This is a genomic window from Corynebacterium minutissimum, assembly GCF_000805675.1.
GTDB classification, from domain to species: domain Bacteria; phylum Actinomycetota; class Actinomycetes; order Mycobacteriales; family Mycobacteriaceae; genus Corynebacterium; species Corynebacterium minutissimum.
Genome location: NZ_JSEF01000004.1, coordinates 57,672 through 115,342 on the forward strand (window position 1 = coordinate 57,672; position 57,671 = coordinate 115,342).

At 59.0% G+C, this 57,671-nt stretch carries 52 protein-coding genes and 2 pseudogenes (2 of these 54 cut by a window edge); 28 read left to right on the forward strand and 26 right to left on the reverse strand.

Annotation, left to right across the window (positions count from 1 at the left end; genetic code table 11):
* From NX84_RS01005 to NX84_RS01040, 8 genes are all read right to left on the reverse strand, one after another.
* On the reverse strand, positions 1–470 hold the start of the coding sequence (locus NX84_RS01005; protein WP_231914001.1) for an APC family permease. 1,030 nt of this gene lie to the left of the window's left edge; 470 of the gene's 1,500 nt are visible here — the first part of the coding sequence; its start codon is at positions 468–470; its stop codon lies beyond the left edge, outside the window.
* A 248-nt stretch (positions 471–718) separates the two neighbouring features.
* Entirely contained in the window at positions 719–2,206 is a 1,488-nt protein-coding gene (locus NX84_RS01010; RefSeq protein WP_039672849.1) for an NAD-dependent succinate-semialdehyde dehydrogenase, read from the reverse strand.
* Between the two features lie 9 nt (positions 2,207–2,215).
* On the reverse strand, positions 2,216–3,001 hold the full coding sequence (locus tag NX84_RS01015) for an HpcH/HpaI aldolase family protein (RefSeq protein WP_039672851.1): 786 nt from the start codon (positions 2,999–3,001) through the stop codon (positions 2,216–2,218).
* Complete coding sequence (gene hpaH, locus NX84_RS01020; protein ID WP_039672853.1) at positions 2,986–3,771, reverse strand: 2-oxo-hept-4-ene-1,7-dioate hydratase; 786 nt, start codon at positions 3,769–3,771, stop codon at positions 2,986–2,988. Before hpaH ends, NX84_RS01015 begins: the two co-directional genes overlap by 16 nt.
* 156 nt (positions 3,772–3,927) lie before the next feature.
* Positions 3,928–5,004 (reverse strand): 3,4-dihydroxyphenylacetate 2,3-dioxygenase, encoded by a 1,077-nt coding sequence (gene hpaD, locus NX84_RS01025; protein ID WP_039672854.1) that lies wholly within the window; start codon positions 5,002–5,004, stop codon positions 3,928–3,930.
* 53 nt (positions 5,005–5,057) lie between these two features.
* Positions 5,058–6,575 (reverse strand): 5-carboxymethyl-2-hydroxymuconate semialdehyde dehydrogenase, encoded by a 1,518-nt coding sequence (hpaE, locus tag NX84_RS01030; protein WP_039672857.1) that lies wholly within the window; start codon positions 6,573–6,575, stop codon positions 5,058–5,060.
* A gap of 15 nt (positions 6,576–6,590) precedes the next feature.
* The gene (locus tag NX84_RS01035) at positions 6,591–7,253 is read right to left on the reverse strand and encodes a GntR family transcriptional regulator (RefSeq protein WP_039672859.1); all 663 of its coding nucleotides are present in this window, start codon (positions 7,251–7,253) and stop codon (positions 6,591–6,593) included.
* A complete protein-coding gene (locus tag NX84_RS01040; protein WP_039672861.1) occupies positions 7,250–8,740 on the reverse strand; it encodes a fumarylacetoacetate hydrolase family protein in 1,491 nt (496 codons plus the stop codon). The genes NX84_RS01035 and NX84_RS01040 overlap by 4 nt, the downstream gene beginning before the upstream one ends.
* Before the next feature lie 124 nt (positions 8,741–8,864).
* Here NX84_RS01040 and NX84_RS01045 point away from each other — a divergent pair, with 124 nt between their 5' ends.
* Together NX84_RS01045 and NX84_RS01050 are read left to right on the forward strand one after the other, a co-directional pair.
* Positions 8,865–10,232, forward strand: coding sequence for an MFS transporter (locus tag NX84_RS01045; protein WP_039672863.1), 1,368 nt, complete (start codon positions 8,865–8,867; stop codon positions 10,230–10,232).
* Positions 10,233–10,375: 143 nt separating this feature from the next.
* Positions 10,376–12,223, forward strand: a complete 1,848-nt coding sequence (locus NX84_RS01050) for an FAD-binding monooxygenase (RefSeq protein WP_039672865.1) — start codon at positions 10,376–10,378, stop codon at positions 12,221–12,223.
* 57 nt (positions 12,224–12,280) lie between these two features.
* On the opposite strand, the gene NX84_RS01055 is transcribed toward NX84_RS01050, so the two are convergent.
* The 4 genes from NX84_RS01055 to NX84_RS01070 form a co-directional block, all read right to left on the reverse strand.
* Positions 12,281–13,567, reverse strand: a complete 1,287-nt coding sequence (locus NX84_RS01055) for an ATP-binding protein (RefSeq protein ID WP_039672867.1) — start codon at positions 13,565–13,567, stop codon at positions 12,281–12,283.
* Positions 13,568–13,683: 116 nt separating this feature from the next.
* Positions 13,684–14,472, reverse strand: a complete 789-nt coding sequence (locus tag NX84_RS01060; RefSeq protein ID WP_039672869.1) for an ABC transporter ATP-binding protein — start codon at positions 14,470–14,472, stop codon at positions 13,684–13,686.
* Positions 14,465–15,334 (reverse strand): ABC transporter permease, encoded by an 870-nt coding sequence (locus NX84_RS01065; protein WP_039672871.1) that lies wholly within the window; start codon positions 15,332–15,334, stop codon positions 14,465–14,467. The genes NX84_RS01060 and NX84_RS01065 overlap by 8 nt, the downstream gene beginning before the upstream one ends.
* A complete protein-coding gene (locus NX84_RS01070) occupies positions 15,331–16,314 on the reverse strand; it encodes an ABC transporter substrate-binding protein (RefSeq protein WP_039672873.1) in 984 nt (327 codons plus the stop codon). The genes NX84_RS01065 and NX84_RS01070 overlap by 4 nt, the downstream gene beginning before the upstream one ends.
* A gap of 434 nt (positions 16,315–16,748) precedes the next feature.
* Here NX84_RS01070 and NX84_RS01075 point away from each other — a divergent pair, with 434 nt between their 5' ends.
* Genes NX84_RS01075 through trpA form a run of 6 tightly spaced genes read left to right on the forward strand, consistent with a single transcriptional unit; the run spans position 16,749 to position 23,364 of the window.
* A complete protein-coding gene (locus NX84_RS01075; protein WP_039672875.1) occupies positions 16,749–18,263 on the forward strand; it encodes an anthranilate synthase component 1 in 1,515 nt (504 codons plus the stop codon).
* Positions 18,260–18,907, forward strand: coding sequence for an anthranilate synthase component II (locus NX84_RS01080; protein ID WP_039672877.1), 648 nt, complete (start codon positions 18,260–18,262; stop codon positions 18,905–18,907). Before NX84_RS01075 ends, NX84_RS01080 begins: the two co-directional genes overlap by 4 nt.
* Positions 18,904–19,941 carry an anthranilate phosphoribosyltransferase gene (gene trpD / locus NX84_RS01085; RefSeq protein ID WP_039672879.1) on the forward strand — a complete coding sequence of 346 codons (1,038 nt, stop codon included), beginning with the start codon at positions 18,904–18,906 and terminating at the stop codon, positions 19,939–19,941. Before NX84_RS01080 ends, trpD begins: the two co-directional genes overlap by 4 nt.
* On the forward strand, positions 19,919–21,301 hold the full coding sequence (gene trpCF, locus NX84_RS01090; protein WP_039672881.1) for a bifunctional indole-3-glycerol-phosphate synthase TrpC/phosphoribosylanthranilate isomerase TrpF: 1,383 nt from the start codon (positions 19,919–19,921) through the stop codon (positions 21,299–21,301). The genes trpD and trpCF overlap by 23 nt, the downstream gene beginning before the upstream one ends.
* A 21-nt stretch (positions 21,302–21,322) precedes the next feature.
* A complete protein-coding gene (trpB, locus tag NX84_RS01095; protein ID WP_039672882.1) occupies positions 21,323–22,537 on the forward strand; it encodes a tryptophan synthase subunit beta in 1,215 nt (404 codons plus the stop codon).
* Positions 22,537–23,364 (forward strand): tryptophan synthase subunit alpha, encoded by an 828-nt coding sequence (trpA, locus tag NX84_RS01100; RefSeq protein WP_039672884.1) that lies wholly within the window; start codon positions 22,537–22,539, stop codon positions 23,362–23,364. Before trpB ends, trpA begins: the two co-directional genes overlap by 1 nt.
* 349 nt (positions 23,365–23,713) lie before the next feature.
* Here trpA and NX84_RS01105 read toward each other — a convergent pair whose 3' ends face one another.
* Entirely contained in the window at positions 23,714–25,003 is a 1,290-nt protein-coding gene (locus NX84_RS01105) for an HNH endonuclease signature motif containing protein (RefSeq protein WP_039672886.1), read from the reverse strand.
* A gap of 362 nt (positions 25,004–25,365) precedes the next feature.
* On the reverse strand, positions 25,366–26,601 hold the full coding sequence (locus tag NX84_RS01110; protein WP_039672888.1) for a dicarboxylate/amino acid:cation symporter: 1,236 nt from the start codon (positions 26,599–26,601) through the stop codon (positions 25,366–25,368).
* A 157-nt stretch (positions 26,602–26,758) separates the two neighbouring features.
* Here NX84_RS01110 and NX84_RS01115 point away from each other — a divergent pair, with 157 nt between their 5' ends.
* The 5 genes from NX84_RS01115 (at position 26,759) to NX84_RS01135 (ending at position 29,382) form a co-directional block, all read left to right on the forward strand.
* Positions 26,759–27,223 carry an SdpI family protein gene (locus tag NX84_RS01115; protein WP_039672890.1) on the forward strand — a complete coding sequence of 155 codons (465 nt, stop codon included), beginning with the start codon at positions 26,759–26,761 and terminating at the stop codon, positions 27,221–27,223.
* Positions 27,224–27,441: 218 nt separating this feature from the next.
* Entirely contained in the window at positions 27,442–27,672 is a 231-nt protein-coding gene (locus NX84_RS01120) for a hypothetical protein (RefSeq protein WP_039672892.1), read from the forward strand.
* 10 nt (positions 27,673–27,682) lie between these two features.
* Positions 27,683–28,054 carry a Rieske (2Fe-2S) protein gene (locus NX84_RS01125; protein ID WP_039672894.1) on the forward strand — a complete coding sequence of 124 codons (372 nt, stop codon included), beginning with the start codon at positions 27,683–27,685 and terminating at the stop codon, positions 28,052–28,054.
* A gap of 53 nt (positions 28,055–28,107) precedes the next feature.
* Positions 28,108–29,067 carry a bile acid:sodium symporter family protein gene (locus NX84_RS01130; protein WP_039672895.1) on the forward strand — a complete coding sequence of 320 codons (960 nt, stop codon included), beginning with the start codon at positions 28,108–28,110 and terminating at the stop codon, positions 29,065–29,067.
* Between the two features lie 6 nt (positions 29,068–29,073).
* Positions 29,074–29,382: a hypothetical protein gene (locus NX84_RS01135; protein ID WP_039672897.1), complete on the forward strand. Its 309-nt coding sequence runs from the start codon at positions 29,074–29,076 to the stop codon at positions 29,380–29,382.
* Here NX84_RS01135 and NX84_RS01140 read toward each other — a convergent pair.
* The 4 genes from NX84_RS01140 to NX84_RS01155 are packed head-to-tail and all read right to left on the reverse strand — an operon-like array spanning position 29,379 to position 32,483.
* A complete protein-coding gene (locus NX84_RS01140) occupies positions 29,379–29,711 on the reverse strand; it encodes a branched-chain amino acid transporter permease (RefSeq protein WP_039672898.1) in 333 nt (110 codons plus the stop codon). The two genes, NX84_RS01135 and NX84_RS01140, sit on opposite strands and share 4 nt — an antisense overlap.
* Entirely contained in the window at positions 29,696–30,412 is a 717-nt protein-coding gene (locus NX84_RS01145) for an AzlC family ABC transporter permease (protein ID WP_039672900.1), read from the reverse strand. The genes NX84_RS01140 and NX84_RS01145 overlap by 16 nt, the downstream gene beginning before the upstream one ends.
* Before the next feature lie 35 nt (positions 30,413–30,447).
* Positions 30,448–31,047 (reverse strand): YqgE/AlgH family protein, encoded by a 600-nt coding sequence (locus NX84_RS01150; RefSeq protein WP_039672902.1) that lies wholly within the window; start codon positions 31,045–31,047, stop codon positions 30,448–30,450.
* Between the two features lie 2 nt (positions 31,048–31,049).
* Complete coding sequence (locus NX84_RS01155; RefSeq protein ID WP_039672905.1) at positions 31,050–32,483, reverse strand: CCA tRNA nucleotidyltransferase; 1,434 nt, start codon at positions 32,481–32,483, stop codon at positions 31,050–31,052.
* A 46-nt stretch (positions 32,484–32,529) separates the two neighbouring features.
* On the opposite strand from NX84_RS01155, the pseudogene NX84_RS01160 reads away from it, so the two are divergent.
* From NX84_RS01160 to NX84_RS13095, 13 genes and pseudogenes are all read left to right on the forward strand, one after another.
* A pseudogene (locus NX84_RS01160) lies at positions 32,530–33,114 on the forward strand (NUDIX hydrolase); the annotation flags it as partial.
* Positions 33,111–35,297 carry a hypothetical protein gene (locus NX84_RS01165; protein WP_039672909.1) on the forward strand — a complete coding sequence of 729 codons (2,187 nt, stop codon included), beginning with the start codon at positions 33,111–33,113 and terminating at the stop codon, positions 35,295–35,297. The pseudogene NX84_RS01160 and the gene NX84_RS01165, both read left to right, overlap by 4 nt.
* An 8-nt stretch (positions 35,298–35,305) precedes the next feature.
* A complete protein-coding gene (gene murJ / locus NX84_RS01170) occupies positions 35,306–38,548 on the forward strand; it encodes a murein biosynthesis integral membrane protein MurJ (protein WP_039672911.1) in 3,243 nt (1,080 codons plus the stop codon).
* A 149-nt stretch (positions 38,549–38,697) separates the two neighbouring features.
* Entirely contained in the window at positions 38,698–39,231 is a 534-nt protein-coding gene (locus tag NX84_RS01175) for a YceI family protein (RefSeq protein ID WP_039672913.1), read from the forward strand.
* Positions 39,232–39,499: 268 nt separating this feature from the next.
* Positions 39,500–39,949 carry an AlbA family DNA-binding domain-containing protein gene (locus NX84_RS01180; protein WP_039672915.1) on the forward strand — a complete coding sequence of 150 codons (450 nt, stop codon included), beginning with the start codon at positions 39,500–39,502 and terminating at the stop codon, positions 39,947–39,949.
* Between the two features lie 49 nt (positions 39,950–39,998).
* Positions 39,999–40,511 (forward strand): annotated as a pseudogene (locus NX84_RS01185) (IS3 family transposase); the annotation flags it as partial.
* Positions 40,512–40,931: 420 nt separating this feature from the next.
* Positions 40,932–41,837, forward strand: a complete 906-nt coding sequence (locus NX84_RS01190) for an ATP-binding protein (protein WP_169744693.1) — start codon at positions 40,932–40,934, stop codon at positions 41,835–41,837.
* Positions 41,838–41,880: 43 nt separating this feature from the next.
* Entirely contained in the window at positions 41,881–44,391 is a 2,511-nt protein-coding gene (gene pepN / locus NX84_RS01195) for an aminopeptidase N (protein ID WP_039672917.1), read from the forward strand.
* Positions 44,392–44,543: 152 nt separating this feature from the next.
* Positions 44,544–45,086 carry a sigma-70 family RNA polymerase sigma factor gene (locus NX84_RS01200; RefSeq protein ID WP_039672919.1) on the forward strand — a complete coding sequence of 181 codons (543 nt, stop codon included), beginning with the start codon at positions 44,544–44,546 and terminating at the stop codon, positions 45,084–45,086.
* Positions 45,087–45,174: 88 nt separating this feature from the next.
* The gene (gene trxB, locus NX84_RS01205) at positions 45,175–46,101 is read left to right on the forward strand and encodes a thioredoxin-disulfide reductase (RefSeq protein WP_039672921.1); all 927 of its coding nucleotides are present in this window, start codon (positions 45,175–45,177) and stop codon (positions 46,099–46,101) included.
* A 7-nt stretch (positions 46,102–46,108) separates the two neighbouring features.
* The gene (trxA, locus tag NX84_RS01210) at positions 46,109–46,432 is read left to right on the forward strand and encodes a thioredoxin (RefSeq protein ID WP_039672923.1); all 324 of its coding nucleotides are present in this window, start codon (positions 46,109–46,111) and stop codon (positions 46,430–46,432) included.
* 66 nt (positions 46,433–46,498) lie between these two features.
* On the forward strand, positions 46,499–47,683 hold the full coding sequence (locus tag NX84_RS01215; protein ID WP_039673272.1) for an N-acetylmuramoyl-L-alanine amidase: 1,185 nt from the start codon (positions 46,499–46,501) through the stop codon (positions 47,681–47,683).
* 644 nt (positions 47,684–48,327) lie between these two features.
* Entirely contained in the window at positions 48,328–48,684 is a 357-nt protein-coding gene (locus tag NX84_RS13095) for a hypothetical protein (RefSeq protein WP_231913725.1), read from the forward strand.
* Between the two features lie 467 nt (positions 48,685–49,151).
* Here the strand turns inward: NX84_RS13095 and NX84_RS01225 are convergent, their stop codons facing one another.
* The 8 genes from NX84_RS01225 to rpmH are packed head-to-tail and all read right to left on the reverse strand — an operon-like array spanning position 49,152 to position 54,099.
* Complete coding sequence (locus NX84_RS01225) at positions 49,152–49,727, reverse strand: hypothetical protein (RefSeq protein WP_039672925.1); 576 nt, start codon at positions 49,725–49,727, stop codon at positions 49,152–49,154.
* Positions 49,728–49,736: 9 nt separating this feature from the next.
* Positions 49,737–50,792 carry a ParB/RepB/Spo0J family partition protein gene (locus tag NX84_RS01230; RefSeq protein ID WP_039672927.1) on the reverse strand — a complete coding sequence of 352 codons (1,056 nt, stop codon included), beginning with the start codon at positions 50,790–50,792 and terminating at the stop codon, positions 49,737–49,739.
* Positions 50,793–50,801: 9 nt separating this feature from the next.
* On the reverse strand, positions 50,802–51,650 hold the full coding sequence (locus NX84_RS01235; RefSeq protein WP_039672929.1) for a ParA family protein: 849 nt from the start codon (positions 51,648–51,650) through the stop codon (positions 50,802–50,804).
* Between the two features lie 10 nt (positions 51,651–51,660).
* Entirely contained in the window at positions 51,661–52,290 is a 630-nt protein-coding gene (gene rsmG / locus NX84_RS01240; RefSeq protein WP_052319605.1) for a 16S rRNA (guanine(527)-N(7))-methyltransferase RsmG, read from the reverse strand.
* Positions 52,291–52,321: 31 nt separating this feature from the next.
* A complete protein-coding gene (gene yidC, locus NX84_RS01245; RefSeq protein WP_039672934.1) occupies positions 52,322–53,308 on the reverse strand; it encodes a membrane protein insertase YidC in 987 nt (328 codons plus the stop codon).
* Positions 53,309–53,317: 9 nt separating this feature from the next.
* Entirely contained in the window at positions 53,318–53,596 is a 279-nt protein-coding gene (yidD, locus tag NX84_RS12430) for a membrane protein insertion efficiency factor YidD (RefSeq protein WP_082013872.1), read from the reverse strand.
* Complete coding sequence (gene rnpA, locus NX84_RS01250) at positions 53,584–53,952, reverse strand: ribonuclease P protein component (protein WP_039672936.1); 369 nt, start codon at positions 53,950–53,952, stop codon at positions 53,584–53,586. Before rnpA ends, yidD begins: the two co-directional genes overlap by 13 nt.
* A gap of 3 nt (positions 53,953–53,955) precedes the next feature.
* Positions 53,956–54,099 (reverse strand): 50S ribosomal protein L34, encoded by a 144-nt coding sequence (gene rpmH / locus NX84_RS01255; protein WP_003847033.1) that lies wholly within the window; start codon positions 54,097–54,099, stop codon positions 53,956–53,958.
* A 780-nt stretch (positions 54,100–54,879) separates the two neighbouring features.
* On the opposite strand from rpmH, the gene dnaA reads away from it, so the two are divergent.
* Entirely contained in the window at positions 54,880–56,484 is a 1,605-nt protein-coding gene (dnaA, locus tag NX84_RS01260; RefSeq protein ID WP_039672939.1) for a chromosomal replication initiator protein DnaA, read from the forward strand.
* A gap of 571 nt (positions 56,485–57,055) precedes the next feature.
* A protein-coding gene (gene dnaN / locus NX84_RS01265) for a DNA polymerase III subunit beta (RefSeq protein WP_039672940.1) crosses the window boundary here: on the forward strand, positions 57,056–57,671 show its 5' portion. Its footprint extends 566 nt past the window's final position; only the first 616 of its 1,182 coding nucleotides appear in the window; it begins with the start codon at positions 57,056–57,058; its stop codon lies beyond the right edge, outside the window.

Below are 57,671 nucleotides of genomic sequence, written 5' to 3' on the forward strand. Positions count from 1 at the left end.
CAGCCAGCCAAAGCTGCCACCCACCACGAAATGGTTGTTCCAAACCAGCCGTTGATCAGATTGGCAAGAGAGAACCCGAAGATCCCGTAGAGTCCAACCTGCATCATGTTGTAAGAAACCAGCGCCAGAATAGCCGCCGCGATTCCTTGTCGGTTACCCAGCCCTTCGGATACATAGGCATAGAATGCCCCTGAGTTCTGAATTTTCGAACTCATAATTCCGTAACCTACGGCGAAGAACACGAGAATGATTCCAAGGGCTAGGTAACCCCAGGGGACACCCAGCAAGCCGGATACCCCGAAATTAGTAGGTACTCCTCCTGCCAGCACAGTAAGAGGTGCTGACGCAGCAATAATCATGAAGACTAGCGACGTCGTCCCAAGGCGCCCGGCGCCCAGGCCACCTTCTGATTCATTGGGAGCCCGGTGCCCGGGCTGTACATTTCGAGTGGGTAGCGCTGGTGACTGCATCGATGTGTCCACTCCAACTCCTCCTTACTAACTATGTCGGCCCGACAACCCACCAGTTGAAGCTCGGTAAGTTTCGGTGTGTAGCTAGAAATTGTGCCCTACAACACAATCGGATAGTTGTTTGTGCGTGATCACGATTTGTCTATGAGTGCTATCACACAAGCGGAGGAATATTATGCATAAAACGGCAATGCTGGCACCTCCAAAGGGAGATGCCAGCATTCTGAGCGGCGAAAGTAGCGCGCTATTTAAGCATTGGCGTACGGATCACGCACACCGATGTACTGCAACGACGTGTACTCGTCGATGCCCTCGGCGCCGCCCTCACGGCCCATGCCGGACTGCTTCACGCCACCGAATGGAGCAGCGGCGTTGGAAATGACGCCGGCGTTGAAGCCCATGAGGCCGAACTCGAGGCCGTCACCGACGCGCCACATGCGGTCAGAATCCTCGGTGAACACGTAGGAGGCCAAGCCGTACTCCGTGTCATTAGCAATCTCAATTGCTTCCTTCTCATCGGAGAAGGTCAGGATCGGAGCGATCGGGCCGAAAATCTCCTCCTGTGCCACGCGGGCATCGCGGGAGACGTTTGTCAGCACGGTCGGGGAGTAGAAATAACCCTTGCCCTCACCCGGCTTACCGCCGATGAGGACCTTGGCGCCCTTGTCCACGGCATCGTCGACAAGCGCGGTGATGTTATCCAGTGCCTTCTGCTCCACGAGCGGGCCACAGGTAACGCCCTCATCGAGGCCGTTGCCCACCTTAAGCTCACCAATGCGCTTGGCGAACTTCTCCGCGAACTCTTCCGCGATGGATTCGTGCACGATGAAGCGGTTAGCGGCGGTGCAAGCCTCACCGATATTGCGCATCTTGGCACCCATGGCGCCCTCGACGGCTTGGTCAATGTCGGCGTCCTCAAAAACGATGAACGGAGCGTTGCCGCCCAGCTCCATCGAGGTACGCAGGACGTTGTCGGCAGCTGCCTTGAGCAGGGTCTTGCCCACCGGGGTAGAGCCGGTGAAGGAAATCTTGCGCAGGCGGGAATCCGCCATGATCGGCTCAGAAATAGCGGAGGCGGACTTGCCGGACACCACGTTGACCACACCCGCCGGAACGCCGGCATCAATCATGGTCTGCGCGAAGTACTGGGTGGTGAGCGGTGTGAGCTTGGCGGGCTTGACCACCATGGTGCAACCAGCAGCGATGGCCGGGGCAATCTTGCGGGTCGCCATAGCCAGCGGGAAGTTCCACGGGGTAATCAACAGGCAGGGGCCGACCGGCTTGCGGCGGGTCACCATGCGCAGGGTGCCCTCCGGCGCCGGAAGGGTACGGCCGTAATCGCGGACGGCTTCCTCGCTAAACCAGCGCAGGTACTCAGAACCATAGGTGACCTCACCGTAGGACTCCGCCAGCGGCTTACCCATCTCCAAGGTCATCAGCGCAGCGAACTCGTCCTTACGCTCCTGCACTAGGTCAAAGGCACGGCGCAGCAGGTTGGAACGCTCACGGGTGGACGTGCGTGCCCACTCATCCTGCACGGCACAGGCGGCGTCCATAGCCTTCTTCGCATCCTCAGAGGCAGCGGACGCCAGGGTAGCGATAACCTCACCGGTTGCCGGGTTTTCTACATCGAAGGTGTCGCCGCCAGAAGCGTCTACCCATTCGCCGTTAATGAGCAGGCCGGTCGGAACCTTGGCCAGCAGCTCGTCAATATTGACCTTGTTGTTTTCACTCATGATTCTTTTCTACCCTCCTAGAGTGAATTTGTCTGCGAGTTGGCGTGCCGCACCAGAAAGAAGTTGAACATCAGCACCAACCAGCGCAAATGATGCCCCAGAATCAAGATATTTCTGCGCCTGTTCGAGGTTAAAAGCGTTAACGCCTACCTTCTTTCCAGAAGCGCGCACGACCTCAAATGTGTGGTTCACGGCTTCGAGTACCTCCGGATGGGTCTGCTGACCCAACAACCCCATGGAGGCTGCCAAATCAGACGGGCCCACAAAAATCTGATCAACACCATCGATGGCCACAATGTCTTCGACATTGTCCACGGCCTTCGCGGATTCAATCTGGACCGTCAGGCTGACCGTCTCGGAAGCCTTGGGGAGATAGTTCTCCACACCATTCCACCGTGAGGACCGCGCCAAGGCAGAACCTACCCCGCGCACTCCACGTGGTGGATAGTGCATTGCCTGCACAGCCGCTTCAGCTTCCTCGGGCGTGTCAATCATTGGCACCATCAGGTTTTGTGCGCCGAGATCGAGGTACTGTTTAATAAGCGCGGTGTTATTGACGGGGATGCGCACAACGCGCGTGATGCCATAAGCATCGGTCGCGCGCAGCAGGGACAGAACTGTCTCTAGGCCATAGGGGGCATGCTCGCCGTCGATCAGCGTCCAGCTAAATCCAGCCGAGGCGATGATCTCCGCCGCAGCCTCAGACCCGGAACAGATCCAGGCACCCACGAGCGGCTGCTCTGCCTTCGCAAGAACGTCCGCAAACGTCGGCGGCAACTTTACTGGAATCGGCATGTGATGGACCCCAACTTTCCATAGTCAGCGTGGACAGTATCGCCCGGTTCAACCCACATGGGCTTGGTGAAGGAACCGGCCAGAATGATGTCGCCGGCGGCGAGGCTATCGCCATGCGCATGGAGCTTGTTGGCAAGCCAGGCCACTCCCATTGCCGGATGGTTGAGCACGGCCGCGGCCACACCAGTATCTTCGATGGATTCGTTGCGGTAGAGAAGTGCGGAGACCCAGCGCAGATCGACGTCTGCGGGATCCACCGGGTTGCCGCCGTAGACCATGGCGCCCAGTGCCGCGTTGTCCGAGATGGTATCGACGATCGTGCGGCCTTCCATCTCGATGCGGGAGGAGAGAATCTCTAGTGCTGGAACAACGTATTCCGTCGCACGAAGGACGTCGAAAATACTGCAATTCGGTCCCTTCAGCTCATCCTTGAGCACGAAAGCCAGCTCGACCTCGATGCGAACGTTGGAGAACTGCGCGTGCTCGATGGTCGAGCCATTCTCATAGACCTGGTCCTCAAAGATCGCACCGTAATCCGGTTCGGTAATTCCCGTGGCTTCCTGCATGACCTTCGAGGTCAGGCCAATCTTACGGCCGACGAGACGGCGCCCGTCTTCGATGCCGCGGCGCACCCACTCGCGCTGTACCGCGTAAGAATCCTCGATGCTCATCTCCGGGAAACGGGCGGTCAGCAGCGGAACCATTGAACGGTCCTTTTCGGCCTGCGCTAGTTCATCTGCAATAGCGATGTGCTGTTTTTCATCCAGCATGTACTTCGCTCCTTACTATGTTGTGGGACATGACTGTGGTGTTGTAGACGGTTGTTGAACGATGTGGTTTCACGTGAAACGACAACGCGGCCCCGCGTTATGTGCGCATTATCGACGCCGCGGGACCACGTTCATCAACCTGAGTACTGTGGGCTTCTAGAGCTGGTTACCCAGCTTGTACTCGCCCTGCTTCCACTCCGGCATCTCTTCCGAGTCTTCCTTACGGGTGTAGGAGAAGCCGTCCGCACCAATGGTGGCCTCCAGCTCGGACTCGTCTTCGCGAGCGACCAGCGGCACCGGGTTGCCATCCAGGTCGAGGACGGTGGAGCCATCGCGGTACCAGGAAGGAACAACTGGGGTTCCCCACCAGTCGCGGCGCTGGTTATCGTGAACGTCCCAGGTCACAACCGGGTTATCCGGATCGCCGGTGTAGTAGTCCTGGGTGTAGATCTCCACGCGGTGACCATCCGGATCGCGCAGGTACAGGTAGTACGCGTTGGAGACACCGTGGCGGCCCGGGCCACGCTCGATGCGGTCAGACTCGCGCAGGGCACCCAACTTGTCACAAATCGCGATGATGTTGTGCTTCTCGTGGGTAGCAAAGGCAATGTGGTGCATACGCGGGCCATCACCACCGGTCATAGCGGTGTCATGGACGGTCGGCTTACGACGCATCCATGCAGCATAGACGGTTCCTTCTTCATCACGGATGTCCTCGGTGGTGCGGAAGCCGAGGTCTTCCATGTACGCCACTGCCTTCGGCACATCTGGGGTGATCTGATTGAAGTGGTCGAGGCGAACGAGTGCACCAGGGATGTGGGCGTCGTATGACCAGGCCAGACGCTCACGGTGCTCAACCTCGTAGAAGAACTCGTACGGGAATCCCAGTGGGTCCTGAACGCGCACGGAGTCACCAATGCCCTTGACGAAGCCATCCTTGTTACGGCGGACCTCGCAGCCACGCGCCTTGTAGAACTCCTCGGCGAGGTCCAGGTCCTCCGGCGAACGAACGCGGAAGGAGAATGCAGCGACGGCAGCGACGGGGCCCTGTCGCAGCACGAGGTTGTGGTGGATGAACTCCTCGTAGGTGCGCAGGTAGATTTCGTTCTCGTTTTCCTCAGTCACGACGAGGCCGAGGGTGTCAACGTAGAACTTACGGGATGCAGCGAGATCGGTAACGATGATCTCCATGTAGGCGCAACGCAGGATGTCGGGGGCCTGAATGTCAGCCATGGTGGCTCCTTAGTGTGAATTAGTAATGGGGGAGTGGAGAGGGCGCGCAGACGTTACTGGTCCTGCTTGCCAAAGACCGGGTTGTGCACCTTGTCCAGGTTGATGTGGACGGCCTGCTGATCGGTGTAGAAATCGATGGAGCGGTAGCCGCCCTCGTGGCCGAGGCCGGATGCCTTGACGCCGCCGAACGGAGTGCGCAGGTCGCGGACGTTGTTGGAGTTGAGCCACACCATGCCGGCTTCAACGTTCTGGGCAAAGTTGTGGGCACGCTTGAGGTCGGAGGTCCACACATAAGCGGCGAGACCGTACTTGGTGTTATTGGCCAGCTCGAGTGCTTCTTCGTCGGTATCGAACGGGGTGATACCAACGACGGGGCCGAAGATCTCTTCCTGGAAGATTCGTGCGTCCGGCTTGACGTCAACGAAGACGGTCGGCTGAACAAAGTTGCCCTCCTCGAAGCCCTCTGGACGCTCGCCGCCGGCGGCCAGGGTGGCCTCCTGCTTGCCAATCTCGATGTAAGAGGTGACCTTCTCGTAGTGCTCCGGGTGGACGAGTGCGCCAACCTCGGTGGTCGGATCGGAAGGCAGGCCGACCTTCACGCGCTTAGCCTGCGCGGCGTAGCGCTCGACGAACTCATCGTAGATATCGCGCTGAACCAGAATGCGGGAACCTGCGGTGCAACGCTCACCGTTGAGGGAGAAGACACCGAAGATGCAGGCGTCGATAGCCGTCTCTAGGTCAGCGTCATTAAACACGATGGCCGGGGACTTACCACCCAGCTCCATGGACAGGCCCTTGAGGTGCGGGGCTGCATTGCCGAAAATGATCTGGCCGGTGCGGGATTCGCCGGTGAAGGAGATCAGCGGGACGTCCGGGTGCTTGACCAGCGGGTCGCCGGCGTAACCTTCCTCGCCGAAGCCGTTGACCAGGTTGAAGACACCCTTAGGCAGGCCGGCCTCTTCAAAGATTCCCGCCCATAGCTGAGCAGACAGCGGAGTGAACTCGGCCGGCTTGAGGACGACGGAGTTACCGGTAGCAATAGCCGGGGCCAGCTTCCAGGACTCCAGCATGAACGGGGTGTTCCATGGAGTAATCAGGCCAGCAACACCAATCGGCTTGCGGTTGACGTAGTTGATCTGGCGGCCCGGAACCTTGTAGGCGTCATCGGCCTGGGCCACAATCAGATCGGCGAAGAAGCGGAAGTTTTCCGCGGCGCGCTTGGCCTGACCGTTTGCCTGCGTAATTGGCAGACCGGAGTCGAAGGACTCCCATGCGGCGAGCTTTTCTGCGCGGGTTTCCACAATATCCGCGATTTTGTTCAGGACACGTGCACGCTCACGCGGCAGAGCCTTGGCCCACGGGCCGTTCTCGAAGGCATCCTTGGCAGCCGCAACAGCCTTATCGATATCAGCTGGCTTGCCTGAAGCTGCCTTGATGTAAGGCTGGTTCGTCACTGGATCGAGGACTTCAAATTCCTCGCCGTCGATAGACGGAACAAATTCACCATTGATGTAGTGCAGGATCTTCTCTGGAAGATCGGTGGGCTTAGCAGCATCGTTGTTGATAGCCATGTTTAGTCCTTCTCCTTAGGTATTCTTTTCGCGGTAACTGCGCAGTGTGGTTAGACGGTGTTCGCGGGCAACCTTTTCTATGTAGGCAGGCTCTGCGCCTGCCTCAATCAAGTTGACCAGTCGTTCATGTTCGCGGACGGATTCTTGGGCTCTTTCTGGCACGTACCGGAATGTCGACACGCGGTGGTATTCCAACTGTTTCCATTGGTCCACCACCAAGTTCTTCAATCTCTCATTCGGGCACTTGGCAAAAAGAACACTGTGAAATTCTTTGTTGAGCTGGGTAAATTCATCGGGGTCATGGTGGATGTCTAGTTCACTCATACGACGATTAATCTCCCGCGCTCGGGCTAGGTCTTCGGGCTCAAGCAGGGGCGCGGATTGAGCTGTGGCATTCGCCTCGACGGTGGCCACGATGTCCATGGACTCGTAGTAAGCCTCACGGTTGTAGGTGGTGACACTTGCTCCTACATTGCGCTCATACGTGACCATCCCTTCCGCCTCCAGCTGGCGTATCGCTTCCCTGACGGGGACCACGCTGATATCCAGCGCTTCGGCGATGGTGGCCAGTACTAGGCGGTAGCCGGGCTCGTACTCACGGGTACGAATCTTTTCACTAATCCAGTTATAGGCTTTTTGGGATTTGCTTTCCCCAGAAGGTGTGGAAGGTGATGTCATTGATCACCTTCCTTGCTCTCATTGGCAGCCCCGTCACGGAAGGCAAGGTAGGCCTCTTTGTTCTTCCCCGTTGGTGGGAAAAGGCCATCGAGACTAGCGCCGGTTTCCACTTGGGTAGCAACCCACTCGTCTTCGTGCTCCTTGGCCAGAGCACCTTCGGCCACCTCCTTTGCCAGCGCCCGGGGGATGACGATGACGCCATCATCATCACCGACGATGATGTCTCCTGGGAGTACGGTGGCGTTTCCGCAGGAAACAGCAATATCGCTATCCCACGGCACGTGCTTTCGGCCAAGCACGCAGGGGTGTGCCCCCTGGGTAAAGACAGGAAGACCGATCTCTCGCACGGCTTCGAAGTCACGGACACCACCATCGGTCACGACTCCAGCGGCACCGCGCACCTTCGCACGCAGAGCGAGGATGTCACCGAGGGTTCCGGAACCCGACTCTCCGCGGGCTTCGATAACGATGACCTCTCCCTCCTTGACAGTGTCAAAGACTTTCTTCTGCTCGTTCAGTCCGCCACCGTGGGACTTGAAGAGGTCTTCGCGGCCGGCGACAAAGCGCAAGGTGCGGGCCACGCCCACCATCTTGGTTCCCTTGGTTTGCGGATAAACACCTTCGATGACGGACTGGTTAATGCCTCTATTGCGCAACTGTGCCGAAAGTCCCGCCGTTGGCGCCTGCTCAAGTGCGGCCTTCAACTGTGGGTCAAGCCCACCGTTATCCAGTGGTTCAAGTCCCGCACTTTCGCGGTCACCGTAAGCGTCTTCACGTTGCTTGTCATCCACATAGGGCAGGCTTCCAAGCTTCGCGTCGAAGTCCGCTGCTACTTCTTCAACGGTGGTCTTCAACCGGCCAGAGGTCACGCCACCTGGGATGTCTACCTCCACCTCAACGACGTCACCAGGCTCGATGACGGAGGAGCCAGCCGGGGTTCCGGTAAGGATGATGTCTCCCTCTTCGAGCGTCATGTGCTGCGAGAGGTCCGCCACGAACTGGGCAAGCGGGAAAATCAGGTCCTCATCGGACGACGTTCCTTCCTGGACAATCTCACCGTTAACCCATGTACGCAGACGCAAGGACTTGGGGTCGATGTCCTGAGCCGGGATGAGCTCTGGGCCAATAGGGGTGTAGCCATCGCGCGATTTGGAGCGGGTGTTGGATCCCTTGTCTTGGACCTTGTAGTCATACAGGCCAATGTCGTTCGAGGCGGTGACATACGCGACGTGCTTCCATGCCTCATCCAAGGAGACATTTCGTGCAGGCGTGCCGATGATAAGAGCAATTTCGCCCTCAAATGCCAACAGCTCGGTACCGGCGGGGCGTTGAACTACTTGTCCGGTTCCAGCCAGTGTGCTCGTGGCTTTGAGGAAGTAGCTCGGTGCCTTGGGCCAACGGCCTCGCTGCGCTGCGCGCGACTCGAAAGCCACGTGGACGGCGATCATCTTGCCCGGCTTGACCGGCAGAAATTCAGGTACAGCCATGAAGAATCCTTAATTGTGAACAAATCCTTGCCCGAATCGTATATTATCCCTAGCATCGCCGCAAGTGGTTAAACTCACACGACGACTTAGATATATGTCGCACCACATGTCGAAAGGAATCAACATGTCTCGAACCACCGTCACGCCGACGATCTCCACGGCCGAGCGCCGTCGAGTAGTCGCCGCGACAACTATCGGTACCGCTATCGAGTGGTATGACTATTTCCTCTACGCTGCCGTCGCCGGATTGGTGTTCAATCAGCTCATGTTCGGCCCGCTCGAGGGCGGTTTGGCCACCATCATTTCCTTCCTGACGGTGGGACTGTCCTTCCTCTTCCGCCCTGTCGGTGCCTTCCTTGCTGGCCACTTCGCTGACCGCCTCGGCCGCCGCGTCGTTCTCATGGTGACTCTTTTTGCCATGGGAGGTGCGACCACCCTCATCGGTCTCCTTCCCACCTACGAGACCGCCGGCGTATGGGCACCAATCCTGCTCATTCTCCTGCGCATTGTCCAGGGTATTTCGGCTGGTGGCGAGTGGGGCTCGGCGGTGCTCATGGCCGTTGAGCACGCCCCCGACAACAAGCGCGGCCTGTACGGCGCGGGCCCACAGGTTGGTGTTCCGGCGGGCCTGCTGCTTTCCTCCGGCGTCCTTTCCATCATGAACACGATTGCGCCTGGCGACGCCTTCATGGCCTGGGGTTGGCGCGTTCCTTTCCTCATTTCCATCATCCTTGTCCTCGTGGGCTACCTCATCCGTATGGGTGTAGACGAGTCTCCCGTTTTCGAAGAGATTGCCCAGCGTGAGGAGGAAGAAGCCACCAATCCCATCGGCACGCTGTTCAAGAAGTTCACTCCGCTGGTCTTCGTGGCTGCTCTCGTCTTCGCTGGTAACGGCACGGTGGGATACATGACAACCGGCGGCTACATCCAGCGCTATGCCACCGACCCTGAAGGCCCCGTAGCACTGGCACGTGGCGACGTACTCAATGCCGTCACCATCTCCGCGGCAGCTTGGGCGCTGACGACGCTCTTCGCTGGCTTCATCTCTGATTTCATTGGCCGCCGGAACACCTACCTCATTGGTTTCGTGCTCCAGGCCATTGGTGCAGCCGCCCTCTTCCCGCTGGTCAACACCGGCAGCTTGGGCATGCTGTACGCCGCCCTTCTCTTCCTCACCATTGGCCTTGGCCTGACTTATGGTGCCCAATCCGCGATGTATGCCGAGCTTTTCCCTGCCTCCATCCGCGCCACGGGCGTATCCGTTACCTACGCGATTGGTTCGGTGCTGGGCGGTGCTTTCGCGCCCATGATTGCGGCTTCCTTGGTGGAAGCAACCGGTACCACCTTCGCTGTATCGGGCTACCTGGTTACCGCCTCCCTCATTGGCCTTGTGTGCACGTTCCTACTACGCGAGCGAAAGGGAATCGCTCTAGGCCCAGAGCACGAGGCAGAACAGTCCCGTGGCCACTTCATCTTCTCGCCGAAGGTGTAGAACAACCTCACCCGAGCCATTGTGCTGCAGCCGGTCATCATATATGATTCCGGAACTAAGACGCAGCTCACACATCGATGGTCTATTGAACTGAATCACCATCCATGTGCAATCTCTACCATCGCTTTACTAAGGAGTTCATAGTGCAGTTCCATCACAACGGCTACGTGTCCGAAGATCCGCGCGTTCATGAGGCCACCGGTTACGGCGTCGACCGCGCAGTAGAACTTCCCGATGAAATGGATGTACTCATCGTCGGCTCCGGTCCTGCGGGAATGATTGCAGCGGCCCAATTGGCCATGTTCCCGAGTGTCAATACCCGCATCATTGAGCGCCGCCCACAGCGACTTGAACTCGGGCAGGCTGATGGTATTCAGTCCCGTTCGGTTGAAACCTTCCAGGCCTTTGGATTCGCCAAGGAAATCACGGAAGAAGCCTACGAGATTACGGAGATGTCCTTCTGGAACCCAGATCCTGAGGACCGCTCGAAGATTGTCCGCGGCGCTCGCCCCATCGATGATGAACATGGTATCTCCGAGTTTCCACACCTCATTGTGAACCAAGCACGCGTTCTGGATTATTTTGCCCGCTATGCCCACCGCGCACCGGGGCGCATCACGCCAGATTATGGCTGGACTTTCACTTCTCTCGAGGTAGGGGAGGGCGAGTACCCGGTCACCGTCCACCTCGAGGACGCACACGGCAATCCACGCGATGTCCGCGCGAAGTACGTCGTGGGTTGCGATGGCGCACGTTCCCGCGTGCGTAAGTCCATTGGTCGTTCGTTGAAGGGCGACCAGGCTAACCACGCTTGGGGCGTGATGGACGTCGTGGTTGATACAGACTTCCCGGACTGGCGTACCAAGTGCGCAATTCACTCGAAGGCCGGCTCCATCCTGCACATCCCTCGCGAAGGCGGCTACCTCTGCCGTGTCTACGTTGACCTCGGAGTGGTTCCTGAGGATGACAACCACAAGGTTCGCGATACGCCCATTGAAAAGATCATTGAGAAGGCCAATGAGATTTACTCGCCTTATTTCATTGACGTCAAGATGGTGGCGTGGCACTCCGTCTACGAAGTGGGGCACCGCCTGGTTGATGCCTTCGATGACAACAATGGTGACCCGCGCGTCTTCCTCACGGGCGACGCATGCCATACCCACTCTGCCAAGGCGGGACAGGGCATGAATGTCTCGATGCAGGATGGCTTCAATATTGGCTGGAAGCTCGGGCATGTCCTCGACGGTCGCGCGCCCAAGGAGCTCCTGTCCACCTATCACGGTGAGCGCCAGCCGGCCGCACAGAATCTCATCAATTTTGACCGCGAGTGGTCCACCCTGATGGCTACCCCGACCGAAGAGCTCGATGACCCTCAGGCAGTGGAAAAGTACTACGTCGCTGCGGAAGAGTTCGCCGCTGGCATGATGACGCAGTATGACGAGAACCTGATTGTAGGCGATACCAAGCACCAAGCCCTGGCGGTAGGTTTCCCAGTTGGCAGGCGTTTTAAGTCCCTCGAAGTTCTGCGCCGCTGCGATGCCTTTGTGCAGCACCTAGGCCATCAACACACTGCCGACGGCCGCTACCGCATCTACGCCTTTGCTGATTCACCTAAGGCAGGGGAGAGCTCTGCGCTTAGCGCATGGGCGGAAAAGATTCCGGCCATTCTCTCTAAGTTCAATCCCGAAGGAGCTGATGAAAACACCTACTTCGATGTCAAAGTGATTTATCAGCAGACGAATCATCATGACTACGAGATTCTTGACGCACCAGCCCTCTTCCGCCCGCGTAATGGCAAGTTCAACGTGCCCAACTGGGAGAACGTCTTCAACGCACTTCCTGACAAGGACATATTCACCATGCGCGGCATCTCCCGCGACGGCGCCGTAGTCATTGTCCGCCCGGACCAGTACGTTGGCGCGGTACTGCCGCTTGATGACGCCAATGCGGTGGAAGAGTATTTCGCCTCCGCGCTCATCAAGCGTAGCTAAACCACGTTTCACGTGAAACGACTGTGGGCCTGGCTAATTGCCAGGCCCACATTCACGTTATTGATCCTCATGCTGCCACAACGACGAGATTGGCAGCACGTGCACTGGAAAGCCGTCCTGTTCTACCGTAACCGCACGTGACCCGTGATAGAGCACCACGCCCGCGCTACAACGCTCTTGGTGCTCCATACCGAATCTCACAACGTTCTTCCACGAACGGGCATCAACGCTCAAAGCACTTTTAACCTCAACAGGCACTACACGCCCATCTGCTAGCTCGATGACGATATCAATCTCGATAGCGCGTTTACGGTAGTGAGCAATCTTAAAACGCTCACGGGACCACGTTGCTTGTTTGAGCAACTCACCGCAAACAAATGCCTCAACGAGTGCACCGTAATGTTCAAAGCCTCCAGCAACACGTGATTTCTCGACGCTAAAGCCGGTAAGGAATGCAGCTAACCCCGTATCAGCGATACTGACCTTTGGCCGCTTGAGCGCCCTGCTGCTATAGCCCATACCCCACCCAGGCGTGATATCGATGAGATACATCATCTCAGCCAACGTGAGATATTCGCCCAGCGAGCTCTCGGCGATTCCAAGGCTTCGCGCTACTTTTGACTTCACCAACTCTGCTTGAGGCTGATTGGCTATGACCCGCAATAAGGTCTCAAGATATTGCGAAAAGCGGCTGCCGTTTCCAAGCTCTCGTGAATCATGCGTGGCAAGGCGCTCAACATAGGAGCCATACCATCGTTCCTGCCTTCGACGGTCGGACCTCTTTAATGGTTCTGGGTAGCCACCTGCAATGATTGCAGAGCGCAGTTCATCCGAAGAACCTCCATACTCATTCCAGCGCTCTAGTCCTTGGTAGCCGTCAACGGCCCAGGCAACCCAATCTTCCGGTTGCTCTCGCTCGGCGATTTCCCCTTGGCTGAGGCCATAAACACGGAGGGATTCTGCCCGTCCAGCCAAGGAGTCCGACACTCCGGGCAGGCGAAGCAAATCGGAGGAACCTGTGATCGCAAACCGGCCAGGGCGACGATCGCGGTCAATCGACGCTTTTAAGGCCAATGCTAATTCAGGCGCGCGTTGCGCTTCATCAATCACCAATGTGCGGGAGCCGGCTTGCTCGACAAATCCCGCTGGATCGTGCCGAGCGTAGTCTAGAGCTAACGCGTCATCGAGCGTAACGAAATGCGCTTCTTCCTCATTCAGTGCCTGGCAGAGAAGCGTGGATTTTCCAACTTGCCGCGCACCTTGCACCACAAGAAGCGGGGAGTCCTCAAGGATTTCCCGCGCAATCGAAACCCCATGTCGTGGCACCTCATGTGTAAGCGTCATGTCCCGCATTTTAGCAGGTTAAAAGGCTACTCGAAGATTTACCGAAGTTTGCTCGAAGATTTACCAGCTCCTGCTCGAAGATTTTGCCAGTCAGTGTTTCACGTGAAACTCCAGCCCTATTGCAGCAGCGTCCTGTCGGAAGTCGCACCTTTAATCTTCGCAAACTCGGCCATGAGGTCTTCGACCGTTAGCTTGGCCTTCTGCTCCGCATCTGCCGAGTAGATAATCTGACCTTCGTGCATCATGATGAGGCGGTTGCCCACCTGGAGCGCCTGGGCCATATTGTGCGTCACCATGAGCGTGGTCAACTTGCCTTGCTCCACAATGCGCTTGGTCAAGTCAGTAACCAGCTCCGCACGTTGGGGATCAAGGGCGGCCGTGTGTTCGTCGAGAAGCATCACGTCGGGGTGAGTAAACCCTGCCATAAGCAGTGACAGCGCTTGGCGCTGGCCGCCAGACAGGAGGCCCACCTTGGTCCCTAGGCGCTTCTCCAAACCCAACTCGAGGGTTTCCAACTGCTCGACAAAGATCTTTCGGCGCGAGGCGTTAAGACCCAAACCTAAGCCGCGCTTCTTGCCGCGCAGGTAGGCAAGCGACAGGTTTTCCTCAATGGTGAGGTTCGGCGCGGTGCCAGCCATAGGATCTTGGAACACGCGGCCAACCTTCTGTGCACGTTTGTGCTCCGGCTGCGTCGTGACATTCTTGCCGTGAATAGTAATCCGGCCGGAGTCCGGGATGAGCCGGCCGGAAATGGAATTCAGCAACGTCGATTTTCCCGCACCGTTAGAACCGATGACGGTGACGAAATCACCGGGGGCGAGTTCCAGGGAGACGTCGCGAAGCGCTCGGCGTTCATTGGCCGTTCCCGGGAAGAAGGTCTTCGAAATGTTCTCTACATTAAGCATGAGCCTTGACCTTCCTTCCGCCACGCACGCGCGTCAGGCGCGGAACCAACAGAGCAACGATCACCAGAAGGGCAGTGATGAGCTTCATGTCATTCGGGTTGAGGCCCACCTGCAGAGCCGCGAAGATGATGAGGCGGTAAATTACGGAGCCGACTGCCACCGCAACGACTGCCAACCAGAGGCGGGACTGGGGGAGTACCGCCTGGCCCAGAATGACAGAGGCAAGGCCCACCAGGATAAGGCCGATGCCCATCGAGATATCCGCGAAGCCCTGGTACTGAGCAATGAGTGCACCGCACAGGCCCACCAGCCCATTGGACAGGGCCAGGGTCAGGATCTTGGTGAAGTCCGTGGACACACCAAAGGAGGTGATCATCTGCTGATTGTCACCCGTGGCGCGCAGGGACATGCCCAAATCTGTGGAGAGGAACCACACGATGAGCAAGCACAGCGCCACCGCACCCACAGCCAGCAAACCGACGCCAGCCCATGTGCCCATCACAGCATCAAGTGGGGTGAAAACTGAATCCTGGGTGAGCAGTGGCACGTTGGCGCTGCCCATGATGCGCAGGTTGATTGACCACAGGCCAATCATGGTGAGAATTCCCGCCAAGAGGCCATCGATGCGGCCCTTGGTGTGCAGCAAACCCGTAATGCATCCGGCGACGAAACCGGTGCAAAAACCTGCCAGCGATGCCAGGAAAGGGTTAACCCCATTTGTAATGAGCACGCCGGCCGTCGCAGCCCCGGTGGTAAAGGAGCCGTCAACGGTCAGGTCGGGGAAGTCAAGGACGCGGAACGTCAGGTAGACGCCCACCGCCATGACTGCGTAAATCAGGCCTAGCTCAAGCGCACCGATCACAGCTTCTCAGCCTTTTCCAGAATCTCCTTCGGCACCTCGATACCCTGTGCCTTGACTGCTTCCTCGTTGATGACGTAGGTGTACTCGGAGGCAGTTTCCACCGGGGTCTCAGCCGGGTCGGCACCGTCCTGGAGGATGCGCAAAGCCATCTCGCCGGTCTGGCGGCCCAGCTCCTTGTAGTCGATGCCGATGGTGGCAGCGGCACCACCTTCAACAGCGCCAGAGTCTGCAGCGATGACTGGGATGGTCTTGTCGTTGGCCACCTTAATGAGAGAAGAAATACCGGAAACCACCATGTTGTCCGTCGGGATGTAGATAGCATCCACGTCACCCAGCGCCTCCACTGCCTGCGGAATCTCGGTCACCGAGGTAACAGTCTGAGACTTCACCTCGATTCCCTTGGGCTTGGCAGCCTCGGTGAGCTGCTCCACCTGGACCTTTGAGTTGACCTCGGCTGAGGAGTACACCACACCAACGCTCTTGGCATCCGGGACGAGCTGGGTGATGAGCTCGACCTGCTCTTCAATCGGTGCAGCGTCGGAGGTACCAGTGACATTCTTTCCAGGCTTATCTACCGACTCCACAAGTTCTGCCTCGACGGGGTCCGTGACCGCGGTGAAGAGCAGCGGCTTGTCCTTAATGGACTTGCTCATCGCCTGGCCCGCTGGGGTAGCGATGGCTAGGTAGAGATCGTGTTGCGCACTAGCCATTTGCTGCGAGATAGACACAGCGGTGGCTTGCTCACCATTGGCGTTCTGGATGTCGAATTCCACGTCCACGCCAGCGTCCTCGAAGGCCGCCTGAAAACCTTCTGCCGCAGCATCCAGGGAGGGGTGCTGGACCAGCTGGTTGATACCGATGGAGTAGGAATCCCCACCTCCCGAATCGCCGCCGGTGCTTTCCGACGATGACGAGCAGCCCACCAGGGCGGCAGTGCTCAGGGCGATAGCTGAGAGAGCAGCGGCAGTTTTAGAGAACATATCGGTCCTTTTCTACTCAAGTGTGACAGTAGTGACCGTTATTAAATCCTTTTTCTACCTTTCTAACCAGCGGTTTTATGAACATTTTTCTCAGGCGGGGGTATTCTTAGACCTCCAAAAGCTATAGCACTACAGTTTTAGAGTCCTACATCACAGCCACTAGCTGCGTGTTTCATACATCACTGTCCATCCGCGTGGCGTCCATTTCCGTGAGAGGACGGGGGTACCCCGATTTTCGTTTACCTGTACGGCGGAAGGTATTGGTGTTAAAGTCGGTGCTGTGAAGAACACATCTAACCTTTGGTGGTGGCGCGCGTAACCCGCGGGCCTCGTTGTTCTCCCATCTTTTAAGGCCCGCAGCTGCGGGCTTTTCGGCGTTTTTCTCTCCACACAGCTCGCGGCAGCACACAAAGCGTTAACGAAAGACACACATTATGCCGTTGAAACATAAGCCGCACAGTGCACAGCGCACATTGGCCTACACCCCTGATGCCGCTGCGCTCTTTGATGCCCTCGCCACGCCACAGGATTCCCTGCTTTTGGAATCCGCGGACATTGAAACCAAGAAGAACCTCACCTGCATCGCCATCACCAAGGCAGCTCTGAAGGTAGTGTGCCGCGGCCAGGAGATCACCGCCACCGCGCTCACGCCCTCCGGACGCATTCTTATCGACGACCTCCGCGAGGACTTCCACTCGCGCATCACCAAGGACGCCGACGACAGCATCACCTTCCGCTTCGAGCTCTCCACCGAACACGATGAGCGCGCCCGTTTGCGTGCCACGTCAACTGCGGACGTGCTGCGTACGCTGCAATTTAGCCGCCTCTACTCAGGGGAGATGCTGCCTTTCCTGGGCGGCGGTTTCGCCTTCGATTATGTCGACACCTTCGAGGAGCTCCCACCGGTCCCGGATGGCCCGAATGAGTATCCGGATTATGAGTTTCTCGTCGCCGAGCACGTCCTTACCGTGGACCACCTGACGCAGACGGCGAAGATTGAGGGGTGGGGCGTCGATAAGCACGTGCTCGAAGAAGAACTCGACCGCGCTGCACGTACCGCACCCCTCACCCCAGCCTCACCCGCACCGCTGGGCACCGTCACCGCGCGCGCCAACATCGATGACGCTGCTTTCCGACGCCACGTGGAGCACCTCCAAGGCAACGTCCATGCTGGCGACATTTACCAAGTCGTGCCCTCTCGCGCATTCAGTATTGCCTGTCCCGACGCTTTCGCTGCCTACCGCACGCTTCGTGAGACGAACCCTTCGCCGTACATGTTCTACGTGCGCGGCGCAGAACACGAGCTTTTCGGCGCCTCTCCGGAATCCAACCTCAAGTACACGGCCGACGACCGGCAGGTGCAGCTCTATCCCGTCGCCGGTACCCGGCCGCGCGGAGCCACGCATGAGCTAGACATCCGCAACGAGCTGGAGATGCGCACGGACTCGAAAGAGGTAGCTGAGCACATCATGCTCGTTGACCTCGCGCGCAACGACCTCGCCCGCGTCGCAGTTCCCGGCACCAGGCACGTCGCTGACCTGCTCCAAGTCGACCGCTACTCGCGCGTCATGCACCTGGTCTCCCGCGTCGCCGCCACCCTACACGAGGATTTTGACGCTCTCGATGCCTACCGCGCCTGCATGAACATGGGAACTCTTACGGGCGCACCGAAGCTGCGCGCAATGGAACTTATCCGCGAGACTGAAGGGACTCGCCGCGGTTCCTTCGGCGGCGCCATCGGCTACCTGCGCGGTGATGGCTCGATGGACAACTGCATCGTCATCCGCTCCGCCTACGTCAAAGATGGCACGGCCGTCGTCCAGGCGGGCGCCGGTGTCGTCCGCGATTCCGTCCCCCAGTCCGAGGCCGATGAGACGGTCCATAAGGCCTACGCGGTCCTCAGCGCCATCGCCCAGGCACACAACGCATCTCTGGAGGTCATCCGATGAACCCGCACGTCGTCCTCATCGACAACCACGATTCTTTCGTCTACAACCTCGTCGATGCACTCGCCGGATATGACACCACCGTCTTCCGTAACTCGGTCCCGGTGGAGGAGGTCCTCGCCGCTCAACCCGACATCATCATCCTTTCGCCGGGCCCCGGACACCCACGAGACGCTGGAACAATGATGCAGCTTATCGAGACCTCCCTCGGCCGCATCCCCATCCTCGGCATCTGCTTGGGGTTCCAAGCCTTGCTCGATCACTTCGGCGGTACCGTCCAGCCGTGCGGCCCCGTCCACGGCTCTTCCATACCCATGACCTTGACCGATGCTGGTGCGCGCCACCCGGTCTTTCAAGACCTGGCCACCGATAATGAGCCGGATAACCCCAACTACGTGGGCCGCCTCGTCCCCGTGGCGCGCTATCACTCCTTGGGCTGCGCGAACATCCCTGCCCAGATGCGCAACCTGGCCGAGACCGACACGGACATCGGTCCGGTCACCATGGCGGCTGAGACTCTCGACGGCAGCGCCATCGGCCTTCAGTTTCACCCCGAGTCCCTACTCACCCCAACCGGCCCGCTGATGATTGAACGCTGTATCGAACAACTTTCTTCCCGCCCCACAATGGAGGAGGTCAACAAATGACTGACAATACGTCCCTGAATACTCTGAAAGCCTTTCTTGACATCACCGAGCCCACCCTCGATCAGGCCATTGAGGTTTTCACCCCGCTGACGGTGGGGGAGTATGACGATATCCATATCGCTGCTCTGCTCACCCACATCCGTACCCGTGGCGAAACCTTCGCCGACGTCGCTGGCGCCGCCCGCGCTTTCCTCCATGCTGGGCGTCCCTTCCCAGTCACGGGAGAAGGCCTCATGGATACTGCGGGCACTGGCGGCGATGGTGCCAATACCATCAACGTCACCACCGGCGCCTCCCTCGTAGCTTCCGCCGGGGGAGTGAAGATGGTAAAGCACGGTAACCGCTCCGTCTCCTCTAAGTCCGGCTCCGCCGACGTCCTCGAAGCACTGGGCATTCCCCTCGACCTCGACCCAGACCGCGCCGTCCGCCAGCTGGAAGCCTCGAACTTTACGTTCCTCTTCGCCCCTGCTTACAATCCGGCCGTTGCCCACGTGCAACCAGTGCGCAAGGGCTTGGGTATTTCCACCATCTTCAATACCCTCGGACCACTGCTGAGCCCCGGGCGGCCTGAATTCCAGATCATGGGCATTGCCAACCCCGCCCAAGGCCAGCTCATCGCGGAAGTGTTTAAGGAGCTCGGCCGCAGCCGCGCACTCGTAGTCCACGGTGCTGGCACCGATGAAATCGCCGTACACGGAACCACCCAGGTGTGGGAGCTTCGCGACGGTACCATCAGCCACTACGAGCTAACGCCGGAAGACCTCGGCATTTCCCGCCACGAACTCTCCGATCTCGCGGGCGGCAATGGAGAGGAGAATGCCCAAGCCCTCCGCGATATCTTCGCCGGCACCGGAAAACCTGCCCATCACGACGCCATCGCTGCTGCCGCGGGTGCCATGTTCTACCTCAATGGCACCACTGATTCGATTGCCGCAGGTGTCTCCCACGCCAGCCAGCTCATCAAGGACGGCACCGTTGCCGCATGGCTGAAGAAGCACGAGGAGGCGAATTATGGCTCTGCCGACCGTGCTTGAGGGGATCGTCGCCAAGCGCCGCACCCATCTCCCCGCGATCCGTGAGCGCCTTGCCCACGTGGACCTCGACGCCCTCCCGCGTTCCGAGCGCTCCTTCTATGATGCTCTCAACGGCACTAACCGCTTCATCATGGAATGCAAGTCCGCTTCGCCCTCGCTGGGCCTTATCCGCGAACACTACGAACCGGGCGCCATTGCGCGGGTCTACTCACGCTATGCTTCCGCAATCTCCGTGCTCTGCGAGCCCGAGCGTTTCGGCGGCGACTACGACCACCTGCAGACCGTGGCACTTTCGACGCACCTGCCGGTGCTGTGTAAGGACTTCATCATCGACCCCATCCAGGTCTATGCCGCGCGTTATTTCGGCGCGGATGCGATCCTTCTCATGATGTCTATCGTCGATGACGAGACCTACGGCGAGCTTAAGCAGCTTGCCGACGCCCTCGGACTCGACGTCCTCACCGAGGCCATCACCGAGGAGGAAGTAGCCCGCGCGGTAGCCTTCGGCGTGGACGTCATCGGCATCAACAATCGTAACCTGCACGATCTCACGATCGACTTAAACCGCACCGCGCAGCTTGCACCCTTGGTTCCGGAAGGCAAGGTCGTTGTTTCCGAGTCTGGCATTCGCAACAACCACACCGTTCGCCAGCACGGCGCTCACGCCAATGCTTTCCTTGTCGGTTCGCAGCTCACCGGAACACCCGACATCGACCGTGCCGCCCGCGAACTCGTCTTTGGCAGCAACAAAGTTTGTGGCCTCACCTCATGGTCCGCAGCGCAAGCCGCACGGGCTGCCGGCGCAGTGTACGGCGGACTCATCTTCGAGGAGGCATCTCCACGCAATGTTTCACGTGAAACCGCGCTCGACATCATCGCTCACGAACCCGACCTCACCTACGTTGCAGTCTCTCGCCGCACCACCGGTTGGGAGGAGCTCGCCCTCGACGGCATCGACTGCCTTCAAATCCACGCGCCGTACCAAGGAAGCACAGAAGCTGAGCTGAATCTCATCAACGCCGTCCGCACAGTAGCGGGGGAGAGGCAGGTCTGGCGCGCCATCGATATGACCGCCCCGCATGGATCCGATCTCGCCGCCGCGCTTGCTGACGCCACCGATCTCCTCATCCTCGATTCCGGCCCCGGCGGCACGGGCACCTCCTTCGACTGGACGATCATCCCTGACTCCATCAAGGAGAAATCGCTTCTCGCTGGCGGACTCAACCAGTCCAATCTCGCAGAGGCACTCCGCGTCGGTACCGTCGGCCTCGACCTCAATTCGGGGCTCGAGATCAACGGCCGCAAGGATGCCGGAATCATTGCCCAGACCTTCAACTTTATTCGTCACTTTACGTATTAATCCCCGACCCAAAGGACCGCCATGACTACTCCACAAGAAACCCGGGAGACTCTTCTTCCGGCCTACTTCGGTGAGTTCGGCGGACAGTTTGTCCCCGAGTCGCTCATCCCTGCCCTCGACCAACTAGAGCAAGCTTTCGTCGATGCACAGAATGACTCCTCCTTCCGTGAGGAACTTTCTGGCTACCTCCGTGACTACCTCGGCCGCCCCACCCCTCTTACTGAGGCCACCAAACTTGGCGGCAAGGCTCGTATCTTCCTCAAGCGCGAAGACCTGGTGCACGGCGGCGCCCACAAGACCAACCAAGTCATCGGCCAAGCCCTCCTGGCAAAGCGCATGGGCAAGACCCGCATCATTGCCGAAACCGGCGCTGGCCAACACGGAACCGCCACAGCCCTCGCCTGTGCGCTCCTCGATCTCGAGTGCGTGGTGTACATGGGCGCCAAGGACGTCGCCAGGCAGCAGCCCAATGTCTACCGCATGGAACTGATGGGCGCGAAGGTTATCCCCGTCGACTCCGGCTCGGGCACTCTCAAGGACGCGGTTAATGAGGCCCTCCGTGATTGGACTGCCACCTTCCACGAATCTCACTACCTCCTCGGCACCGCCGCGGGACCACATCCGTTCCCGACCATCGTGCGCGAGTTCCACAAAGTGATCTCCGAAGAAGCCAAGGCCCAAATGATTGAACGCACCGGCGGGCTTCCCGACGTCGTAGTGGCCTGCGTCGGCGGCGGCTCCAATGCCATCGGCATGTTCGCGGATTTCATCGATGAGGAATCCGTTGAGCTCGTAGGTGCGGAGCCTGGGGGAGAGGGCCTCGATTCCGGCCGCCACGGCGCCACGATTAACAATGGCACCATCGGCATTCTCCACGGCGCTCGTTCTTACCTCATGCGGAACTCCGAAGGCCAAGTGGAAGAATCCTATTCCATCTCCGCCGGACTTGATTACCCGGGCGTCGGCCCGCAGCACGCGCATCTTTCCCAGACGGGCCGCGCGACGTACGTCGGCATCACCGACGCCGAAGCACTTGAAGCCTTCCAACTCCTCAGCCGCCGCGAAGGAATCATCCCTGCCCTCGAGTCCTCCCATGCCCTGGCCTACGCCCTCAAGCGCAAGGATGAAGACATCACCATCCTCGTCTCCCTGTCTGGCCGTGGCGACAAAGACATCGACCACGTCCGACGCACCCTCGACGAACAGCCCGAACTCAAGCTCCCGGAGGATCACTAATGAGCCGCTACGAGAAACTCTTTTCCACACTAGCCTCGCGTAATGAAGGCGCATTTGTCCCCTTCATTATGCTCAGCGACCCTGACCCAGACACCGCCCTGACCATCGTCCGGGCAGCCGTCGCCGGTGGGGCGGATGCTCTGGAGCTCGGAGTACCATTCTCCGACCCGGTAGCCGACGGCCCCACAATCCAGGCCTCACACATTCGCGCCCTCTCCGGCGGCTCCACTGTCGATTCAGCCCTTAGCCAGATCCGCCAGATCCGCGCTGAGTTTCCGGATCTTCCCATCGGCATGCTCATCTACGGTAACGTGCCCTTCACCCGTGGCCTCGACACCTTCTACTCTGAGTTCCACGAGGCAGGTGCCGACAGCATTTTGATTCCCGACATCCCAGTGCGCGAAGGCGCCCCCTTCGTCGCTGCCGCCGAGAAGGCCGGGATTGACCCGATCTTTATCGCACCCGCTCAAGCCTCCGAGAAGACCCTCGCTGGTGTAGCCAAGTATTCCAAGGGTTATATCTACGCCATCTCCCGCGATGGCGTCACCGGTACCGAAAAGGAATCTGAGACCCAGGGTCTTGACGAGGTCGTCGCAAACGTCACGCGCTTTGGCGGCGCACCCATTCTCTTGGGCTTCGGCATTTCCACGCCGCAACACGTCGCCGACGCGATTGCCGCCGGTGCCGCCGGCGCCATCACGGGCTCCGCTCTGACCAAGATCGTCGACGCACACCTCGACGAGAACAGCAAACCAACGCCAGGGCTTGCCGACGCCGTCACCGCCTTCGTTTCCGACATGAAGGCCGCCACCAAACGCGACGACTAATAGAACACTTCCGCCCTATGGCCTCCTCTCCACCCTCTAGGAGCAGGGGGCCGTTTCACGTGAAACACCGCGCAACTGATACATCGTCATCTGCAGATGCCACCCGCTCGACCAACCCCTCATCCGATCGTCGTCCCTGACGCCGGTTCTTAGTTAAACAACGTCGATGAATCAGCGTGCCGCCTTCGTCGTCCGCGACGACGGTTCGTGTTCTCCTCTCTCCATATGTCGCCGCCGCCTTTTCGTCGTCTATGGCGACGAAGAAGCTTTGCACTGGGGCAGACAATCTTTCCGTCGGCGTCGTCGTTTAGTTCGACGAGCAAGCCAGCCTCATCACCGGCCTAACCCTCTAGAAGGGAATATCGTCACCATTAGTATTGTCACGGTCTGCCGGGTCGGTCATATCAAAGACTTCCACGATCTCACCGTTATCCAACTCCACCTTCAACGCCCTGGCATCCTGATGCATCTTTGCTCGGTGTGCCATAACATCCTCCGCAATACTACGAGCCCACCTGCGCATCGAGGGTGCAAGCGGGCCTGTAGCTTGCGTGGTCACCCAACTGCCATCAGCCAATAGCCACACCACATCACCAGTTACCGGATCCAAAATATAAAAGGCCCTGCCCTCGGTCTTCATATTGTGATGACGCTGGCACAAACACACCAAATTATCCGGATGCGTTGGCCCACCCTCGGCATAATTAATCCGATGATCCAACTGACACATCCACGCTGGCACATCACACCCCCCAGCCCGACACGTCCCATCACGGCCTTCAACATACTTACGCACAAAATCCGACGGACGATAAGAATCAGACGCGTTAGGCACCTGGCTTAAATCCCGCTCAACCACCTTGGCTGCTGGTATATCCTCACCACGCCACCCATGGCCCTCAACAAACACCGGTGCCCCCTCCACATCAGACGCCTTATAAGTATGCACCACCACTTTTCCAACCTCCGGCTCCACTGCGCCTGATAGCAACAGCACCATGGCATCCGCCATCGACACCTCATGCTTTCTGGCGGTTTCTTTAATCAGCTCATGGATGACCACACCCACAGTGGAATCAACCTCTAACTCAAGAAAGGCTCGCTGGCCTTTAGTGAGGATGGAATACCGGTTCTTCTTACGCGTATCACGAAATGCTACTGAATCATCTAATACTTTGGCGATATCACGCACCCGGCGCCGAATCTGACTCGCTGTCGGAAACACCTGATTAGGCCGCTTCGGTACAAACCAGCGCGAAAGCTTCTCATCAATTTCTGCCACCACTCTCCTGGTCGGATGCCCCAGCTTGGACATCACCTCATCAATAGCCACCAACGACGCCATATCCAACAACGCCTGCGCATCCTGCAGCGCCTTGACCTTCGGCAACTCCTCAAGCCGCAGAACCCCCATCACATTCTTAGCGACTTGCCTGGCCGTCTTGGCAGTCTTGACCGAAAGCTTCATCACCTCACTATCAGAATCAGCCTCCAAAGCCGGAAGATTATGTAACCAGAACTCATACTCCGCACGCCGCAGAAACATCCCCGCAACACATATCGGATCATCAGGATTCGAATGAGAAAAATACGCCAACGGAACAGAAGAAGAAGTAGTTGTTGTTGTGGTTGCCACCATAAGTGACCCACCCCTTAAATACTAGAACATACGAACATGTTTTCTAGTAACAACACTACCCAACCGCCTCGACACCACACCAGACCTAATAACACCTCACCAAACCTAGACCAAAACAGCACACCCATTCGAACACACTCTTGCCAACACCACATATAGACGGCGAATTATCAAACACCCCACACCACACTGTGACAAACACCACAATATAGTAATGGGGAACGGGCAAAGAGACGTCGCCAAGCACTGCATCAGCTGCATCCTCGCGCAAGGTCACTCGACCCATCCTTCTTTCCCACTGGGCAGTAAAACGGTTAAACCCCCAACCCGTCAGGGAAGGGGGTGGAAGTTTCACGTGAAACTTAAGCGGTAGCGACCTCTCCGTCGGCGGCCTTAGCCTCCGATTCAGAGTCGATGCCGTCGATCATGTTGCGGGCAAAGCGATCGACAATCATGGCAATAGCGCCGTCGCCAGTGACGTTTGCCGCGGTACCCACGGAGTCGATGGCAATGTATGCAGCAATCATCAGAGCCACCATAGAATCGTCGAAGCCCATATTGGACTGCAGGAGGCCCACGGCCACCATCACTGCACCGCCAGGAACACCAGGAGCGGCAATCATCATGATGCCCAGCAGCAGGATGAAGCTCAGGGCCTTTCCGAGATCGCCTTCCATGCCAGGCGCCATAAAGACGATAGCGAAGGCGTACAGCGTCAGCTTCATCATGGAACCAGACAAGTGGATGGTGGCACAGAGCGGAATGACGAAGCCGGCAACCGGCTTGGAAATGCCGTTCTTCAGAGCGGAATCAAGGGAGACCGGAATGGTCGCGGCTGAAGAAGAAGTGCCCAACGCGGTGAAGTAGGCGGGCGCCATATTCTTCATAGCCGTGAACGGATTCTTTCCTGCAATGGCACCCGCAACCAGATACTGGAATACCAAGTACACCAGCGTCATCACCACGGAAAGCAGGAGCACCTTGGCGAAAGCAACAATCACCGTGCCGATGTTGCCGTTCATACCCAGGGTCAGGAAGATACCGAAAATGTAGATCGGCAGCAGTGGAATAACGAAGCCCCAGATAACCTTGATAACAACTCCTTCAAATTCCTTCGAGAGGGTATAGAGGTTATCGGACTTGACCGTAGTCATCGCCACGCCAACACAGAAGGAGAGAAGCAGCGCCGTCATCACCTCGAACGGTGCGGGCATGAGAACCTCGAAGTATGGCTCGAGGGCGCCTTCGTCAATATCAGCAACATCGGTATTGAGCGTTTGACCCTTGAGCATCACGGGGTATAGCACCTGGGTCAGCCCATAGGCCACCAGGCCCGAAAGGATAGTGGAACCGTAGGAAATACCTGCGGTAATGCCAAGCCACTTACCTGCACCGCGGCCAAGACCGGCAATAGCTGGTGCCACGAGGGCAAAAATCAAAACTGGGATAAAGAAGCCCAAGAAATTAGAGAACAGCCCGTTGAAGGTAGCGAAGGTTCTACCGAACCATTCGGGTGCAAACTGGCTTGCAATGATGCCCAAGATAATCGCCACGATGATCTTGAACAACAGAGAGTTGAGAACACTCTTGAATGACATGATTGATTCTTTTCTATGGTTGGAACCACGTGGATTTCCATCGCTAGGCAATAAACGCTTTAATATCTACCGAGCGACACGAAATGTATATTACAGGAGCAACCTCATAATTTGAACTGGCTTTCTCGCTAGGCAACGGGAGAGATAGACTAGTCACATGCTCGTAGTCGGAATCCTCTTCTTCATCCTCGCCGCAGTTCTTGTGATCGTGGGCGCTCTCGCTTCATTGCGCAAGCTTCCTGGCAATAGTGTCGTCGGACTGCGCCTGGCGGAAATTCGCAAAAGTAAGGAAGCATGGGATAACGCACACGCCGTAGCCGGACCTTTTTGGGCGCTCGGCGGTGTAGCGCTTATCTTCGGTGGCTTCGTAGCCCTGCGGGCCGAAGGCTGGATGTGGCTTATCCCCGCCGCAACGTTCATTGTTGCAGTATTGCTGCTTTCCATCGGCTCCAACATGGGCGCCCGCGCAGCCTACTTGTGGGACCAAGCGCACAAGGATGATGAGGGCTGCGGGGATTCCTGTAATTGTGGCGATGGTGGATGTGGTGAGGATGCACCGCCGGCTGTCGACGTATCTGCGGTCCGCGAGGCTGCCAAGCACTCCGATGGAGTGGAACAATAATTACAGCACTGTGACGTAAGTTGTTTGCCCCTATACAGCAGATCATTTTTCGTCACAACGAAATCATATTTGGACCCTTCTGATGGTAGGAGCACTCCACCATTGAGAGGGTCTCTTTTTCTAATATCTTTGCGTTAGCTGTCAAGACAGCTACAAGTGAGTGAGAAATCGGGGATGGTGCGTGACAATAATGGGGCTTCCAGAGGACGATAGTCAATATGACTAACTCAAAGCGAAACAAGACCCTTCAGATCGTCGCCGCAGCGGCATTGAGCCTCACCGCCTTGGGCGCCGGCGCCTCCTACGCTATGGCTTTCGATACGCGCGGGCCGAAATCGGTAGCGGAAGCTGGAACGATCTACAGCGACGTGGGAACCTCATATGGTTCCTATGATTTTAGCGGCAGCACCGAACGTGAGGTTCCCGTGTGGAATGGTGAGATCGGATAGAGTAGGGCCCATGACTACGTGTTCTCGTCGCCTGTTCCTCCTCGGCACCGCCACCACCTTTGCAGGCGCGTACCTCGCCGCCTGCGGCAAGGAGCCCTCGGCTGAAATCGCCGCCACTGAGATTCCGCTTGGATCTGCCATCATCGTGGATAAGGTGATTTTTGCCCAGCCGACCGAAGGCGAGTTTAAGGCCTATTCCCAGACCTGCCCACACCAGCAATCCCTCATTACCAAGATTGAGGGACTGACGGCAACGTGCACGAGCCACTATTCAAGCTTTGACCTGGCTACAGGTGAAGTCACAGGCGGCCCAAGCCCGAAGCCACTCACGGAGTACGGCGTTGAAAACGACGGCGAAACGGTAAGGAACGTCAGCAGCTAACGCCGCGGCAGCGTTTCACGTGAAACATATGAGGGGCGTCTACACTCTGATATATGCTTGAGCGTCTCAGAAACCTCGACCCCCTCATTGTCCTCATCCTGTGCGCCGTCGCGATTGCGATTGTGTTCCCCGCCCGTGGGCAATTCGCGGATACCTTCGACGTCCTCACCAATATCGGCATCGCGCTGCTGTTCTTTCTGTACGGCGCACGCCTATCTACACGCGAAGCAATCAATGGCATCAAGCACTGGAAACTGCATCTCACCATCCTCGCGTTTACCTTTGCTGTATATCCTCTTATCGGTCTCGCCCTGAGACCCCTCACAGCCTTCATGCCCAACGACCTCTATTTGGGCATCTTGTACCTCACGCTTGTGCCATCGACCGTGCAATCCTCTGTGGCATTCACGTCCGTCGCGAAGGGTAATGTCGCCGGCGCGATCGTGTCTGCATCGGCGTCGAACTTGGCAGGCGTCATCCTCACCCCGCTCCTCGTTATGGCACTCATGGGTGCAGGAGACGGTATCCACATCGACAGCTCGGTCTTCCTCGAAATCTCAGTGCTCTTGCTCCTACCTTTCGCACTGGGCCAGCTCACACGGAGATGGGTCGGCAGGATCGCCGCAAGTAAGGCCACGAAAGTGGTGGACCGAGGTTCCATCGCCATGGTCGTCTACGCAGCCTTTTCAAAAGGAATGGTGGATGGCATTTGGTCGCAGATTAGCGTCTGGCAAATCCTGTTCCAGATTCTCTTCTCCACGGTTTTCGTGTTCTTCATGCTCTGGCTCACCAAGGTCATAAGCAAGAAACTCGGGTTTAGCCGTGAAGATACGATTGCTATCCAGTTCTGTGGTTCGAAGAAGTCACTGGCCACAGGTCTGCCGATGGCCTCGGTAATTTTTGCTTCCGGTAGCACGTCGCTAGGACTCCTCATCCTCCCGCTCATGATTTACCACCAAGTGCAGCTCATGATCTGCGCGTCTGTGGCATCGCGCTATGCGCGGGTAGAGTGAGGCACCATGAAAACCCTCTACGTTCGAACAACCCTGACCGTCCCAGGGGCCGGCACAGCTATCCATATTGCGGAAATGCAGGAAATTAGTGACACCGCCTGCTCCATGCAGCGCATCATAGCGCTCGCGCCGGATGACTCCATCGTGGGAGCAGCGACCCCGCATGCGTCGGTAGGCAATGCAGATATTCCACAGCAGGTGGTCCCGCACCCCAATACCTACGATGAATTCCCGGATATTGAGGCAGAGTTTGTCAGCGCACTCCAGTTTCACTCCCTGTGGACCGAAGCTACCGCCCTCTACGGTGAGGTTTAGAAGACCACGTTCGCAAGGAGCATGTAGAACGAGGTTCCACCGAAAATGGATAGGCCGGAGTTTCGGCGCCACAGGTGAAGACCCGCAGTAAAAGCAGCACCGGCAAGGGGAGCGATGAAGCTTCCCATGTCACGGGATGCACCAAATAAGGTATAGACCACCAAAACGGTCATTACGCCTACTGGCATTGTGAACCCCAGCATGGAAATGAACTGGCTTCCCTTAAGGGCCTTGACAAAGGCGAAGGGCAACCAGCGCAACAGAACTGTCACGATGCCGACTGGGATGAGAACCGCCAGAATAGCGGAAAGGGTCATTCCGGCTGGCATGGCGATTCCTTCCGCAGAACCATCGCTGTATCCAGGCGCGGGGAGAGGTAGCGTACGACGAGCACGAGGAAGTATGCGGTCAGCGCCACCATGAGGAGCTGACCGGGGAAGAGGAACCCTGCGAGGATGCCCAGGGCCGCCGCCGACAACGGAAGCGAGTAGTCCTTGTTGTTCTGGAAGGAATCGATCGCCAGGACAACGAAGAGAGCGACAAGGGCGAAGTCGAGGCCTTCTACCGAGGGTGGAATAGCCTGACCCGCTAGCGCACCGATGATGCCGGCGCCGACCCACAGGATTTGGCAGAACAACTGGACCGAGAACACGAAAGTGCCACTTGGGCGCGAGTGTCGGGGGAGGGCGGAGATGACGGCGTAGGATTCGTCGGTAAGCGCATAGGTGGAATAGGCACGGCCGAGTGGACTGCGAATCGCATCCCTCGGAAAGGTAAGACCATAAAAGAGGTGCCGGAAGTTCACCATGAGACCGGTAAGCGCCGCGACCCCCGGGGTAACTCCGCTGGTGACCATAGAAATTGCCAAAAACTCCATGGAACCTGCATAAATAACGATGGAGAAGACTGGGGTCCACCACCAGTCGAACCCGGTTTGAACCATGAGCACACCGAAGGCTAGGCCGAGCGGAACCACGCCCACCGCGATGGCCATGCAGGTCTTCACTGCCGCAGCTATCTCCGAATGCATGGAGAAAATGTTAGTTCACCTTGCGGTAGAAGGGCCTAATTATCTTCGTCGATGTAACGCGGGAAGGTAGAGAAGAGCGGCAACGGCATAGCCTGGCGCTTCATGACGTCCGACCATGTGTCGGTCGAACCGGAAGACACCACGTCCTGGGGAAGGGCGGGGGCAACGTACCACTCGCCGCGATCGATTTCCTCATCGAGTTCGCCGGGACCCCATTCGAAGTGACCGGCGAAAAGGCGCATACCCTCCACCAATTCGGTCACGGCATCGGGGCCCACGCGCAAATCAACAAGCGCCAGACGCGGAGCGAGACGGCTCAGCGAAGGCTGCTTCTCAATGTCCACGCCTTGGCGCGTCATGGCCACACCAATGGCTGCCTGCTGATTATGCGGACCACCGATGTAAAGGGCCTGCGGCTTGGCTACCACAGGTAACCACTCCGGCATGACGTTAAAGACGGCCATCTCGGAGCGCTTGGTGAGGTCCACGCCATACGTGCGCCCAGCGTGTTGCTCCGTGATGAGGACAACGGAGCGGTTGTAGTGCGGCACGAGGACATCGGGAGCCGCAACAAGGAGCTGGCCAGGGGCTGGGTCGTTGCGCTCGAGGGCGTTGAAGAGTCTATCTGCGTACATCCCTATCTAGAATTCCACCACTCGCGCAGCTTCGCAATAGCAACCTCGCGCTCCAGAGGACCTTCTTCGAGGCGCAGCTCCTTGAGGTACGACCAGGCTTGGCCGACCTCCGGGCCAGGCTGGAGACCGAGGATCTCCATGATCTCGTTGCCATCAAGGTCAGGGCGCACACGGGCGAGGTCCTCCTTGGCGGCGATATCCGCGATGCGTTCCTCCAGCTCATCATAGGTGCGCTGAAGACGGCGTGCCTTGCGTTCGTTGCGGGTGGTGCAGTCGGCGCGCACCAGCTTGTGCAGGCGCGGAAGCAAATCCCCGGCATCGGTGACATAGCGGCGCACAGCGGAATCGGTCCACTGGCCATCGCCGAAACCATGGAAGCGCATGTGCAGGTACACCAGCTGGCCAATGTCTTCGGTGGTGGACTTAGGGAACTTGAGTTTACGAAGGCGCTTGCGGGTAAGCTTCGCTCCCACGACCTCGTGATGGTGGAAACTCACCTTGCCATCGGTGGTGTCGCGGGTATCCGGCTTGCCAATATCGTGCAGCAGGGCGGCCCACCGAAGAATGAGATCGGGACCGTCTTCCTCCTGCTCCATGGCCTGGCGCAGCACGGTCAGCGAGTGGGCATACACGTCCTTGTGCTGCGCATGCTCGTCGGGAGCCATACGCAGGGCCGGAATCTCCGGGAAGATGTAATCCGCAATCCCGGTCTCCACGAGCAGGTCAATGCCCTTCCACGGCGCAGTGCCGCAGATCAGTTTATTGAGCTCGACCTGCACGCGCTCCACGGTGATGCGCTGGATTTCGCCAGCCATGTCGGTCATGGCGTCGCGCACGCGCTTGGCGACGTCAAACTCCACCTGCGCCGCGAATCGTGCCGCACGGAGCATCCGAAGGGGATCGTCGTGGAAAGAAATCTCCGGCGCGTCCGGGGTATCGAGGACCCGTTCCGCTAGGTGCTTGAGGCCTCCCATCGGGTCGTGGAACTCCCGGGTTCCGTCGGGACGCAGCTCTATGGCCATGGCGTTGACCGTGAAATCGCGGCGCACGAGATCGCCTTCGAGGGTGTCGCCGTAGACGACCTCGGGGTTGCGGGAATCACCGTCGTAGCTGTCGGAGCGGAAGGTAGTGATCTCGATCTGCTGGCCCTTATACGCAGCGGAGACGGTCCCGTAGTCGATGCCGGTATCCCAGACGGTCTCTGCCCATTCCTCGAGGATGGAGTAGACCACGTCCGGGCGAGCCGGGGTAGTGAAGTCGAGGTCGTTGCCCAGGCGGCCTAGGAGTGCGTCGCGGACGGAGCCGCCGACGAGGTAGAGGGGGGCGTCGTGAAGCGCAAAGCGATCCACCAGCCCCTGGAGGAGGCCACTGAGCTGGTTGAGGGAGGCGTCTGCGCGGGCGAGTACGCCGATTAGCTGAGTGTCCTGAAAATTCACGGATCGAAGTCTACTACGATTAGCAGGGATGACTAAGAACACGCCAGGGCCCAAGCGCCGCCGCCGGCGGGGCACGGGTAACCGGAACCGCCGCTCGGGACGCCCGCAGCGCACGTCCACCAACCGCATGACCACGCGGGATGAGACGTCCGCGGGCGGTCTTGTCGTGTCCGGATTGGCCGAGGCCGTGGGTGAGGACGGCAACGTGGACCTCTCCCAGATCTATGTCGCGCTCATTGGCAGGCTAGACCGGCGCGGGCGCCTGCTGTGGTCCATGCCGAAGGGCCACGTGGAAAATGACGAACCTAAGGAGCTCACAGCCGAACGCGAGGTGTGGGAGGAGACCGGAATCCACGGCAAGGTCTTCGCCGACCTGGGCATGATTGATTATTGGTTCGTCTCCGATGGCGTCCGTATTCACAAAACCGTGCACCATCATCTGCTGCGCTTTGAGGACGGCATCATGAATGACGAAGATCCTGAGGTCACCGAGGTCTCCTGGATCCCAGTCTCTGAGCTCATCGAGCACTTGGCTTACGCGGATGAGCGCAAACTCGCGCGCATTGCCCATGACCTCCTGCCGGATCTCGCGCGAAAGGAAGCCGCCGCAGGAAAGGCGACCCCACGGTGAGCCGGCATGGGTGGCGCATAGCGCTGGCTGCGGCGCTAGCGCTCGGAGGCCTCGCCCCGGTGGCACAGGCAGAAACTCCCGACGAGAGCCTGGCGGATTCGCAGTATTGGCTGGGCTCCCGAGGCCCTGATGAGCTGGAGCTCAGCCTGCTCAGCGCCAGCGAAGCGCGGGTGGGGGAGACCGGTGAGGTCACGCTGCGTATCCATAACCCAACCGACAGCGCGGTGGACAACCTGCAGGTGACAACCCGACGCAGCGATGCGGTGGGCTCGACCACGCAGGCCCGCCAAGAGCTGGCTGCGGGTTCCTTTCCTTATTATGGCCCCTCCATCACGGCCGGCGAGCTCAAGCCGAGGGAGAGCCGCGACGTCACCGTTGCCGTACCTACGGCATTGGGGGAGGATTCCACGCTCGCCATTACGGAACCCGGCGCGTACCCGCTGCTCTTTACCCTGACCGGCACTCGTGATGGCCAGGCGGCGAGCTTTGCGGAAGAGCGGACGATTCTGGATTTTCAGGGAGACCGGGAACCCCCTGAGAGATCTCGCGCCTTTTCTCTTATTTATCCGCTTACCGCACAGGTAGATGTGGTGCCGGGTGATACCGGCGGCCAGGATCTCATCCTGGAAAGCGAACAACTGCCGCAGCAGATGGCACCGGGTGGGCGTTTGGACCAGTTGCTCGACTCCTACCTGGAGCACGATCTGCACGGTTCCGGGTGTGTGGCGGTGGACCCGGCGCTTGTCGACGCCGCCGACCGCATCGCATCCGGCTACACCGTCCACGAGACCCGGCCTTCCATCGCGCAGCGCCCGAAGCGCTTGCGTGATTCCTGGTTCTCCGGCTCTGATTCGGACCGCGGTGAGCCGGGAACCGGCTCCAACGATGCTGCCGCTTGGTTGGAAAAGCTCAAGAGTGTGGATTGCCGCATGCTTCTGCCGTGGGCCAATGCCAATACGGATGCCGTGGCTCGCGTGGGCAATGAGTGGCTCACGCATGAGGCCGTGGAGAAGGGCCAGGAGACCGTCGAGCGGGTTCTGGGAGCTCCTCTCAACACGACGCTCACCGCGCCAGCCTCGGGCACGAGTGAGCATAAATTCACCGTGCCATTGCTCCTTGCGGATAACTCCGCGTGGGCTGGGGAAGGAGTGACGTTCGACGCCTCCCTGGGCGCCCTGCTCGCCCAAACCGGGTCTTACCCACAGACGACGGGCTATTCCAACCCGGAACTGCGCTATGACTTTGCAGAGGACTCGGAGCAGGCGAGGGCGCTGACGGCGGGGGCCTCGATAAGCGTGGCGGCGCACGAAGCAGAGCAGGCCAGTGAAGGTGAGCGCGACGGTGTGGTGGCTAAGCTGCCGAACTACCAGGATCCCGCCGCCGCACGCGCCGTGGTGGAGGCCGCGCAGCGTCTTTTGGACTCAGGGCACATGACGCCGCGGCCCGTCACCTCACTGCCGATGGAGACCAGCGAGGGCGAGCCTGGTAGCCCGTATACCAACCCTGCGGCCTTCCACGACGCGGAAATCACGCAGGTCAGGCAGCAATCACGCTACACGGATGAGCTCATGTCCATCATGACCAACGATCCAGGCATTGCCATGACGCGCTACCAGTTCACGGTTCCGCTGCGTCGAGACCTCCTCGCCGTGCTGAGTGATACCGGTCGCACCAGCCTGCGCGGCTTCCGTCCAGCGGTGGAGGAGAGCCGCACACGCTTGGAGAAGAACGCAGATACGCTGCGTGAGCTGCGCGCCTCGGTCTCACTGATCCCGCCAGGCAATGTCTACACGCGTGTCTCGGAGTCCTCACCGCTACTCATCGTGGCGGAGAATGGGCTGCCGCTGCCTGTCGACGCCCACCTAGCCTACGACGCCCCTGACGGTTCTACACTCAACACACCAGACTCGGTTCACATCCCGGCCAAGGGATCCATTACCGTGTCCATGACCGCTGACCTGCCCAGCGACGCCGACCGTACGTCCCTGCGGCTGTGGCTGGCAACGCCCAGCCAGCCCGATGAACCCGATGAGCACCTGATTTCAGATCCCATCGATATCACGGTTCAGACGCGGGCCGGTATCGTTAGCGTCTATGGAGCCGGCATCGCCGCCGCGCTCGTTCTCGTCCTAGCCGCACTGTTCCGGCTGGGTAAGCGGAAGAAAAAGAACACTCACGGATAGTTTTCTCTATGACACATGAACCTTTGTCTGGTGCCCGTCGACGTATCGTCACACCCTCGCCGCCGGCACCGGTCCCGGAAAAACGTGCGCCACGTGGCGTTGTCGCTGTCGACGACGAGCAAGAGGACCGCTCGGGACTGAAAGGAGAGGCGCAGGCCAACGCCAGCGAGGCCTCTGGAGAGGCTAACTCCGACGGCGCCGTCGTGCGCGCCACGGGCTCTATGGCCATTGCGACGATGATTTCCCGTATTACGGGTTTCATCCGCATGGTGCTCATCGGCTCTACTCTGGGCCCCGCCATTTCTTCTGCCTTCGGCACGGCGAACCAGCTGCCGAACCTCATCACGGAAATCGTGTTGGGCGCGGTGTTGACCTCGCTCGTGGTGCCCGTGCTGGTACGCGCTGAGAAGGAAGACGCCGACCGCGGCGAGGCCTTTGTCCGGCGCCTCTTCACGCTGGCCTTCTCACTGTTGGCCACGATTACGGTGCTGTCGTGTATCTTTGCACCGCAGATCACGCGCATGATGCTGCCGGAGGACGGCGAGGTCAACGCCATCCAGGCCACGTCGTTTGCCTATCTTTTGCTGCCGCAGATCTTCTTCTACGGGCTCTTCGCGCTCTTCCAAGCAGTGCTCAATACCAAGAACATCTTTGGACCGGGCGCGTGGGCGCCGGTGGTCAACAACCTCATTTCCATCTCGGTGCTCGTGGCTTATCAGCTGGTGCCGGGCAGTTTGCATCCCGACGCGCCTTCTCCGATTACCGATGGCCACGTGCTCCTTCTATCCCTCGGCACAACCGCCGGCGTGGTGGTGCAATGCCTCATCTTGTTCCCGTATCTCAAGAAGGCGGGCATCAACCTCAAGCCGCTCTGGGGCCTGGATGACAGGCTCAAACAGTTCGGTGGCATGGCGTTAGCCATTGTGGCCTACGTGGCCATTTCCCAATTGGGGTATGTGATTACGTCCCGCGTGGCCGCACATGCAGACGACGGTGCCCCGTTTATCTACCAGCAGGCATGGCTTCTCCTGCAGGTGCCCTATGGCGTCATCGGCGTTACCCTGCTCACCGCGATCATGCCGCGGCTCTCCCGCAACGCTGCCGACGGCGACGTCAAAGCCGTGGTCCGTGACCTCACGCTGGGCACGAAGCTGACGTTCATCGCTCTGATCCCCATCGTCATCTTCATGACGGGATTCGGCATCCCGATCGCCCGCGGCCTCTTCCAATACGGTGCCTTCAACGCCAAGGCGGCCGAGGTACTCGGCCTCACGCTGAGCTTCTCTGCCTTTACCCTCATCCCATACGCCCTCGTGCTGCTACACCTGCGCGTGTTCTATGCCCGCGAGGAAGCCTGGACGCCGACGTTTATCATCGCTGGCATCACGTTGACCAAGGTCGTGCTCTCCCTACTGGCCCCGCAGGTGGCGGACTCCCCGGAGCGCGTCGTCATCCTGCTGGGTACGGCGAACGGCTTCGGCTTTGTGGCCGGTGCTGTCATTGGTGGCTTCCTGCTCAAGCGCAAGCTCGGCAGCTTGGGTGGCCGCGCTGTCATTGCCACCACCATCTGGTCGGTGCTCTCCTCAGTCGTAGGCCTCATCGTGGTCTACGCCCTCAACTGGGCGCTGAACCTTGTGCTGCCGGCCTCGCTGCCTGCCGTGGTGAACCTGATTCGCTTGATTGTGGTCGGCATCGTCTTCGTCATCGTGACCGGCATCGTGCTCTCGCGTTCCGGCCTGCCGGAGGTCATCAACTTGGGCCGCCAACTGCAGCGCATCCCCGGCATGTCTCGCTTCATCAAGATCGAGAACGCCGAGGCCATCGAGGTCGAGGAACCGGAGCAGCTGGAGTTCCAGCCCATCTTCAGTGTGGACGCCTTCAACTCCTCTCCTGTTCCGCCGCCCATGTCCGCCGGTATCGTACGCGGCCCGCGCTTGGTGCCAGGCGCACCGGTGTCGGATGGCCGCTTCCGCCTCCTCAAGGACTACGGCTCTGCCCCAGGCACCCGCTTCTGGAAGGCCCGCGAGCAGGCTACCGGCCGCGTTGTATCCCTCACTTTCGTCGACACGACAGGCGAAGCACCCATGGCGCCGGCCACCCCGGCCGTGGCAGCTCGCCGCTCGGCAGAGGTCTCCCGCGCTACCCGCCGCCTAGCGGAAATGGAACTCGACGCCGTAGCCACCAACATCGACATCCTGTCCTACCGCCAGGGCTGCCTTGTCGTCGCGGACTGGGTCAAGGGCACCTCGCTCAAGACGGTCTCCGAAGACGAGGACCTTGATCCCCGCGCCGTGGCCCATGCCTTGGCACCGCTGGTTCGCACAACCGCCGCGGCGCATGCCGCGGGCCAGGTACTGGGCATTGAGAACCGCAACCGTATCCGCATCTCCACCGAGGGCGTGGCCACCTTGGCCTTCCCGGCGGTTCTGCAGAGCAACGATGAAGAGACCGACCGTTCCGCACTGGCCTCTGCCATCTCCCTGCTGGTGGAGTCCACCACGCCCACCCCAGAAGTACTCCAGGACATCGCCAGCGATGCTGAGGCGGGGGAAGATGCCGACTTGGAGGACATCGCCCACCGCCTATCGGCCTTCGCCGGCGATGGCGACGACGGCGAGGAAACCCTGCAGGTCCCAGTCGAAGAAACTCCACGCAAGGAAGACCCTACCCCGGCCCCGGGCTTCGGTGGCCGCGGCTACTCAGGCTCAGGCACCATCGTCCTGGGCGTGCTGGCAACCGTCTTCGTTGTGGCCATGGCCGCGCTGAGCGTATGGATTCTCTCTCAGGTCGCCGATGAACAAACCTCTCCGGTAGTCACCAAGAGCGAAGCCTCTGATGAAACCACATTCCCCAACGTGCCAGCTGTGCTCTTCAAGGACGTAAAGAGCACCTCGGTTCCGGAGGGCAAGAATGTGGACGGTTCCTGGACCACCAAGGACACCGATGCTGGCCTATTGCTTAGCATTGATAAGCCCACACAGCTGCACGTCCTGCCGCTGGAACAGAAGGATTCCATCGGCGCGAAGTACGTGGTCTATGGCGTCAAGACTGAGGACTTCGATCCGAAGAACCCCAAGTCCGGCACGCTCACCGAACTCGCGCATGGCACTCTGACGACCGCGCGCCAGGACATCGAACTCAAGAAGAAGCCAGTGGCCTTCGACGGCGCCCTCATCATGTTCACCGACATGCCCAAGTCCGGTTCGGTCACGCTGAAGGAGGCCACCCTGGTAGGTATCCCAACGAACTAACACTCCGCCTCACGCACTTCCCCAGACCTGGAGCCCGAAACCTGCAGGTCTGGGGTTGTGTAGTTCTTGCGCTCTTTTTCCTTGACAGGTGAGAGAAGCAGCGTAAAATTTTTGATGTCACGTCAACAACCCAGAGAACTGAGGAACCGATGACTATCACTGCAGGAACCTACGCACTGGACCCGACGCACACCACCATCGGCTTCGTTGCCCGCCACGCCATGATCACCAAGGTGCGCGGCAACTTCACCGAATTCGAGGGAACGCTGACTGTAGGGGAGAACATTAACGAGTCCGCAGCTACCGCCTCGGTAAAGACCGCGTCCATCGATACCAACAACGCTGACCGCGATGCGCACGTGAAGAACGAGGACTTCTTCGACGTTGAGAAATACCCGGAGATGACCTTCACCGCAACCAAGTTCGACGTGAACGAGCAGGGCGAGGGCACCGTTACTGGTGACCTCACCATCAAGGACACCACCAAGTCCGTTGACTTCAAGGTAGAAGAGGCCGGCGTGGCCGAGGATCCCTTCGGCAACACACGTTTGGGCTTTGAGGCTAAGACCTCCATTAACCGCACCGACTTCGGCATCGACTTCAACGCTCCGCTGAAGACCGGCGGCGTGCTGGTCTCTGAGGAGATCAAGATTGAGCTCGAGGTCTCTGCCATCAAGCAGTGAGCCATCAAGCACGAAACCTCGCCGTAGGAAGTAGTTCTAAGTTGTTGCCCGTAGTGCCCATTCCGGCACTGCGGGCAACAACTTTTTAACAACTAGAGGCACATCAATGGAGTAATAAACAACTCTGAAACAACTCCCAAACAACTTGTATAACGCTATGGCCTGCATGTTTCGGAGTGATTCTGTGTCAGAAGCCGCCATATTAGCCAATAGTTGTTTATTAGTTGTTGCGGAGTTGTTTGAAACAACTCTGCTACACTACGGGGCCATGAGAGAGGACGAACTCGACTTCATCATCCAGGCACTGCGCTCGATTGAAGCCGGCGCAACCGCCGATAGCCTGGAATCCGAAATTCTCGATTTTAAAGAGGATCCCGCCGTCCACCCGCGAAATCGAAACCCAGACGCATCCCTTATTGAATTCCTCATCGATGAAGCCGTGTGCTTTTCCAATGCCGATAACGGGAACGCTTTCATTGTGCTTGGAGTCGCAGACAAGAAGTCTGGACCAGAGGCATTTACAGGCACCCAGCGCGAATTGGACTGGCTCATAAGAAAAATCTTCGAAGGAACACAACCCAACATCCACGTCGAAGCAGATGAGCTGGAGTGGTGTGGAGCCCGGCTGATTGTTTTGCGCGTTCCCCGTGGCATCACGCTGTATCAGCGCCCAAAGGGACAGGCAAGCAAGCGAGTGGACCTGACCCCTGTTAGGTAGACACCTGATATCCAGCCCGGTTGGGTTGGGAAGAAAGGTAATCTACCACGACAGGCCGAACCACGTCTATGTAGGCGATATCACCTACCTGCCGTGTAAGGGCGGCAAGAACATGTACCTGGCCACGGTCGTCGACGTCTACTCGCGCAAACTCGTCGGACATGCACTCGCAGATCACATGCGTGTATCTCTGGTAATTGAGGCTTTGTCTCATGCCAGCAAGGTTCGCGGAAGCCTTAAAGGGGCAATTTTCCATTCTGATCACGGCAGCGTGTACACCTCACAGGCTTTTCAAGACCACTGCGCCCAGCTTGGCGTGCGCCAATCCATGGGAGCAGTGGGAACGAGTGCCGATAATGCCCTGGCGGAATCATTCAACGCCACCTTAAAGCGTGAAGTCCTGCGTGATCGGAAAGTCTTTGACAATCCCATCGTCTGCCGCCAAGAAGTCTTCCGATGGTGCATGCGCTACAACACCCGCAGACGGCACTCCTGGTGCAACCTTCTAGCCCCCAATGACTTCGAAGCACTCACATCAGCTACACTGACCCAAGCAGCATAGCTAACCCCCGACGTGTCTACTTTCCGGGGGTCAGGCCCAGTTGGCACTCGCTGCGTACCACTCACCGAGCATCAACGCCGCGCACTCTTTTTTGAACGCGCCAACCCGGATTACACCTCTCACCCCTCCCGGCGAGGACTTGAGGAACTCGATATGACGGCCGTCGATCAGGCCCGACACCTCCTAGCCCAAGCGAGGGCAATGTCCGGTTCCCAAGAACCTGTTCCCGCAACAGCCCGCGAACTCTTAGGGGAACTAGGGTTGCTGGATGGCTCACAAAAGCCCACATACGCGGCCGAAATCCTCTTCATGCCTCCGGTATCCCAGCAGGTTACAGTTCGACACCTCCTCCGTCTTGTACCTGGCGGTGAGCCGAGAACAACGGAAATCTCTGCACCCCTCATCACCACATACTTGCGGTTGAAAGAGCTAATTCGAGTCAATGCCCAGCAAGAAGTGGAGCGCATCGCCCTTGCCACGGGTCAAGAAGTATCGATCAAGGCTTTCCCAGACACCGCTGTCGACGAGCTTGTCTCCAATGCCTTAGCCCATCGTGACTGGGACGCGTCGGCTGCGGTAGTCATCGATCAATCTCCCATAGCCTTCTCTGTATGGTCTCCCGGTGGTCTTCCCACAGGTGTACAACGCAATCGAGTTCTCACAACACAATCAATTCCCCGAAATCCCCGCCTTATGACGGCGTTAAGGATGCTGGGGTTAGCAGAGGAATCCTCCCGCGGATTCGACCGCATGTGGGCATCCATGCTGTCGAGTGGCCGCCATATTCCGGAGCTTCGCGCCGAGGAATCCTTCGTCGAAGTTATTTTGTCCTCTGGGCGCGTTGACACCGCGTTTGTTAAGGCCTTGACCGAACTCAAAGGTGCTTTCGGCGCTGAGCCTTTCGACAGCGTCAATGGCCTCATCATTGCCCGTCACCTTATGGACAACCAGATCCTGCTGTGCCACACTGCTGCCCAACTCATGCAAGTCAGCGAAGATCAGGCTGCGGACACCCTTCGGTGGTATGAAAGCCTCGGTTTCGTAGAGCAATTACGAGAAGCGCGAGAGTGGATACTTACCACCAAGGCCCGATCGCTGATGGGGCTTCACATAGAAGGACACATTGCAGCGACCTCCGTTCAGGATTGGATCCTGGCTCAACTCAAAGAAGGAGCTGCACTGACCACGCGCGAAGTCGCCGAAGAACTGGGAGTAGACCGGGCAATTGTCACGGGAATACTGCGCCACCTGCGGACTATAGGGCAAGCGCGCATCGATCCTGATGGCCCACAGCGCGGGCCCAACACGCGGTGGGTTCTTTCCTGACCGCCCTGTGATACGCACCGCAGCGGAGTTTAAGATGTAGCGCATGACTACCGCAAACCTCACCCATGCAGAAGCCACCGCCCGCAGCGCCGCGCTGCGTTTGAGCACCTACGAGCTGCACCTCGACGTCACGAATGCGCCCACCGACGCCGATTCTTACGAGGTCACCTCGCGGATTACGTTGAGCACGACCGAATCCGAGACCTTCGTGGATTACCTGGGCAAGGCCGTCCACTCAGTGCGCGTTAACGGCGAAGAGGTGGAGAACACCTTCGACGGCGGACGGGTCTACCTGCGGGATCTTCCAGTAGGGAAGGAGCTCACCGTAGAGATCACCGGCTCCTCCTATTACTCACGCACCGGCCAAGGCCTGCACCGCATGCACGACCAGGCCGATGGCACAACCTACCTCTACTCGCACCTCGAGCCATCTGATGCACGCCGCATTTTTCCCTGCTTTGACCAGCCGGATCTCAAGGCCAGCTACGAGGTACACCTCACCGGTCCGGAAGGCTGGCAGCTCCTCAGCAACCAGCCGGAGGTTGGCCGCGAGAAGACGGATAGCGGGGAAGTAGCGCACTTCGCGCCGACCCCTCTGCTGTCGACGTATCTGACGGCGTTTGCGGCGGGGCCGTACGTCGAGAAGCACAGCACCTGGACCGCACCCGATGGATCCTTGGAAGTGGAGCTGCGCGCCTTTGCCCGCGCCTCCATGGCTGAGTACCTGGATGATGAAATCCTGCAGGTGACCGCCCAGGGCATGGACTTCTTCCACAGCAACTATGGCTACCCGTACCCGTGGGGAAAGTACGATTCGATCTTCGTGCCGGAATACAACCTGGGTGCCATGGAGAATCCTGGCCTCGTGACCTTTACGGAGCATTACCTCTTCCGTTCCGCCGCTACCCGCGCGCAGCATGCCGGGCGCACGAACACCATCCTGCATGAGATGTCCCACATGTGGTTCGGGGACCTGGTCACCCCGCAGTGGTGGGATGACCTGTGGCTCAAGGAGTCCTTCGCGGAGTTCATGGGCGCGGATTCCTCCGTGCACGCCACCGAATACACCGAGGCGTGGGTCAACTTCGCCGGCCAGCGCAAGAACTGGGCCTACCTGCAGGATCAGCTGCCCACCACGCATCCCATCAAGGCCGAGATCCCGGACGTGGATGCCGCGCGCCAGAACTTCGACGGCATTACTTATGCCAAAGGTGCGGCGGTGCTCAAACAGCTGGTGCACTACGTGGGCCGCGAAAACTTCTATGCCGGCGCGCGCGACTACTTCCAGGAGCACGCTTTTGGCGCAGCCACCTTTGATGACCTGCTCACAGCGCTGAAGCAGCACACCGACCGTGACCTCGACGCTTGGTCTACCGCGTGGCTGCGCACGTGGGGCCCGGATACGCTCACCCCGGAGCTGCACACGGACGGCGATAAGATTCACGAGCTCGCCATCGCGGTCGACGCCGAGGACACCACGCGCCCGCACCGCCTCAACGTGGCGCTCTTCGACGACTCCCTGAACAAGTACGCCACCCTCGACGTGGACCTGGAAGGCGAGCGCACCATCCTCGACGAGGTATCGGGGCTTCAGGCACCAGCGTTGCTACTGCTTAACGACGGCGACCACACCTACGCCAAGGTGCGCTTCGACGAAACCTCCCTGGACACCATCCGCACCCGGCTTTCCGAGGTGCCCGATGAGCTCTCCCGCGCGGTCATCTGGACTTCCTTGTGGAACCTCACCCGCGATGGCGAGTGGCCGGTGCACTCCTACCTGGACACCGTGCTCAACCACGCTCCGGCGGAGTCGAACCCGACGCTTCTGACCACGGCCTTTGCCAATGCCGGCTATGCCATCGACCACTTCGTGGGCGAAGAGGCCCGCGAGGAGATCCGTGCCGACTACGCCGAGCGCCTCTGGGAGGTGCTGCAGGCCGCCTCGGCAAGCTCCGACGCGCAGCTCACTTTCGCCCGCGCCGCCATCCAGGCGCTGGCCGCCACCCCGGCGGAGTCCGGTACGCAGCGCCTGCGCGCGCTTCTCGACGGATCCCTCGACGGCCTCGCCCTCGACCCGGACATTCGCTGGGCCATCCTCCGCGCCCTGGCCGCCCGCGACGCCGTCAGCACCGAAGAGCTGGAAGCTGAAAAGGAGCGCGATAACACGCTCACCGGTGCCGCCGCCTTCCTGGGCGCCTCCCACGCCTTCCCGTCAGCGGAGGTCAAGCGGGAGGTTTTCGACCTCGTGCGCACGCCGGGTAAGTACTCTAACGCCGAGGTGGATTCCCTCCTCGCTGCCTTCAACGCGCCGCGCTCAGCCCACCTCACCGAGGCCTTTGCCCAGGAGTACTTCGATTCCCTAGCGAAGCTCTGGGAGGAGCACCCCATCGAGATTGCCAACCGCCTCGTGCGCGGGCTCTACCCGGACGTTAAGCTTGCCGACTCCGCCACGAGCGATTTCTTGGCCACCGAGCGCCCCCGTGCGCTACGCCGCGTGCTGCTAGAATGCCAGGACGCTCTGCGCCGCGCGGCGCGCGTGCGTGCCGCGCAATAAGCACGGCACATTAGACGCTTCGCGTAGCGGACAGAAGAATTTTCCCGTAAACTCGCAGACACATTAACGGGGGGACAATCACAAACCACCAGCTTCGGCTGGGGACTGTGTTGACCCAATTGTCATTGCTCAAGTTTCCGGGGGGATTCTTCGTGTCAACACAGCCGACCGATCGTGAACTCGTCGACGCCTTCATTGGCGGAGATACCAAGGCCTTTTCGGCAATCGTCGAGAAGCACCGCGCGCGCCTGACCGCCATGGCGCGGCGCTATACCCGCAACGATGATGATGCGCAGGACATCGTGCAGGAGGCGCTGCTCAAGGCCAGCTGCAATATGAAGTCCTACCGGCACGATGCCGCGCTAAGCACGTGGCTGCACCGCCTGGTGATGAACTCCGGCTATGACTTCCTCAACCACCGCTCCAACCGGGAAAATGCCTCGCTAGATGCAGAAATTATTGACGATGACCGCAATTACGCGCTCGCGCACAATCCCAGCGAGCACCTAGCGGAACGCATCACGGTCGCCCAAGCCATGCAGACCTTGCGCGAGGACCAGCGCGAAGCGCTATACCTGACTGATGTCGCCGGCTATCCCATCGATACGGTGGCCAAGGTCCAAGGCGTGGCTCCCGGCACGGTGAAGTCGCGCCGAGCCCGGGCTCGGCAAGTGCTGCGTGCGGCGATAGACTAGGCCCGAGTACAATCTCAGTGTCCTCCGCCCCTTATGCGCGGACATGATCAGATTCTCTACAGGAATTGTCGTCTCAAGGGAGTTTTTAGTGACTATCCACGATGTTGCCATCGTCGGCTCCGGCCCCGCCGGCTACACCGCAGCCCTCTACGCTGCGCGTGCTGAGCTCAACCCCATCGTTTTCGAAGGTTTTGAATACGGCGGCGAGCTCATGAACACCACCGAGGTGGAGAACTATCCGGGCTTCCAGAAGGGCATCATGGGCCCAGAGCTCATGGAGGAAATGCGCGCCCAGGCTATCCGCTTCGGTGCAGACCTGCGCATGGAAGTTGTGGACTCCGTCGAGCTCGAGGGTGGCGTGAAGAAGTTGCACGTCGGCGACGAGGTTTTTGAGGCCCGCTCAGTTATCCTCGCTACCGGTGCCGCTCCGCGCTACCTGGGCATTCCGGGCGAATCCGAGCTGGCTGGCCGCGGCGTATCCGCATGTGCAACTTGCGATGGTTTCTTCTTCAAGGGCCACAACATTGCCGTCGTCGGCGGTGGCGATTCCGCTATGGAGGAGGCCACCTTCCTCACCAAGTTCGCCGAAACCGTCACTATTATTCACCGCTCGGAGAACTTCCGCGCCTCCAAGATCATGCTGGAGCGCGCCAAGGACAACGAGCAGATTAAGTGGCTGACCAACACCACAGTAGAGCGCGTCCTGGAGAAGGACGGCAAGGTCGGTGGCCTTGAGGTTAAGAATGTACTGACTGGTGAGACCAGCGAGCTCGATGTCACCGCCATGTTCGTGGCCATTGGCCACGAGCCGCGCTCGGGCTTCCTGGAAGGCCAGGTAGAGACCAACGAGGCTGGCTACGTTGTGGTGGAGCAGCCTTCCACCAAGACCTCGCTGCCGGGTGTCTTCGCCTGTGGTGACCTCGTGGATGACCACTACCAGCAGGCCATCACCGCCGCGGGCTCCGGCTGCCGCGCGGCCATCGATGCGGAACATTTCCTCGCCGATAACCGTTAGTAATCACATGAGCAACATTAAGAACGTCACTACTGATTCCTTCCGCGCGGACGTCGTGGAGGCAGGCAAACCCGTCGTCGTCGATTTCTGGGCCGAATGGTGTGGGCCGTGCAAGAAGCTGTCCCCAATCCTCGAAGAAGTCGCCGAAGAGTTGAGCGATGACGTCTCCGTGGTCAAGGTCAACGTGGACGAAGAACGCACCCTGGGCGCCATGTTCCAGATCATGTCCATCCCCTCCGTGCTGATCTTCAACAACGGCGAGAAGGTGGATGAGTTCGTTGGCCTGCGTTCCAAGGCTGACATCGTGGCACAAGTGAAGAAACAGCTCTAACTGGTATTCTTTAACTCGTTGACGGCGCACCAAGGTGCGCCCACCGTGATCACGAAAGGGGTAGGTGTGAACCGCGTTCTACGGGTTGGTGACCAGAGTGTTCGGGTCGCCGAAGCACGCGCAACCCTTGCCCGCCTCGGTCTTATGTCGGACTACCAGGGGACGTTGTCTGACTGGAAGAAGCAGAAGTACTCCGAAACCGATAAGCACTTCGACGCAGACCTCTCCCAAGTCCTCAAGGCCTTCCAACAGTCGCGCGGTATTGTGCCCAGCGGTGACATCGATGAGCTGACACTGCGCGAGCTGCGCCAAGCCTCATATTCCTTGGGCGCCCGCGTTCTGGCCTACGAGCCGAGCAACCAGCAGGTGGGCGATGACGTCGCCCAACTTCAAGAACAGCTGCAGGAGCTCGGCTTCTACCAGGAACGCATTGATGGCCATTTTGGGCCGGCTACCTACGCCGCCTTAGCGGAATACCAGCTCAACTGTGGCCTGCGTAATGACGGCATCTGTGGCCCAGCCACCATTAATGCGCTAAGCCTTTTGGGCCGCCGCATCACCGGTGGTTCAGCACACAATATCCAGGAGCGTGAGCGCGTGCGCAACGCCGGCCCGAAACTGGCTGGCAAGCGCGTGGTCATCGACCCGAGCCTCGGCGGCTTCAACACCGGCCGCACGGTCAAAGGCCGTTATGGCGACATCACGGAGGAGGAGATCCTCTGGGATCTCGCTGAGCGCGTCGCCGGCCGCATGATTGCCGCCGGCATGGAGACCATCATTTCCCGCCCGCGTACTGATGATCCCTCCGTACGCGACCGCGCTGGCCTAGCTAACGCCTTCGACGCCGACTTTGTCATTTCCCTCGCGTGCGATGAGTACCCCACGGAGAAAGCCAACGGCGTGGCCACCTTCTACTTCGGCTCGGAGTCTGGCAACTCCTCCCTCATTGGCGAGACGCTCTCCGGTTTCATCCAGCGTGAGATCGTTGCACGCACTGAGTTGGGAAATTGCCGCAACCACGGTCGCACGTGGGCACTGCTGCGCCTGACCCAAATGCCGGTCGTACAGGTGGTGCTGGGATACCTCACCAGCCCCAAGGACGTGGCTATCCTCACCAACCCGGATTGCCGCGATGACATCGCCGAGGCCATCGTCGTTGCCGTCAAGCGCCTGTATCTCCTCGATGACGACACCGCCGTGACCGGCACGTACCGCTTCGACGAACTCCTGCGCGCAGAGCGATCTTCTTGAGAAGTGGGGCAACGGTACGTGGCTCCACAAAAACAAGAATTCCTGCACAATATAGGTCTCTACTGTTCTGGCTCTCCGCCATTCCAAATATCTAACTCGCCCCACTCAGCGGGGAACCCCATATCTTTCTCAGGACTTATGCCTTCGATGGTTGGAAAGTCCGCCATCAGCAGTGTCAACTTGCGGCGCCAGCTTTCTCCATCTCCGATGGACAACAAAACATATGCGATCAGAGCAAGTGTGGGATAGATTTTATTGAAATTTGCGCTGGATTCACTGGCACGGTCTTTGGCACCTTCTTCTCCTTATACACAGACAACGGCTGTCTAGTTCCCTGGTGGCTGTTTTCTGACCACAGCGATCGTGGCTTGCATCCCGCCATATGGAAGTTGTCTTTGAAGGCTAGGCTACAATTTCAGGGTGGAATCACAGCTAGTCGCCTACATCGATGAGTCCTCCGCCCTTAGACCCCCAGACCGGCAGGAGTACATGGTGTGTGCAGCCATCATCGACACTCAAGACTTGGAAAAATACGCGAGGAGCTGCGTCCACTACGACTTCCTGGCCAGGTCAAACTTCACTGGACCGACGAACGTAATAGCCGACGCCGAAAAATCGTGGACACCCTTTCTGAGATCGACTCCATGCAAGCGATCATCACCCACCGGAGTGAAGTGAGCAAGAAGACGGAGAGGCACCGCAGGAAATGCTTGGAGCAGATGTACTTCGAGCTCTCCGAGATGCACGTCCACAACGTCACTTTGGAAAGCCGGCAAGAAGCACAAAACAGGCGAGACATCGCCCATATAGTTGCCCTGCAGGGCCAGGGACAAAGTGCTGGCATCCGACTGCGACACGTACGCGGTGGCGATGATCCCCTGCTCTGGATTCCAGATGCCGTTCTGGGAGCACTGAACTCCGTCCATCTAGGGGAAGAGCAGTACTGGGAGAAGCTGCACGAGAAAGTGGTCCTCAAACGTCCCAACCCGGATTCCCTCTAGAGGCAGGCGAAGACCCTGGGTCCAGTCGTCCGGCTGGGGTCCCAGGGTCTTCTTCCGATCCTGTCGTAACAGGTGGCAATAACACTAGGGTAGCACCATTTGGCACCATTTGGCACCGATAGGCCCCTTCCGTTTCCTTAGCTGGATCGGCGGCCTCATCCTGGTTTCCTGACCAAATACACATCGACCAAGCCGAACGCAGCGGGCTAAATATCACTCTGCTCAATACCCCTAGACGTTGACACCGACATGCCCCGCCGAGATACAGCAGTGAAGTGCCCCGAGTTTCGTTCCTAGGCATCATAATCCCCCAAATACAACCCCGAAAGAAAACCACACCATCACGGTTAAATCCGAGAGCGGGTGTGGTGTGCGTAGTTATAACCATAAGGGGTTTAATAACATCGTGCAACAGTGAGAATGAACTTCCGGGCCTGTTCATTGAATAGGTTTTTGAAGCCTAGGCCCTACGCCAGGGCGCGGGCGAGGAGGTCCTCCACCGCGGCGGCAGTGAGCAGGTCGAAGGCAGGGGGAAGTTCCAGGCGCAGGCGAGGCGTGATGGGGTGATCACGCACCACCATGAATCCAGCTGACTCCAGGGTTTCCACTGGAAGCAGGCCAATGCGACCGGGTTTGTCGCGCAACAAGTCCTCGGCTTGGCGAGCATCGCGGTAGCCGAATGCTTCTAGCGCGGAGGCATCGCGGGAGGTGAGGTGCATTATTGTGGCGTCGAGAAGCACGGCTTCCAAGCCCTTCGCCGCGCGCTCCGATTTCACAAACAAAGAAGACACCAACACGGCGTCCTCAGAAACCGGGGAGGTGGGCAGCTTAGCCGCACCGGGGGCAAGCTCCGGTGGGCAAAAGAAGACGGTAGCCTCATCGCCCACGGTAAAACCGCACTCACCGTAGCTCAGCAAGGTAGCGCTCAGCCACGCTTCCTTCTCAAAGGCGGGATCAGCGACCGTGGTCTTCATTTCCCAGAAAATGGATCGGGCCGCCAAGGGGTTGATGGCAACACCTTCCTTGACGGCCTCAATAAGCATGATTGGGAGCTAGCTGCTTTCGTTTCCCTCAATGAGAGCCAAGATACGCTCAAAGTCTTCTTGGTCACCAAATTCGACGACCATCTTGCCCTTGCGCTTACCCATGGTGACGGTGACCTTGGTGTCGAAGCGATCGGCAAGGCGCTCGGCGGAGTCAGTGAAGAACTGCGGCTGCGGGGCGGCCTGCTTCTTCGTAGGCTCGGCCGGTTTCCCTTCACGTTTGTACAGGGTGACGGCTTCCTCTGTGGCGCGCACTGACAGGCCTTCGGCCACGATGCGGTTCGCAATGAGCTCCATGGCTTCTGCATCCGGCAGGCCCAGCAGCGCGCGGGCATGACCACCGGACAGGGTTCCAGCAGCGACGCGTTTTTGTACGTTGACCGGAAGCTTGAGCAGGCGGATCATGTTGGTGACCTGGGGGCGGGAGCGGCCGATGCGATCAGCAAGCTCGTTCTGGGTCACGTCGAATTCTTCCAACAGCTGCTGGTAGGCGTGGGCCTCTTCCAGCGGGTTGAGCTGCACACGGTGGATGTTCTCCAGCAGGGCGTCACGCAGGAGGTCATCGTCCTTGGTGTCGCGGACGATAGCCGGGATGGTGGCCAGACCTGCCTTGGAGGAAGCGCGCCAGCGGCGCTCACCCATGATGAGCTCGAAGCCGCCTTCCTCGGAGGGGCGGACTACGACTGGCTGCAGGAGGCCGAATTCCTTGATGGAGTGCACCAGTTCTGCCAGTTCGTCCTCGTCGAAGACGGTACGCGGCTGCTTCGGGTTGGGGAGGATATCACCGATGGAAATCTCGCGGTAAGTCGCACCAATGACAGAAGGCTTAGCCTGGCGCTTCTTTGAGCCGGAAGACTGCTGGATGGTCGGAGCGCCCTGCACCTTCTTCGTGCCGGCGTCCTTTGGTGTGCCGGCGGAGGCACCAAGAATGATGTCCGCGGCGGAATCACCCAAGTGTGGTTTGCGGGATGGAGTACCCGGGCCGGACGGAATAAGCGCAGCCAAGCCCTTACCCAGACCACCCTGACGCTGTTCCGGCTTCTGCTCTGCCTTCTTGTTTGCCATCCGTTGCTCCTATCCTTCCAGTTCCGCGAAAATCTCCGGGCTCACGCCAATAGCACCTGTGGTGGGGTGCGGCGTGTAATCACCGCGCTTGTCCAGCTCGCGTGCAGCGGCGGCATACGCGCGGGCGCCTGTCGACGACGGGTCATAAGCGATAACTGTCTTACCATAGCCCGGCGCCTCTGAAACGCGCACGGAACGGGGGATAACGTTGCCCAGAACCACGGCACCGAACTGTTCGCGGACCTCATCCGCCACCTGCTGGGCCAACTTAGTGCGGGCATCAAACATGGTGAGCAGGACGCCAGAAATGTGGAGATCCTCGTTGAGATGCTCCCGAATCATGGAGATATTGCCCAATAGCTGGCCCACGCCCTCTAGGGCGTAGTACTCGCACTGGATGGGGATAATGACCTCTTCAGCACACGACATCGCGTTAATGGTGAGCAGGCCCAAAGAAGGCGGGCAGTCAATGAAGACGTACTCGAAGCCATGCTCCTCCAGGAAGCCGTTGTGGAGGGCATCGTAGAGGCGGAATTCGCGGCGCACGAGGGACACCATTTCGATCTCCGCGCCAGCCAGATCAATGGTGGCAGGGATGCAGTACAGATTCTCATTGTCGGGGGAGTGCTGCATGGCGTCATCCGCCGTGCAGTCTCCCAAGAGGACCTCGTAGCTGGACTCGGTACCGGAGGTGTGTTCTGCACCCACGGCGGTAGAGGCGTTGCCCTGCGGGTCCAGGTCAATCACCAGGACCTTCTTGCCGGCCTCAGCGAGCGCGGCGGCAAGGTTCACGGCGGAGGTGGTTTTACCCACGCCACCTTTCTGGTTCGCAATGGTGATAAGACGAGGATGAGTCATGCCGTCTACTTTAGTTCACGCGAGGGACACGGATAATCGTGGTGCCGTGAATGGTCATGACCTCGGCTTTTCCGCCACCGGCACGCTTAATATCCGCGGCGTCACGCTCCAGTTCCTCGTGCACCGAGGAGCCCTTGAGAGCAATCATTTCGCCGCCCTTGCGCACCAGCGGCAGGGACCACTTGGCCAGCTTGCCCAATGGAGCTACGGCCCGGGAGGTCACGATGTCGGCACCCTTGACGGCCTTCTTTACAGGGCCTTCTTCAGCACGGCCTCGGATGACGGTGACGTTGTCGAGGCCCAGAAGGTCGACGACCTCGTTGAGGTAGGTCGAGCGCTTCAACAGCGGTTCGATGAGGGTGATGGTCAGATCCGGACGCGCGATAGCGAGGGGGATGCCGGGCAGGCCGGCGCCACTGCCGACGTCGATAAGCGTGGCGCCTTGCGGCATGACTTCGGCGACCACAGCACAGTTGATGAGATGGCGCTCCCACAAGCGCGGGACCTCACGGGGGCCAATAAAACCACGAGTGGACCCGTCCGTGGCCAGCGAATCGTGGTACTTCTGCGCGAGCGGCAGACGCGATCCGAAGACCTCCGACGGGTCCAGTGGCACAGTTGCAGGCTGATGTTCAGGCACTGTGATAACTCCTGGGTCGTGTTTGAGTTGTTTAGTTGTTGTTGCGGCGTTGCTTCTTGGAGCGGTTATCCTTCTTGCGCGCGCCCGGCTTCGGGGCGGAGGTGCGCTTGAGCTCGGCCTTGGCGGCCGCCTCCTCTTCCTCCTCGCGGTCCATCTTGGCGTAGACGATGCGCGTCTGGAAGAAGGTCCACACGGTGTTGGCCAACATGTAGAACAGCAGGCCGATGGGCCAGATGAAGCCGGAGAAGACCAGCATGGCCGGCATGAACCACAGCATCATCTTGTTCATAACGGCCATCTGCTGCTGCATCATTTCCGCGTTCTGACCCTGCGGTGCCGAGGTCTTGCCGGCGGCGCGGCGGGCCTCCTGGCGGTTCAGCGACATGCGGGCGTTGAAGTGCGTCAGCACGGCAATGATGGCGATGAGCGGCACGATAATCATCGCGGCCTGCTGCACCGTGGTTTGCTTGACAATCTCCAGGCCGGAGTTGAGGCGCAGGTTAGCCACGAGCGGCACGCCGAAGATCTTGGCGTCCACGAACTGCTGGACCAGCTCCGGCTTGAAGATGTAGTTGGCGATGGAGCCGTTCATCTCCTCCGACATCGCCTCACCTGCCGGGTGGCCAAAGCCGCCCGCGACAGCCACGGTGCGGTCGAAGGAGCGCAGCACGTGGAACAGGCCGATGAACATCGGAATCTGGGCGAACATAGGCAGGCAGCCCGCCACCGGACGCACGCCAGACTCCTTGTAGATCCGCTGCATTTCCTGCGCGGCCTTGGTCTGGTCATTGGCGTACTTGGCGCGGATCTCCTGCACCTGCGGCTGGATCTCTTGCATCTTGCGGGAGGAGCGAAGCTGGGTGATGGTCGGCTTGACCATGAGCGCTTTCAGCGTCCACGTCAGGAGGACGATGGCGATGATCCACGTTCCGCCCCAACCGGAGTCGAGGACGAAGCTCAGAAGCCAATGCCAGAACCACAGAACGGCTGAGATTGGCCAATAGATGAAATTAAGCACGAGTGTTGTTTACCTTCGCTGTTGTTTGGTCGGTACCGGATCAAACCCGCCCGGATGCCAGGGCCCACACTTGCAGAGCCTGGCGACGGCCATGCCTACTCCCTTGAGCGCTCCGTGCACGGAGATGGCTTCAAGGGCATAGGCACTGCATGTCGGTTCAAAACGACAGGTCGAAACCATCTTAAGGGGTGAGACATGCTTTTGGTAGAAGCGCACCCCGTGAACTAGGACTCGCCCGAAACCGCGGGCTGGGGGAATCTCTTCTCCCTGGGAGTTCAGATATCCCATTTTGCTAGGGCTTTGCGGATATCGCGGGCGAGGCGCTCACTGGTTGCCTCGGCGCTGGCGGGCAGGGCTCGAATGACAATGTCAACATTCGGCGGAAGAGGAGTGCCATGCGCACCGTCCTTCATCACCGCCATGCACACATGGCGAAGCCGCCGGGAGGTGCGGTGGCGAACCACGGCATTCCCGACGGCCTTCGATACGATGAGGCCAAATCGCGGGCCAGTAGCCGCGATGGCGTCCTCACCGGTGTTGATGTGCATATGCACGACAACGGTGCGCGTGCCCGCCCGGCGTCCGCCCTTCATGGTCCGCCGAAATTGTCTCGGGGACGTGAGCTTGTGCTGGGCTGGAAGCATGAATTAAGCGGTGAGCTTAGCGCGACCCTTCTTGCGACGAGCTGCGACGATGGCGCGGCCAGCGCGGGTGCTCATGCGGGTGCGGAAGCCGTGCTTACGGGCACGACGACGGTTGTTCGGCTGGAAGGTACGCTTACCCTTTGCCACGATTAACTCCTTGAAGTTGTACGCAGATAGCTCAAACTCGCCGCACGGCGCGGCTGGGCCTGAGCATCCACTGATGAATGGTGTTCGCGGGGATGAGGCTTCGCCCGGATAGCGCCATGCGGCGGGGCGAGGCAGTCCCACATGCAACATGTGCGTTATGCACTGCTGCGATAGACCATCACAGGTTACGTGACAGATGGGGCGTAGAACAAATCGACACACTGGGTGTACCCGAAATGACATCGATGTTTTTATGCCCAGCTAGAGCCCCACTTTTGGCCCTCATGCTGCGGGTCAACCCCCGACACATGGCACCCTCACAGGGTTCGAATCAACCAGACCTACTGCATGCATAAAAAGTGCGTTAGACAGCTTTGAAACAACGCGGTAGAACTAAGGAATCAAATTCCACAGCTACCCACAAGGTGTGGATAACTCTCAACTGAACCTTGAGACTTTTGCCGTATATGCAGGTCAAAGCCATTAAGGTACCGATGGGAAGTTATCCACAGCCATGCGCTAGGCTGTGGATAAACCACCAATTCACACCTGTGGATAACTTTGTGGAAACCGAGGTGACGCACTAAAACATCGTGTGGAATCTTCGGTGGAAACCCGTGGAATTTCTTTTACTCTCTCAACAGTCCATCCGTCCGTCCCCCGATAATTACAAGAATCACTGCGCTACCCGCACAGTGATCAAGTACGTGGGTCGAGTACCTGCACCGTGGCCTCTCACCACTGGCAGTGTGAACTCGAACTACATAGAAGGTAGGCGTCTTGTCTGATCCGCAAGCGGCCCTCAGGGCCAGCTGGAAAGCAGTGGTCACTGATCTGCTAGCACAGTCTGAGCAACCGAATTCAAGCGTGCCGAACTTTACCCACAGCCAGCGGCTCAACTTGCAGCTCGTCGAACCCATCATGATCGGCGACGGATACGCCCTCATCGCCGCCCCACACGAAAACGCCAAGAATGTCATTGAGGCCGAGCTAGGGGAGCACATCTCACGTACCTTGTCCCAGCACATGGGCCGCCCGTGTTCTCTGGCCGTGACAATTACCGCTCAGCAGGCAGCGCCCGAGCAACCAGCAGCGTCTGCCCCTGCTGAAGTTGAACCAGACCCCACGCCCCAGCGCCCCATCCAAACTGAGGCACCCCAGTACGGCATGGACCACCAGTCTCAGCCGGTCCAGCCGCAACAGCAGGCCACGAGGTGGGATTCCACCTACTCACCGGCCAGCCTGGACGAGCTAGCTCAGCACTACAGCGAACAGCAGACCACTGCACCAACCAGCTACCCAGAGGCAGCCGGCGCGCGAATCCCCCGTGAGGAACCCGCGCACAATCCGAATCACGAGAAGTCCCTCAACCCGAAGCACACGTTTGAAAACTTCGTCATCGGTTCCTCCAACCGTTTTGCCAACGGCGCGGCCGTAGCCGTAGCGGAGAACCCCGCCCGCGCATATAACCCACTATTTATTTGGGGCGGTTCCGGTCTGGGTAAGACACACCTGCTCCACGCCGCCGGCAACTATGCCCAGGTACTGCACCCAGGGTTGCGCGTGAAGTATGTGTCCTCGGAAGAGTTCACCAATGACTACATCAATTCGCTGCGTGATGACCGCCAAGAATCCTTCAAGCGCCGCTACCGCAACTTGGACATCCTCATGGTGGATGACATTCAGTTCCTTGAGGGCAAGGAATCCACGCAGGAGGAGTTCTTCCACACCTTTAACGCGCTTCACCAGGCGAACAAGCAGATCATTTTGTCCTCTGACCGTCCGCCGAAACAGCTGACGACCCTGGAAGACCGCCTACGTACCCGCTTTGAAGGCGGTCTCATCACGGATATCCAGCCGCCAGACTTGGAAACGCGCATTGCCATTCTCATGAAGAAGGCCGCTGCGGACGGCACCGACGTCGACCGCTCAGTCCTGGAGCTCATTGCCTCGCGTTTTGAATCTTCTATCCGTGAGTTGGAAGGCGCACTTATCCGCGTGTCTGCCTACTCCTCCCTGGTCAACGAACCGATCAGCATGGAAATGGCGGAGATTGCACTGCACGATCTGGCACCGGACTCGGCCGACCGCCAAATTACCGCGGCCGCCATCATGGAGGTCACCGCGGAGTACTTCAACATTGACGTTGAGACCCTGCGCGGTTCTGGCAAGAAGCGCGCTGTGGCCCACGCCCGTCAGCTGGCAATGTATCTGTGCCGCGAGCTCACAGAGCTTTCCTTGCCCAAGATTGGTGATCAATTCGGCGGCAAGGACCACACCACCGTCATCTATGCGGACCGGAAGATCCGCAAAGAGATGACGGAGAACAGAAACACGTACGACGAAATCCAGGCGCTAACCCAACGCGTGAAGAATCACCGCTAACGACGCGCGCTTTCCGACGCCCCTCCCACCTCACCACTCCAGGGTGACGGCCTTGGGAGGGGCAATTTTCGTTATCCACAGCGTTATCCACACCTGTGTAATTTCACTGTTGTAATTTGTAGATCCTCGTCACATCTTCGGATTCCACAGCAGATCAGAACCAGTTTCTCTCTTGTGAGCAACCCTGTGATCAGCAGCGATAGATCTGGGGATGGATTGTGGATAACTCTGACCCCGACGGAGTTACTCACATTTTGTGTCATTTGATCACAGGGATCCCACATCCTGGCCCACAGATCGATTCGCCGGAGCAAGCTTGGCTTTTGTAGGGTTCTCCACAGATCCCACAACGCTTATTACTACTCCTATTTTGTTTTCTCCCTAACTAAGAAGAAAAAGGATGTGTGTGATTCGTCGATGCCCGCCTGGCCACCGGTCTCCAACGAGGAGCAGAGATGGTGAATGACAAAACTCCTGTGGTGTCTCGCTGATCCTGTAAGTTGGAGTGAGCTTCCAAGAATTTGTCCATCAGGAATTTATCCATCCGCAACTAGAGGAGCGTCTCACCACCATGGACCAGTCCGTGTCATTTCGCGTTGCCAAAGATGACCTCGCCAACGCCGTCGCATGGGTCGCGCGCAGTCTGCCGTCAAAGGTCACGCAGCCGGTACTGCGCGCCATGCTGATCACCGCGGATGACAATGGTTTGGAATTCACCGGCTTTGACTACGAGGTCTCCACGCGCGTGCGCATTGCCGGCATGGTGGATGAGCCGGGCCGCATCGCTGTAGCCGGCAAGCTGCTTTCTGACATCGTTGCGTCCTTGCCCAACAAGGAAGTGGAGATGACGCAGGAAGATTCCAAGGTTTTGCTCACCTGTGGTTCCTCGCGCTTCGAGCTGCCGCTCATCCCCCTTGATGATTACCCGCAGCTGCCGGTCCTCCCGGAGGTCACCGGCACCATTAACCCGCAGCTTTTCGTTGAAGCCATCAGCCAGGTCGTGGCCGCGGCGGGTAAGGATGACACGCTTCCCATGCTCACCGGCGTGCATATTGCGATTAATGGCTCCCACGTAGAGATGACCGCTACCGACCGATTCCGCCTAGCCATGCGCACCTTCGAGTGGGAGCCGGTCGCAGACAATGTTGAGGCCAAGCTCCTCGTTCCAGCCAAGACTCTCCAGGACA

What these genes read in the sequence shown, in the direction of transcription:
- NX84_RS01010 (WP_039672849.1), bottom strand. Translation starts at nt 2,206, where the DNA reads ATGAGTGAAAACAACAAGGTCAATATTGACGAGCTGCTGGCCAAGGTT.
- hpaH (WP_039672853.1), bottom strand. Translation starts at nt 3,771, where the DNA reads ATGCTGGATGAAAAACAGCACATCGCTATTGCAGATGAACTAGCGCAG.
- NX84_RS01080 (WP_039672877.1), top strand. Translation starts at nt 18,260, where the DNA reads ATGAACCCGCACGTCGTCCTCATCGACAACCACGATTCTTTCGTCTAC.
- NX84_RS01040 (WP_039672861.1), bottom strand. Translation starts at nt 8,740, where the DNA reads ATGGCTGTACCTGAATTTCTGCCGGTCAAGCCGGGCAAGATGATCGCC.
- trpD (WP_039672879.1), top strand. Translation starts at nt 18,904, where the DNA reads ATGACTGACAATACGTCCCTGAATACTCTGAAAGCCTTTCTTGACATC.
- NX84_RS01060 (WP_039672869.1), bottom strand. Translation starts at nt 14,472, where the DNA reads ATGCTTAATGTAGAGAACATTTCGAAGACCTTCTTCCCGGGAACGGCC.
- NX84_RS01180 (WP_039672915.1), top strand. Translation starts at nt 39,500, where the DNA reads ATGAGAGAGGACGAACTCGACTTCATCATCCAGGCACTGCGCTCGATT.
- NX84_RS01105 (WP_039672886.1), bottom strand. Translation starts at nt 25,003, where the DNA reads ATGGTGGCAACCACAACAACAACTACTTCTTCTTCTGTTCCGTTGGCG.
- hpaE (WP_039672857.1), bottom strand. Translation starts at nt 6,575, where the DNA reads ATGGCTATCAACAACGATGCTGCTAAGCCCACCGATCTTCCAGAGAAG.
- pepN (WP_039672917.1), top strand. Translation starts at nt 41,881, where the DNA reads ATGACTACCGCAAACCTCACCCATGCAGAAGCCACCGCCCGCAGCGCC.
- NX84_RS01230 (WP_039672927.1), bottom strand. Translation starts at nt 50,792, where the DNA reads ATGGCAAACAAGAAGGCAGAGCAGAAGCCGGAACAGCGTCAGGGTGGT.
- NX84_RS01115 (WP_039672890.1), top strand. Translation starts at nt 26,759, where the DNA reads ATGCTCGTAGTCGGAATCCTCTTCTTCATCCTCGCCGCAGTTCTTGTG.
- NX84_RS01110 (WP_039672888.1), bottom strand. Translation starts at nt 26,601, where the DNA reads ATGTCATTCAAGAGTGTTCTCAACTCTCTGTTGTTCAAGATCATCGTG.
- hpaD (WP_039672854.1), bottom strand. Translation starts at nt 5,004, where the DNA reads ATGGCTGACATTCAGGCCCCCGACATCCTGCGTTGCGCCTACATGGAG.
- NX84_RS01055 (WP_039672867.1), bottom strand. Translation starts at nt 13,567, where the DNA reads ATGACGCTTACACATGAGGTGCCACGACATGGGGTTTCGATTGCGCGG.
- NX84_RS01035 (WP_039672859.1), bottom strand. Translation starts at nt 7,253, where the DNA reads ATGACATCACCTTCCACACCTTCTGGGGAAAGCAAATCCCAAAAAGCC.
- NX84_RS01225 (WP_039672925.1), bottom strand. Translation starts at nt 49,727, where the DNA reads ATGCTTATTGAGGCCGTCAAGGAAGGTGTTGCCATCAACCCCTTGGCG.
- murJ (WP_039672911.1), top strand. Translation starts at nt 35,306, where the DNA reads ATGACACATGAACCTTTGTCTGGTGCCCGTCGACGTATCGTCACACCC.
- trpA (WP_039672884.1), top strand. Translation starts at nt 22,537, where the DNA reads ATGAGCCGCTACGAGAAACTCTTTTCCACACTAGCCTCGCGTAATGAA.
- NX84_RS01135 (WP_039672897.1), top strand. Translation starts at nt 29,074, where the DNA reads ATGAAAACCCTCTACGTTCGAACAACCCTGACCGTCCCAGGGGCCGGC.
- NX84_RS01015 (WP_039672851.1), bottom strand. Translation starts at nt 3,001, where the DNA reads ATGCCGATTCCAGTAAAGTTGCCGCCGACGTTTGCGGACGTTCTTGCG.
- NX84_RS01075 (WP_039672875.1), top strand. Translation starts at nt 16,749, where the DNA reads ATGCCGTTGAAACATAAGCCGCACAGTGCACAGCGCACATTGGCCTAC.
- yidD (WP_082013872.1), bottom strand. Translation starts at nt 53,596, where the DNA reads ATGGGATATCTGAACTCCCAGGGAGAAGAGATTCCCCCAGCCCGCGGT.
- trpCF (WP_039672881.1), top strand. Translation starts at nt 19,919, where the DNA reads ATGGCTCTGCCGACCGTGCTTGAGGGGATCGTCGCCAAGCGCCGCACC.
- NX84_RS01130 (WP_039672895.1), top strand. Translation starts at nt 28,108, where the DNA reads ATGCTTGAGCGTCTCAGAAACCTCGACCCCCTCATTGTCCTCATCCTG.
- NX84_RS01120 (WP_039672892.1), top strand. Translation starts at nt 27,442, where the DNA reads ATGACTAACTCAAAGCGAAACAAGACCCTTCAGATCGTCGCCGCAGCG.
- NX84_RS01235 (WP_039672929.1), bottom strand. Translation starts at nt 51,650, where the DNA reads ATGACTCATCCTCGTCTTATCACCATTGCGAACCAGAAAGGTGGCGTG.
- NX84_RS01150 (WP_039672902.1), bottom strand. Translation starts at nt 31,047, where the DNA reads ATGTACGCAGATAGACTCTTCAACGCCCTCGAGCGCAACGACCCAGCC.
- rnpA (WP_039672936.1), bottom strand. Translation starts at nt 53,952, where the DNA reads ATGCTTCCAGCCCAGCACAAGCTCACGTCCCCGAGACAATTTCGGCGG.
- NX84_RS01045 (WP_039672863.1), top strand. Translation starts at nt 8,865, where the DNA reads ATGTCTCGAACCACCGTCACGCCGACGATCTCCACGGCCGAGCGCCGT.
- NX84_RS01140 (WP_039672898.1), bottom strand. Translation starts at nt 29,711, where the DNA reads ATGCCAGCCGGAATGACCCTTTCCGCTATTCTGGCGGTTCTCATCCCA.
- NX84_RS13095 (WP_231913725.1), top strand. Translation starts at nt 48,328, where the DNA reads ATGCAAGCGATCATCACCCACCGGAGTGAAGTGAGCAAGAAGACGGAG.
- NX84_RS01175 (WP_039672913.1), top strand. Translation starts at nt 38,698, where the DNA reads ATGACTATCACTGCAGGAACCTACGCACTGGACCCGACGCACACCACC.
- NX84_RS01125 (WP_039672894.1), top strand. Translation starts at nt 27,683, where the DNA reads ATGACTACGTGTTCTCGTCGCCTGTTCCTCCTCGGCACCGCCACCACC.
- NX84_RS01070 (WP_039672873.1), bottom strand. Translation starts at nt 16,314, where the DNA reads ATGTTCTCTAAAACTGCCGCTGCTCTCTCAGCTATCGCCCTGAGCACT.
- NX84_RS01145 (WP_039672900.1), bottom strand. Translation starts at nt 30,412, where the DNA reads ATGCATTCGGAGATAGCTGCGGCAGTGAAGACCTGCATGGCCATCGCG.
- trxA (WP_039672923.1), top strand. Translation starts at nt 46,109, where the DNA reads ATGAGCAACATTAAGAACGTCACTACTGATTCCTTCCGCGCGGACGTC.
- trpB (WP_039672882.1), top strand. Translation starts at nt 21,323, where the DNA reads ATGACTACTCCACAAGAAACCCGGGAGACTCTTCTTCCGGCCTACTTC.